This is a genomic window from Mycobacterium paraffinicum, assembly GCF_025822865.1.
Lineage (GTDB): Bacteria > Actinomycetota > Actinomycetes > Mycobacteriales > Mycobacteriaceae > Mycobacterium > Mycobacterium paraffinicum.
In genome coordinates this window covers 56,099-111,176 of the sequence record NZ_JACKUR010000024.1, presented here as the reverse complement: position 1 = coordinate 111,176, position 55,078 = coordinate 56,099, and the positions used below count along the sequence as shown (strand labels likewise).

General features: G+C 67.7%; 60 protein-coding genes and 2 pseudogenes (2 of these 62 cut by a window edge). 23 read left to right on the top strand and 39 right to left on the bottom strand.

The genetic code is table 11. The features are described from left to right. The 6 genes in view from H7J89_RS14470 to H7J89_RS14445 are tightly spaced (at most 30 nt apart) and all read right to left on the bottom strand, a layout consistent with a single transcriptional unit that may run on beyond the window. A protein-coding gene (locus H7J89_RS14470) for a hypothetical protein (protein WP_264044388.1) crosses the window boundary here: on the bottom strand, window positions 1-83 show its 5' end (the start). It extends 670 nt beyond the left edge of the window; only the first 83 of its 753 coding nucleotides appear in the window; its start codon is at window positions 81-83; its stop codon lies beyond the left edge, outside the window. 30 nt (window positions 84-113) lie between these two features. Next, window positions 114-605, bottom strand: a complete 492-nt coding sequence (locus H7J89_RS14465) for a hypothetical protein (RefSeq protein ID WP_264044387.1) — start codon at window positions 603-605, stop codon at window positions 114-116. Between the two features lie 22 nt (window positions 606-627). Further along, window positions 628-765: a hypothetical protein gene (locus H7J89_RS14460; protein WP_264044386.1), complete on the bottom strand. Its 138-nt coding sequence runs from the start codon at window positions 763-765 to the stop codon at window positions 628-630. A gap of 6 nt (window positions 766-771) precedes the next feature. Further along, complete coding sequence (locus H7J89_RS14455; RefSeq protein WP_264044385.1) at window positions 772-1,563, bottom strand: hypothetical protein; 792 nt, start codon at window positions 1,561-1,563, stop codon at window positions 772-774. Beyond that, on the bottom strand, window positions 1,560-2,246 hold the full coding sequence (locus H7J89_RS14450) for a hypothetical protein (protein ID WP_264044384.1): 687 nt from the start codon (window positions 2,244-2,246) through the stop codon (window positions 1,560-1,562). Before H7J89_RS14450 ends, H7J89_RS14455 begins: the two co-directional genes overlap by 4 nt. Then, entirely contained in the window at window positions 2,243-2,488 is a 246-nt protein-coding gene (locus H7J89_RS14445; RefSeq protein ID WP_264044383.1) for a hypothetical protein, read from the bottom strand. Before H7J89_RS14445 ends, H7J89_RS14450 begins: the two co-directional genes overlap by 4 nt. A gap of 181 nt (window positions 2,489-2,669) precedes the next feature. Here H7J89_RS14445 and H7J89_RS14440 point away from each other — a divergent pair, with 181 nt between their 5' ends. Beyond that, complete coding sequence (locus H7J89_RS14440; RefSeq protein WP_264044382.1) at window positions 2,670-3,377, top strand: recombinase family protein; 708 nt, start codon at window positions 2,670-2,672, stop codon at window positions 3,375-3,377. On the opposite strand, the gene H7J89_RS14435 is transcribed toward H7J89_RS14440, so the two are convergent. The 11 genes from H7J89_RS14435 to H7J89_RS14385 form a co-directional block, all read right to left on the bottom strand. Continuing rightward, window positions 3,374-4,996 (bottom strand): terminase large subunit domain-containing protein, encoded by a 1,623-nt coding sequence (locus H7J89_RS14435; protein ID WP_264044381.1) that lies wholly within the window; start codon window positions 4,994-4,996, stop codon window positions 3,374-3,376. The two genes, H7J89_RS14440 and H7J89_RS14435, sit on opposite strands and share 4 nt — an antisense overlap. Before the next feature lie 277 nt (window positions 4,997-5,273). Further along, window positions 5,274-5,648: a flagellar hook-length control protein gene (locus tag H7J89_RS14430; protein ID WP_264044380.1), complete on the bottom strand. Its 375-nt coding sequence runs from the start codon at window positions 5,646-5,648 to the stop codon at window positions 5,274-5,276. Continuing rightward, entirely contained in the window at window positions 5,645-6,103 is a 459-nt protein-coding gene (locus H7J89_RS14425; protein WP_264044379.1) for a hypothetical protein, read from the bottom strand. The genes H7J89_RS14430 and H7J89_RS14425 overlap by 4 nt, the downstream gene beginning before the upstream one ends. A 446-nt stretch (window positions 6,104-6,549) precedes the next feature. Next, complete coding sequence (locus tag H7J89_RS14420; protein ID WP_264044378.1) at window positions 6,550-8,016, bottom strand: AAA family ATPase; 1,467 nt, start codon at window positions 8,014-8,016, stop codon at window positions 6,550-6,552. Window positions 8,017-8,120: 104 nt separating this feature from the next. Then, entirely contained in the window at window positions 8,121-8,348 is a 228-nt protein-coding gene (locus tag H7J89_RS14415) for a helix-turn-helix transcriptional regulator (RefSeq protein WP_264044377.1), read from the bottom strand. Continuing rightward, window positions 8,345-9,463, bottom strand: coding sequence for a tyrosine-type recombinase/integrase (locus H7J89_RS14410; protein ID WP_264044376.1), 1,119 nt, complete (start codon window positions 9,461-9,463; stop codon window positions 8,345-8,347). Before H7J89_RS14410 ends, H7J89_RS14415 begins: the two co-directional genes overlap by 4 nt. Beyond that, window positions 9,460-10,164 (bottom strand): hypothetical protein, encoded by a 705-nt coding sequence (locus H7J89_RS14405; RefSeq protein ID WP_264044375.1) that lies wholly within the window; start codon window positions 10,162-10,164, stop codon window positions 9,460-9,462. The genes H7J89_RS14410 and H7J89_RS14405 overlap by 4 nt, the downstream gene beginning before the upstream one ends. A gap of 114 nt (window positions 10,165-10,278) precedes the next feature. Beyond that, window positions 10,279-10,503, bottom strand: a complete 225-nt coding sequence (locus H7J89_RS14400) for an excisionase family DNA-binding protein (RefSeq protein WP_264044374.1) — start codon at window positions 10,501-10,503, stop codon at window positions 10,279-10,281. 144 nt (window positions 10,504-10,647) lie between these two features. Next, window positions 10,648-11,811, bottom strand: a complete 1,164-nt coding sequence (locus H7J89_RS14395; protein ID WP_264044373.1) for a tyrosine-type recombinase/integrase — start codon at window positions 11,809-11,811, stop codon at window positions 10,648-10,650. A gap of 206 nt (window positions 11,812-12,017) precedes the next feature. After that, window positions 12,018-12,998 (bottom strand): Acg family FMN-binding oxidoreductase, encoded by a 981-nt coding sequence (locus tag H7J89_RS14390; RefSeq protein WP_264044372.1) that lies wholly within the window; start codon window positions 12,996-12,998, stop codon window positions 12,018-12,020. Window positions 12,999-13,188: 190 nt separating this feature from the next. Then, on the bottom strand, window positions 13,189-13,479 hold the full coding sequence (locus H7J89_RS14385; RefSeq protein ID WP_264044371.1) for a hypothetical protein: 291 nt from the start codon (window positions 13,477-13,479) through the stop codon (window positions 13,189-13,191). A gap of 200 nt (window positions 13,480-13,679) precedes the next feature. Between H7J89_RS14385 and H7J89_RS14380 the strand changes: the two genes are divergently transcribed. Together H7J89_RS14380 and H7J89_RS14375 are read left to right on the top strand one after the other, a co-directional pair. Further along, entirely contained in the window at window positions 13,680-13,973 is a 294-nt protein-coding gene (locus tag H7J89_RS14380; RefSeq protein ID WP_264044370.1) for a hypothetical protein, read from the top strand. Window positions 13,974-14,023: 50 nt separating this feature from the next. Continuing rightward, the gene (locus tag H7J89_RS14375) at window positions 14,024-14,863 is read left to right on the top strand and encodes an enoyl-CoA hydratase/isomerase family protein (protein WP_264044369.1); all 840 of its coding nucleotides are present in this window, start codon (window positions 14,024-14,026) and stop codon (window positions 14,861-14,863) included. Here the strand turns inward: H7J89_RS14375 and H7J89_RS14370 are convergent. The 3 genes from H7J89_RS14370 to H7J89_RS14360 form a co-directional block, all read right to left on the bottom strand. After that, window positions 14,858-15,634, bottom strand: a complete 777-nt coding sequence (locus H7J89_RS14370; protein ID WP_264044393.1) for an MBL fold metallo-hydrolase — start codon at window positions 15,632-15,634, stop codon at window positions 14,858-14,860. The genes H7J89_RS14375 and H7J89_RS14370 overlap by 6 nt on opposite strands. A gap of 8 nt (window positions 15,635-15,642) precedes the next feature. Beyond that, window positions 15,643-17,202: a long-chain-fatty-acid--CoA ligase gene (locus H7J89_RS14365; RefSeq protein WP_264044368.1), complete on the bottom strand. Its 1,560-nt coding sequence runs from the start codon at window positions 17,200-17,202 to the stop codon at window positions 15,643-15,645. 69 nt (window positions 17,203-17,271) lie between these two features. Further along, window positions 17,272-17,802, bottom strand: a complete 531-nt coding sequence (locus H7J89_RS14360) for a hypothetical protein (RefSeq protein WP_372513780.1) — start codon at window positions 17,800-17,802, stop codon at window positions 17,272-17,274. A 273-nt stretch (window positions 17,803-18,075) separates the two neighbouring features. Between H7J89_RS14360 and H7J89_RS14355 the strand changes: the two genes are divergently transcribed. The 3 genes from H7J89_RS14355 (at window position 18,076) to H7J89_RS14345 (ending at window position 20,664) form a co-directional block, all read left to right on the top strand. Then, on the top strand, window positions 18,076-18,864 hold the full coding sequence (locus H7J89_RS14355; RefSeq protein ID WP_264044366.1) for an SDR family NAD(P)-dependent oxidoreductase: 789 nt from the start codon (window positions 18,076-18,078) through the stop codon (window positions 18,862-18,864). 17 nt (window positions 18,865-18,881) lie between these two features. Next, the gene (locus H7J89_RS14350; protein ID WP_264044365.1) at window positions 18,882-19,814 is read left to right on the top strand and encodes a catalase family peroxidase; all 933 of its coding nucleotides are present in this window, start codon (window positions 18,882-18,884) and stop codon (window positions 19,812-19,814) included. A gap of 64 nt (window positions 19,815-19,878) precedes the next feature. Then, window positions 19,879-20,664: a sulfite exporter TauE/SafE family protein gene (locus H7J89_RS14345; protein WP_264044364.1), complete on the top strand. Its 786-nt coding sequence runs from the start codon at window positions 19,879-19,881 to the stop codon at window positions 20,662-20,664. 25 nt (window positions 20,665-20,689) lie between these two features. On the opposite strand, the gene H7J89_RS14340 is transcribed toward H7J89_RS14345, so the two are convergent. Both H7J89_RS14340 and H7J89_RS14335 read right to left on the bottom strand, forming a co-directional pair. Further along, entirely contained in the window at window positions 20,690-21,784 is a 1,095-nt protein-coding gene (locus tag H7J89_RS14340) for a glutamate--cysteine ligase (RefSeq protein ID WP_264044363.1), read from the bottom strand. Window positions 21,785-21,822: 38 nt separating this feature from the next. Then, a complete protein-coding gene (locus tag H7J89_RS14335; RefSeq protein ID WP_067205853.1) occupies window positions 21,823-22,218 on the bottom strand; it encodes an anti-sigma factor antagonist in 396 nt (131 codons plus the stop codon). Between the two features lie 200 nt (window positions 22,219-22,418). Here H7J89_RS14335 and H7J89_RS14330 point away from each other — a divergent pair, with 200 nt between their 5' ends. Further along, entirely contained in the window at window positions 22,419-23,039 is a 621-nt protein-coding gene (locus H7J89_RS14330; protein ID WP_264044362.1) for a TetR/AcrR family transcriptional regulator, read from the top strand. 8 nt (window positions 23,040-23,047) lie between these two features. Here the strand turns inward: H7J89_RS14330 and H7J89_RS14325 are convergent, their stop codons facing one another. Continuing rightward, complete coding sequence (locus H7J89_RS14325; protein ID WP_264044361.1) at window positions 23,048-23,713, bottom strand: DedA family protein; 666 nt, start codon at window positions 23,711-23,713, stop codon at window positions 23,048-23,050. A 35-nt stretch (window positions 23,714-23,748) separates the two neighbouring features. Continuing rightward, window positions 23,749-24,566, bottom strand: a pseudogene (locus H7J89_RS14320) (SGNH/GDSL hydrolase family protein). 176 nt (window positions 24,567-24,742) lie between these two features. Here H7J89_RS14320 and H7J89_RS14315 point away from each other — a divergent pair. The 3 genes from H7J89_RS14315 (at window position 24,743) to H7J89_RS14305 (ending at window position 27,396) form a co-directional block, all read left to right on the top strand. Beyond that, a complete protein-coding gene (locus H7J89_RS14315) occupies window positions 24,743-25,555 on the top strand; it encodes an IclR family transcriptional regulator (protein WP_264044360.1) in 813 nt (270 codons plus the stop codon). A gap of 96 nt (window positions 25,556-25,651) precedes the next feature. Further along, window positions 25,652-25,945, top strand: a complete 294-nt coding sequence (locus tag H7J89_RS14310) for a YiaA/YiaB family inner membrane protein (RefSeq protein WP_067205835.1) — start codon at window positions 25,652-25,654, stop codon at window positions 25,943-25,945. A gap of 134 nt (window positions 25,946-26,079) precedes the next feature. After that, on the top strand, window positions 26,080-27,396 hold the full coding sequence (locus H7J89_RS14305; protein ID WP_264044359.1) for an acyltransferase family protein: 1,317 nt from the start codon (window positions 26,080-26,082) through the stop codon (window positions 27,394-27,396). A 48-nt stretch (window positions 27,397-27,444) separates the two neighbouring features. Here the strand turns inward: H7J89_RS14305 and H7J89_RS14300 are convergent, their stop codons facing one another. From H7J89_RS14300 to H7J89_RS14270, 7 genes are read right to left on the bottom strand one after another with little or no spacing between them, the layout of a single operon-like run. After that, on the bottom strand, window positions 27,445-28,107 hold the full coding sequence (locus H7J89_RS14300) for a response regulator (protein WP_264044358.1): 663 nt from the start codon (window positions 28,105-28,107) through the stop codon (window positions 27,445-27,447). Continuing rightward, window positions 28,097-29,257 (bottom strand): MacS family sensor histidine kinase, encoded by a 1,161-nt coding sequence (gene macS / locus H7J89_RS14295; protein ID WP_264044357.1) that lies wholly within the window; start codon window positions 29,255-29,257, stop codon window positions 28,097-28,099. The genes H7J89_RS14300 and macS overlap by 11 nt, the downstream gene beginning before the upstream one ends. A gap of 48 nt (window positions 29,258-29,305) precedes the next feature. After that, a complete protein-coding gene (phtC, locus tag H7J89_RS14290) occupies window positions 29,306-30,028 on the bottom strand; it encodes a 3,4-dihydroxyphthalate decarboxylase (protein WP_264044356.1) in 723 nt (240 codons plus the stop codon). Continuing rightward, window positions 30,025-30,819 carry a 3-(cis-5,6-dihydroxycyclohexa-1,3-dien-1-yl)propanoate dehydrogenase gene (hcaB, locus tag H7J89_RS14285; RefSeq protein ID WP_264044355.1) on the bottom strand — a complete coding sequence of 265 codons (795 nt, stop codon included), beginning with the start codon at window positions 30,817-30,819 and terminating at the stop codon, window positions 30,025-30,027. Before hcaB ends, phtC begins: the two co-directional genes overlap by 4 nt. Then, window positions 30,803-31,081: a dihydrodiol dehydrogenase gene (locus H7J89_RS14280; protein ID WP_066950141.1), complete on the bottom strand. Its 279-nt coding sequence runs from the start codon at window positions 31,079-31,081 to the stop codon at window positions 30,803-30,805. The genes hcaB and H7J89_RS14280 overlap by 17 nt, the downstream gene beginning before the upstream one ends. Then, a complete protein-coding gene (locus H7J89_RS14275) occupies window positions 31,078-31,605 on the bottom strand; it encodes a 3-phenylpropionate/cinnamic acid dioxygenase subunit beta (RefSeq protein ID WP_264044354.1) in 528 nt (175 codons plus the stop codon). Before H7J89_RS14275 ends, H7J89_RS14280 begins: the two co-directional genes overlap by 4 nt. After that, entirely contained in the window at window positions 31,602-32,897 is a 1,296-nt protein-coding gene (locus H7J89_RS14270; RefSeq protein WP_264044392.1) for an aromatic ring-hydroxylating dioxygenase subunit alpha, read from the bottom strand. Before H7J89_RS14270 ends, H7J89_RS14275 begins: the two co-directional genes overlap by 4 nt. A gap of 366 nt (window positions 32,898-33,263) precedes the next feature. Between H7J89_RS14270 and H7J89_RS14265 the strand changes: the two genes are divergently transcribed. The 5 genes from H7J89_RS14265 to H7J89_RS14245 are packed head-to-tail and all read left to right on the top strand — an operon-like array spanning window position 33,264 to window position 37,366. Continuing rightward, on the top strand, window positions 33,264-34,235 hold the full coding sequence (locus tag H7J89_RS14265; RefSeq protein ID WP_264044353.1) for a Rieske (2Fe-2S) protein: 972 nt from the start codon (window positions 33,264-33,266) through the stop codon (window positions 34,233-34,235). Further along, complete coding sequence (locus tag H7J89_RS14260) at window positions 34,232-34,717, top strand: hemerythrin domain-containing protein (RefSeq protein ID WP_264044352.1); 486 nt, start codon at window positions 34,232-34,234, stop codon at window positions 34,715-34,717. The genes H7J89_RS14265 and H7J89_RS14260 overlap by 4 nt, the downstream gene beginning before the upstream one ends. Window positions 34,718-34,777: 60 nt before the next feature. Beyond that, window positions 34,778-35,533, top strand: a complete 756-nt coding sequence (gene pcaH, locus H7J89_RS14255; RefSeq protein WP_264044351.1) for a protocatechuate 3,4-dioxygenase subunit beta — start codon at window positions 34,778-34,780, stop codon at window positions 35,531-35,533. Next, window positions 35,526-36,143, top strand: a complete 618-nt coding sequence (pcaG, locus tag H7J89_RS14250) for a protocatechuate 3,4-dioxygenase subunit alpha (protein ID WP_264044350.1) — start codon at window positions 35,526-35,528, stop codon at window positions 36,141-36,143. The genes pcaH and pcaG overlap by 8 nt, the downstream gene beginning before the upstream one ends. Next, the gene (locus H7J89_RS14245) at window positions 36,140-37,366 is read left to right on the top strand and encodes a lyase family protein (RefSeq protein WP_264044349.1); all 1,227 of its coding nucleotides are present in this window, start codon (window positions 36,140-36,142) and stop codon (window positions 37,364-37,366) included. Before pcaG ends, H7J89_RS14245 begins: the two co-directional genes overlap by 4 nt. Here the strand turns inward: H7J89_RS14245 and H7J89_RS14240 are convergent. Beyond that, window positions 37,357-38,004, bottom strand: a complete 648-nt coding sequence (locus H7J89_RS14240; protein WP_067205793.1) for a TetR/AcrR family transcriptional regulator — start codon at window positions 38,002-38,004, stop codon at window positions 37,357-37,359. The two genes, H7J89_RS14245 and H7J89_RS14240, sit on opposite strands and share 10 nt — an antisense overlap. Window positions 38,005-38,221: 217 nt before the next feature. Here H7J89_RS14240 and H7J89_RS14235 point away from each other — a divergent pair, with 217 nt between their 5' ends. Beyond that, the gene (locus H7J89_RS14235; protein WP_264044348.1) at window positions 38,222-38,503 is read left to right on the top strand and encodes a DUF1876 domain-containing protein; all 282 of its coding nucleotides are present in this window, start codon (window positions 38,222-38,224) and stop codon (window positions 38,501-38,503) included. A gap of 29 nt (window positions 38,504-38,532) precedes the next feature. Next, entirely contained in the window at window positions 38,533-39,348 is an 816-nt protein-coding gene (locus tag H7J89_RS14230; protein ID WP_264044347.1) for a ribosome hibernation promotion factor, read from the top strand. Between the two features lie 75 nt (window positions 39,349-39,423). On the opposite strand, the gene H7J89_RS14225 is transcribed toward H7J89_RS14230, so the two are convergent. The 3 genes from H7J89_RS14225 to H7J89_RS14215 form a co-directional block, all read right to left on the bottom strand. After that, window positions 39,424-40,548: an Rv2629 family ribosome hibernation factor gene (locus H7J89_RS14225; RefSeq protein WP_264044346.1), complete on the bottom strand. Its 1,125-nt coding sequence runs from the start codon at window positions 40,546-40,548 to the stop codon at window positions 39,424-39,426. Between the two features lie 121 nt (window positions 40,549-40,669). Then, window positions 40,670-42,511, bottom strand: a complete 1,842-nt coding sequence (locus tag H7J89_RS14220) for an AMP-dependent synthetase/ligase (protein WP_264044345.1) — start codon at window positions 42,509-42,511, stop codon at window positions 40,670-40,672. A gap of 152 nt (window positions 42,512-42,663) precedes the next feature. After that, on the bottom strand, window positions 42,664-42,927 hold the full coding sequence (locus H7J89_RS14215) for an Rv2628 protein family (protein ID WP_264044344.1): 264 nt from the start codon (window positions 42,925-42,927) through the stop codon (window positions 42,664-42,666). A gap of 328 nt (window positions 42,928-43,255) precedes the next feature. Between H7J89_RS14215 and pat the strand changes: the two genes are divergently transcribed. Both pat and H7J89_RS14205 read left to right on the top strand, forming a co-directional pair. Beyond that, on the top strand, window positions 43,256-44,239 hold the full coding sequence (gene pat, locus H7J89_RS14210; protein ID WP_264044343.1) for an acetyltransferase Pat: 984 nt from the start codon (window positions 43,256-43,258) through the stop codon (window positions 44,237-44,239). 112 nt (window positions 44,240-44,351) lie between these two features. Then, a complete protein-coding gene (locus H7J89_RS14205; RefSeq protein WP_264044342.1) occupies window positions 44,352-47,153 on the top strand; it encodes an AMP-binding protein in 2,802 nt (933 codons plus the stop codon). Between the two features lie 14 nt (window positions 47,154-47,167). Here H7J89_RS14205 and H7J89_RS14200 read toward each other — a convergent pair whose 3' ends face one another. After that, complete coding sequence (locus H7J89_RS14200; protein WP_067205764.1) at window positions 47,168-47,437, bottom strand: hypothetical protein; 270 nt, start codon at window positions 47,435-47,437, stop codon at window positions 47,168-47,170. 220 nt (window positions 47,438-47,657) lie between these two features. Between H7J89_RS14200 and H7J89_RS14195 the strand changes: the two genes are divergently transcribed. Both H7J89_RS14195 and H7J89_RS14190 read left to right on the top strand, forming a co-directional pair. Continuing rightward, a complete protein-coding gene (locus tag H7J89_RS14195) occupies window positions 47,658-48,911 on the top strand; it encodes an alpha/beta hydrolase family protein (protein WP_264044341.1) in 1,254 nt (417 codons plus the stop codon). A 15-nt stretch (window positions 48,912-48,926) separates the two neighbouring features. Next, window positions 48,927-50,324 carry a wax ester/triacylglycerol synthase family O-acyltransferase gene (locus H7J89_RS14190; RefSeq protein ID WP_264044340.1) on the top strand — a complete coding sequence of 466 codons (1,398 nt, stop codon included), beginning with the start codon at window positions 48,927-48,929 and terminating at the stop codon, window positions 50,322-50,324. A gap of 27 nt (window positions 50,325-50,351) precedes the next feature. Here the strand turns inward: H7J89_RS14190 and H7J89_RS14185 are convergent, their stop codons facing one another. Next, window positions 50,352-50,567, bottom strand: coding sequence for a hypothetical protein (locus H7J89_RS14185; protein WP_264044339.1), 216 nt, complete (start codon window positions 50,565-50,567; stop codon window positions 50,352-50,354). Between the two features lie 197 nt (window positions 50,568-50,764). Further along, window positions 50,765-51,196 carry an Hsp20/alpha crystallin family protein gene (locus H7J89_RS14180; RefSeq protein WP_264044338.1) on the bottom strand — a complete coding sequence of 144 codons (432 nt, stop codon included), beginning with the start codon at window positions 51,194-51,196 and terminating at the stop codon, window positions 50,765-50,767. Between the two features lie 135 nt (window positions 51,197-51,331). Here H7J89_RS14180 and H7J89_RS14175 point away from each other — a divergent pair. Both H7J89_RS14175 and H7J89_RS14170 read left to right on the top strand, forming a co-directional pair. Beyond that, window positions 51,332-53,437: pseudogene (locus H7J89_RS14175) on the top strand (adenosylcobalamin-dependent ribonucleoside-diphosphate reductase). Between the two features lie 132 nt (window positions 53,438-53,569). Next, window positions 53,570-54,730, top strand: coding sequence for a site-2 protease family protein (locus H7J89_RS14170; protein ID WP_264044337.1), 1,161 nt, complete (start codon window positions 53,570-53,572; stop codon window positions 54,728-54,730). A 16-nt stretch (window positions 54,731-54,746) separates the two neighbouring features. On the opposite strand, the gene H7J89_RS14165 is transcribed toward H7J89_RS14170, so the two are convergent. After that, window positions 54,747-55,078: the 3' portion of a class I SAM-dependent methyltransferase gene (locus H7J89_RS14165; RefSeq protein ID WP_264044336.1), read on the bottom strand. It continues 490 nt past the right edge of the window; the window shows 332 of its 822 coding nt (coding positions 491-822); its start codon lies beyond the right edge, outside the window; the stop codon is at window positions 54,747-54,749.

Below are 55,078 nucleotides of genomic sequence, written 5' to 3'. Positions count from 1 at the left end.
ACCGGTGAGTAGAGCGTTAGGCGGTCCTCGGCCGGTCTGGTGTACCAGACCCGCCAGCCAATCTCGGTGTCGCGCACGCTCATCAACGTCGTTAGTCCTGAGCAGCGGGTGCGTCACGACACGGCACGTAACCCGGCGCGGATGCTGGCCAGCTCGAAGCTGCCGGGGCCGCCGTCGTCGGTCAGTCCCAGGGCCGCGCACACGTCGGCGTGGCCGATCCGGCCGAGAACGAACAGTTTCGTTGCCACCGCCTCGACGGCGGGCCAGCAGCGTTCGAGCAACGGGGTGATGCCGAGGGCCACGCCCGGACTGCCGGCGGCGCACAGCGCTCTGTCGTCGGACGTCCCGGCGAGCACCCGATGCATGTCACGCGGACCGGGGTGACGCCCAGCGAGCCAACGCGCTTCGGCCCAGGGGCCGGCATAACTGGTGCGTGCCTGAATCCCAGCAGGCAGCGCCTCGTATTCGGTGCGCGGCGTGTCGCCCAGCACCGCCTTGTGCACCCGGCCTCCGAGCGCCACCGCGGCGACGGCATGGCCTGCCTCGTGGAACGCGGCGGCGACCCGCTCGGGGGCGGCGTCGGTTCGCCAGCGGCGCTTTCTCATCCGATGTCCTTTCGCCCACAGGTCAGGTCATCGTGGTGGCGGTGCGGCCCGCAGCCAGTCCACCGCCACCTCGACGACTGTCGCTGTCATCGGCGGGCAGCTGCGCCACGCTGGCTACGGGCGTCCCGTGGCGCAGCTCCCCATCGATGACAGTGCTCATGTTTGGCTAGCTGATTTCCACTGCGGCAATGGCGGATTCGTATGCGACGAGCACGCTGCGTTCGGCCAGCGCAACGAACTGGTTGGTGGTGTGCTTGATGTCTTCGTACTGCGACACCGGCCCCCGCCACCCGAATACCGGCGAGGTCGCTACCAGTGTCGAGCCGAGTGTGTCGACGTACCCACCGCCGAACACGACCTGGTGACCCAGCGCGGTGCGAAACGTCCCGTCGTCGGCAGTGAGCACGTCCTCGCTGATTGCCGGGGTGGCCCACTGTGCGCCGGCGTGAATCACGCCCGTGGTCTGCGTCTTGGCGAAGTGCGCCTCGAGCTTGGCGATGGCGTCACCAATGTCGGTCGCTGACTGCGCAGTGCCGGCCGCGACCAAAAGACCAGCGGCGAAACTCGTTTCGACCGCCTGTTGTTCCAGTCGCGCTAGGTTGCGTGCGGCGCGGTCGCGCACGTCCTGGCGTTCGGCGTGGGTCATGTCGCCGCAGTAGTTGTGATCGAATCCGTAAACGGTCATTGCGGTGAACGGTTCGAGGTCGTCGATATCCGGCCGATCGCCGGTCTTGAGGTCGTCCTCGGCCAGGTCGTCAACCGAGGCGCACCACGGCGCACCCCAGATGCCGAAACCGTCGTTGCCGGGGAAGTTGAACGGCCGAATGACGACGCCGGAGGGCAGCCACCGCAGCGGCTCGGTGCCGTCCTGGGCCCACGTGATGACCTGGTAGAGGCCGTGCGGTGGCGCAGGCAACAGCGGTACGTCGAACTCGACCGGCAGCAGGGCTGTGGTCATCGGGTGATTCCTGTCTTCATCTTGGCTAGCGCCCGCTGCGCGCGATCGCGCTCCTGGCGGGCCCTGGTGGCGGCGTTGATCGCCTCGATGCTCGGCAACGACTGGTGGCGAGCGACTTTCGGAATCAGCCGCGTCAGATCAAGCGCGGCCGTGTCGAGTATCCGCAACGCTGCCTCCAAACGCTCGCTGGCTGAGGCGCACTTGAGGTGCGGATGGTTCGGTGGCAGTGCGCGGCCCAGGAACGCGGATAAGTCGTCGCTGTGCACGGCGACGTGCTTGACCAGCACCGCCGCCCAGCGGCCCGAAATGATGTGCTCGTCGGTGAATTGCGGCTCTCGTGGACGCCGGGCAAGGTCGCGCACCGCCTGCACTGTGCGGGCGTGCGCATCACTGCCCAGAAGCGCTGACTCTGCCAGCATTCCGACGACCGCCGAGAGCAGTTCGTGCACTGCGTCGGCCATGCTGTCGACCTGGGAGCGCACCGCAAGGGGTCGCGCCAGCGCTGCCACCTGATCGGCCAGCGGCTCCACGATGGCTCCGACTTCGGCCGCCAAGTCGAAACCGCCGCGATAGACCACGGGCAGCCACTTGCGGCGCCGCTCGCGCTGCTCGGCTTGCGAGTAGACCGGCTCGGGTGGCTCCGGTCGCTGCGGACGTTGGCGGACAACGGACTTCGACCTCATGCCGGCACCGCCGGGTGCGCGTGACGCAGCATGTCGGTCAGGGCCGGAATGTGTGCAGGAGCGAGCTGTTCGCGCTCGGCATCGATGACCCGGCGGCACCGCCAGTAACTCAAGGCTTCCCGGCACGCGATCACGTCGGGGTCGTCGTTGCCGCGACCGCGGGCCAAAAAGGCGGCCAACCGGGCCGACCACTGGCTCGGCGTCAGCGCCGCTGGGTCGGTGAGAATGCGCGTGTCGGTCATGGCGACACTCTGACAAACGACCGTGCAAGCGGGGCTGGTGCGCTCACGAACGGGTTTGCCAATGCCTACAAAGTCGGCATTATCGATATTTGGAGCCCAAAAATTTTGGTGAGTACGAGAGCAATTGGGCTGCAAGGTGTTTCGCTGGATACGGCCGCGCTCGGACGGTTATTTATAGGGCATGCGTAAACAAAACGGTCGGTTTGTTAACACGTTTGCCAGCCCTGGCACCGTTGTTGCCTACGTGCGGGTGTCCACCGATGAGCAGGCCGCGTCTGGGGCTGGTCTCGAAGCCCAGCGTGCGGCCATCGAGGCCGAGGCTGCGCGCCGCGGATGGACCATCATTGGATGGCACGCCGATGAGGGCGTCAGCGGCTCCAAGAGCATCGAGCAGCGGCCCGGCCTGACCGCGGCAATCGAGGCCATCGAGGATGGTAAGGCTGCGGTACTGATGGTCTCCAAAACCGACCGTGTGGCACGTGGCCTGCGTACTTTGCTCGATGTGATCGACCGTGTGGAACGTGCTGCTGGCGGGGTGGTCTCGGTCGATAGCACCATCGACACCAGCACCGCGGCGGGTCGGTTCCAGACTCAGATCATGGGCTCGGTTGCCGAGCTGGAACGTGCGTTGATCTCTGACCGCACCAAGGCCGCGCTCGCGGTGCGCAAGGCTCAAGGTGTCCGGCTGGGCCGGCCGTCGACACTGCCGCGCGAGGTGGTGGCGCGCATCGTCGAGGCCAGGGTTGGCGGTGCGTCACTGCGCGCTATCGCGGCCGAGCTGACCGCCGAAGGTGTGCCCAGTGCACGCGGCGGCAAGTGGGAAGCTGCCACGATCAAGCGCGTGCTGGAAGGCCAGGACGCCGACCGTGTGCGGGCCGAGGTTTCCTAGCCCCCAGCCGCGCCGCGCAAGTGGGCCGGCAGGGGGTCATAGCCATCACTCCGGCCGCTGCGCAGGTTGCGCGTCAGGAATGCCGGCATTGGCTTGGTGCCTACCGCCGGTTGTGGTTCGGTCGTGTGGGCGCGCTGGCCGAGCTTGGCGAGGACATCGAGGCCGGGCCGGTCGGTGAGGCGGCGTGCGAAGTCGGGGACTGCGAAGGCGGCACGCTGGCCGGCCACGGGCGCCAAGACGTCATGTGCGATGACCAGCGCGGCCAAGCAGTCTGGCTGATGCTGCCCGGCCTGCCAATGCACAGCCGCGGTCTCAAGCTCGGGCAGGTGCCCGGCGATCCGGCAGGTGCCAACTTCCAAGGCCTGCAGCAGTGCGGCGCTACGGGCCATCGCATCACCGCGGCGCGGTCTGCCCTTCGGTGGCCAGCCGGTGACTCTGATCGCTCTGTTGGGCGCGTACCGAGCCAGTGTTTCCCGAACCACGCGCACGTAGGTCGTGCCTGCGCTGAATGCCTCCACGCTGATCTCGCTCGCGCCCAGGTCTATCGCCAGATCGACCGCAGCCCTGGCCCATTGCTCACTGGTCATGTGCGCAGACACGTCGGCGATCACGGCCACGGTGCCGTCAGCCGTCAGCGAGGCAGCGACGACCCCCGCCGCGTCGCGCTCACCGGAATCGGCCGGGTCGACTGCGACCACGATTCGGGCCGGATGCTGCGGTGCGGCCGGCAAGCGCCAGTCGTCGAGCCATTCGCGTTTGATCAGCCCACCCTCGGGACTGCTTGGTACGCCCTCGAATAACGCGTACCAAGCGCGTTCGCCCACCGACCTGCGCAGGTCGTCGAACTGCTCACGGGTGCGGCCCAGTGCGGAGGTCATCGCTACGCCAGGCGCACGGTCCAGCGCGTCGGGGATGCCGGCCTCGGCCACGGCCGGGATGTTGATATGGGTCCACCGCTCCGGTTCCTCGCGTAGCAGCGAGCCGATCAGGTCGGCTTCGTGCCAGCGGGTACCGATGATGACCACGCTGCCGCCGGGGTGAACACGAGTCATCAGCGTGGCGCGGAACTCGGCGAGCACGCGGGCACGGCTGGCGGCGCTGTCAGCTTCCGCGGCGTTCTTGGTGGCGTCATCGACCAAGAGCAGTCCGGCGCCGAATCCGGTGACACCGGACGTGATCCCGACTGCCAGCAGGCCCCCAGTGCGGCCTTTGACCGCCCACCTGCCCGCACTCGTTTTGTCGGCGGAGAGCTCGAAGCCCAACAGGCCCTGGTGCTCTTCGACCAAGGCGCGCGCCGTGCGGCTGTGTTCCCAGGCCAGCGAATCGGCATAGCTCGCCAGGATTACGCGCTCATCGGGGTTGTTCATCAGCGCGAACAGGGTTCCAACGACGGCCACGGTGGTCGACTTCGACTCGCGCGGTGGGCACGTGATGATCACGCGGCGATCCGGTTGGGTTACCGCGCCGAGCAAGGCATCAGAGATCAGCGCTACCGCGGGAGTGATCCGGTAGTTGAGGACTATTCGCCGCCCCAGCTCGGCCGGCGTAGTCGCTCGCCGCCGAGCGCGCTGCGCTCCGAGCGCATGGGCCGCGACGAGCACGCGGAGGGGATCGGTCATGCGGCGCTGGCGACGATGGTCTGACCACCGACCTTGACCGCATGCACTCGGCCGCTCTGGTGGAGCCTCACAAGAGCTTCGATCGGACGCCAATACCGGGTTCGGGGGAGCTGTTCGCGAACTTCCGACCACGCAATCGGGCCACCGCCAACGTCGGCTAGTACGGCGAGGATGGCGGAGTCAAGTTGCTCATCGGTCGCCGTGCGCGTGACAGCCGGGCAAGCACGATCTTGATAACGACTGCCAAAGTCTGCATTGTGTTGGACGCCAACGGTGTTCACGTGTCTCCCTCGGGTTCGCGGACAAGCTTGGAGCCCTCGATTTCGGGGCTGTGCGGGCCGCTGGCAAACGAAATGCCCTCAGCCGGTACATCGGATTGGTTGGGAGCTTCTGTCGGCTCTGCGGCCCGCTGGCGGATCACCGCCGCCCACTCGGATAACTCGTCAGCCGTCAACGCGCCCAGCGCGATCGCGTGGCGGGTGACGTCGACTTGCAGCGACCAGAGCGGGTCACGTTCGCCGACCACCTGGCCGAAGAGTTCTCGGCACGTGTCGGCCAGCTCGCCGTCCAGGCCGGCGGGTTCGACCTTGCCGGCGTGGAGATTTTCAGCCAAGGCCAACGCGGCGTCGATCGTGTCCCGCTTGCTCGTCACTCGATCACCTCGGCGTCCACAGTGTTGTCGAGCGCGAGCAGGCGTTGCCGGGTCTGAGCGATCATCTCGCCCACGGACAAGGTGACGTCGACAGACACAGCTTGCGGCGCGTAAATGCCGACCAACTTGGCGCGATCAGTGACCAGCGACCGCAGTTCTCGGGATAAGGCAGCTGCCGCCTCATCATCACCGCGCTTGACGGCGGCCTCGTAGAGACCGAACAGGCCCGATTCCTGCTCGCGCAGTGATTCTGCGGAGGTGGCGCGCTCGACGGCGGCATATCGCGGATCGGCTCCCCGCACTCCGATCAGCCGATTCACCGCCATTTGCGCACCGCCACGACTGCGGAATCCCAGCTCATCGGCGATTTCCTGCCAGGTCTTACGCCGACCGCGCAGTCGGAGGGCTTCGATGGCACGAGCTCGGGAATCCCGACGCGGCATTACCGGGGCCATCTGGTCACCGCCCCTTTCGGCAATACGAAATCCATTGAACTACAGCAACATTTCACCTTCGCCATTGCGGCGGAATCCGTTGTCCAGCAACGCGATTCGGCGATGTGCGATCCGCGAAATCGCTTGGGCCGCAACACGATACGCGGCACACCGATGCGTGTAACCCGTTGTGCAGCAACATTATTCAACCTGACTGTATTCATTGTGTTCTCATTGTCGCAACGGGCGGTGCACGTGGCGGCGCGCCCTTCGCGCACAGCCCCAACCTGGCCGGGTCACTGCATGTGAGCGCGTCAAGCCACCGTCACCCGATCCAGTGCGCCGACGTTGCACTGAATCCAACTGCCCAGTTCAGTGCAGTAGTGCAGTGCGCCATATATACGCACTGGCGCACTACTGCAACAGTTCGCCGTGGCGCACTGCGGCACGCTGGCGCACTGGTCGGATTACGGGGTTCTAGCACGGTCGGGGAGCGTGAACGGATCGGGGCCCGGCGAGAGCTTGTGCGCGCCACGCTCGCCGGACGTCACGATCAGCGAGCCTTCCCTGATCGCTTTTTCGACTGCGGACCGGACCGTCCGTCGAGGTAGCCCGTGCTCGGCACACAGCCGTGCCTCGACGGCGCGCTTGGAGAGCATTCCCGGCTCGGCGCGCACCATGGCATGCAGCTGTGGTAGGGCGGCGGTGGCGGCCGAATCCCGGCGGTTGCCGCCGGCATAGGTCAGATGCCGGGTGGCCGTGTCATAGGTCAGCTGGCCCTCGGTCACTGCCACGTCGCGCCCGATCGCGGACAAGTATCGCGGTGATTCGGTGTCGTCGTTCTCGTCATCACCGCCGCGGACGATTTTCCACAGCGCATCGGGCCAGTCGAGCAACCGCGAATCACCGCGTGCGCGTTCGGCCTGATGGCCCATGTGGGTCACCACCATGCCCTCGGTTGCTCCGACTTCGGCCAGCAGGGCATCGAAGGCCACCAGCACGCGGCCGGCGTCCTTGTCCTCCGAGAGGCCGAGTGCATCGAGCACGGGCCGCAGACAGTCGAGGATCACCACGTCGGCCCCGTGCAGACGTCGCGCCCATTCGGCGCGTGTGGCCGGGTCAAGAATGTCGAGCGTCGAGACCGCGCCGCGCAGCGAGAGCACCGACACCGCTTCGGTGTTGGCAATGCCTTGGTCGCGCAGCCACCGGCGCAGTGTGCGCGTATCCAGCTCGGTGTCAATCAACGCGACCTTGCTTGCGGGGATCACGTCGAAGCGGCCGAGGAACTGGCCACCGTCGACCAGGGCGCGAAGGACATTGCCTACCAGGGTCGACTTGCCAGATTTGTATTGTGCTGCCAGCAGCACCCGTCCGCCGGTCGGCCACAAATCACCGATGCGGTAGGCCGCGTCCTCGTCGGGTTGTTCCAGCAGCGCGTCCAGGCCCATCGGTTCCGGTGGGGCGACGGCGCAGTCTCGATCCACGGCGAAGGTGCGCGCCAGCGAATCGACTTGCTTACGGCAGTCCTGCCGGATAGCCGCAGCGCGCAGCTTGAGCATGGCAACATCGGCCGGTTGAAGCCTGGGTATCGCGGCCAGCTGTTCGTCACTGGCGCCGGCCTCCACGGCTTCCACGCCACAGAACATCAGCGTGGGGAGATCGGTGATTGGGTCGCGGAAGGCGTTCTTGCTCTCGTACTTCCAAGCTAGGTTGCGCGCCCACTCGTGCGGGATTCCGGCCAGGCTGGCGACGGCGAACCAACGCGGCTTCCAGCGGTTCTTCCGATCCTCGACGGCGGCCTGGACCGCAAGCTGCTGACGATGCTTGTCGTTGGCGTTGTGCACCCAGGTGTCGTCAGGGAGCTGGACGTGGGCCCCGTTGCGACCGTTGGCCTCTGAAGCTGCGCGGGTGCCCTGTGGGGCGGTATCCTTCACTGGTACTCCACTTCCTGTCCGGAGTCGTTGGTGTGGTGCCGTCCCGCTACGCGCGCAGAGGCCAAACTCGCGCAGGGACGGCATCACCTGTTTCTGCTGGTTGGTCAGTCCTGTTGGGGCGGTGATGCTCCCGGCCGCACCGAGTGCTCTTGCAACCAGGCGTCAAGGTCGGCAACGCGGTAGCGCACCCGGCCGCCGGTGATGCGGCAATACACCGGCCCGACGCCCTGGGACCGCCACCGTTTCAAGGTTTGCTCGGTCACTCGCAGCAGAGGGGCCGCTTCCCTTGCCGCAACGGCGATACCGGCTGTGCCGGCGGGTAATTCGCTCATGTGGTCACGGTCCTTTCGGGGTCGGTACCAGTGCTCGAAGGGTACGAAGTCGCCGTGCAAGCGGCTGTGTCGAAAGCCGCGGCAAGCGCGGCGGCGCGCACCTCGTCGTCGTCCACGGCGGTGTACCGCTCAGTGGTAGCGATCGAGGTGTGTCCAAGCAGCGTTTGCACCGCCCGCAGATTGCGGCCACCGTGGCGGTAGGCCCGCGTGGCAAAACGATGCCGCAGCTTGTGCATCGACCAGCCCGGCGGCAGTGCGGCGGCGACGATCTTGCCGACGTGATGCGCTGACAGGTGCCCGTTCTCCCCACCCGGGAACAGGTACCCGCTGCCGTAAGCAGCCAGCTCGGGAGTGTGGCCGGACGCGCCGCGGCGCAGCATGTCAGCCAGGTCGCGGCTGATCGGCACCAGTCGCGTGCGTCCGCCCTTGCCGCACACCACGAGGACGGGACCGCCGCAGCCCTCGACGACATCGCGAACGTGCCCCTGTGCCACCTCGGCGCGGCGTAAGCCGGCCTCACCCGCTAGCCGCAGCATCAAGGCCGTGCGGGCGTCGGCGCCCGTGATTGCCTGGCGCCAGGCGTCATCGGGCACAGGCAGCGCAACAGCCGGCGGTATCCGCACGGCGGGCAGCTCGTCGGCGATGTGGTCGGGTATGCGCCCGGTACGGTAGGCCCAGCGGAAGAACTCACGCGCCGCGGCCCGGTAATGCCGCCGCGTTTCTGGTTTCCACTGCTGGCGGCCGAACCACCCGACGAGCTGACCGGCTGTGACTTCCCCAGGCGCACAGCCGAGCTCGCGACCGATACGTGCCAGCGACTTGCGCCTGGTCGCAATCGTCGCGGCTGACTGTCCCGCTGCCGCAAGATGCTCGCAGTAGTCCGCGATCGGTTGCACCCAGGCCGCGGGAGTGGGCGCTTGTGCGGGCCCTGGGCGGCGATGCACCACCCGCTCCGCTACGTAGGCCGAAACCGCGCTCAAGTCACCTTTTTCGATGACCTCGCCCGCGGCGCCGTACAGCGTGAAGACGTCACGGCACTGCACCATGCGCAGTCCAAGGCGTTTGGCACGCTGCCGCGCCTGCCGAGCCCGGTTGGCCGCAGTCTGCCGGCTCATCGATTCACCGCCGCGATGCCGAGGTCGATCGGCGCCACGTCGGCGAGGCCGGCGGGGTCGACGATGTAATCGACGCTGATGACGGCGAGCAGGTGCTCAGGTGAAACCGTGGCCGCGAACACCTGGCCGCACTGCTGGCCCCACGGGCCGCGCCGAGCGAACCGGCCCGCAGCACGCATGTTGGTTGTCCACGCCATGCCGCGCCGGGTGTCTTGCGTCTCAACGACTTCGCCATACGGATCGGCGGGGTAACCGTGGTCGTCGACCTCGACGATGCGCCCGTCCGAGTCGACGTGACGAAACGCCGGGACGCAGCCCCGGAAAAGCCGGATAGGCTCGGCGAGCCGTTCGGCGCGCTGACCGTCGACACTGAAACCATTGGCGCCGAACAGCTCCACCCAGCGACTCCGGCTCAGGGCGGTCTCAGAATGCTCGGAAGTCGACCAGACACCCGCAACAGCCCCGGCCATATCGGGCCGGCTCAGCTCGAGCACACCATCAGTCGCCAGGTCGGATAGCAGCGCCGGGCGATTGAACTCGCCCACCGCCGCAGCGCATTCGTCGAATGTTGCGCGGTCCAAGTTGCCTCCGCCGTCCTCGTAGTGGTGATAGCCGGCGCAGTCCTCGTAGAGTCCGGCTGGCCAACCGGGCCAGCTCCATTGGCGCCGTTTGACGGGCAATGTTCGGACGGTTGCGGACATGGTTGTACCCCGATTCTCTTGGTGTTTGCGATGGGTGTTGAGGGATGGGTAAGGGGACCGACCGGGGCGGTGTCGGGGGAACCACCGCCCCGGTCCAAGCGAGACCAGGTTTGGCTAGCGCCGCGCCCGATCGGCGTAAACAGCGTCGGGGATGACCGGCTTAAAGAGCGCGTCAACGTCATTGCGCCTAACGCGGATGGCAGCGCCAGGCTTGTCAGAGAAGCGGTAGGCGCGCAACTCGCCGCTGGCGATTTTCTCTCTCAGAGTCCACACCGAGATTCCGGTGCGAGCCGAGGCGCCCTTCAGCGACTCGTAATCGGGATAGGTCGCGGCGGTCATGACTCCTGCTCTCGTCGCTGTCACTTCGGGCCAGGGGGTTCAGTCCCTTCGACAGCGGGTGCAGTCCCGCGCTGACCGACAAACTAGCGTATAACCCAACAAAACGCAACTAAATCCGTTGTGCCCCAAGGCAATAATGCAGACTTAGCTAGGCATTGTGCTCGACGCTGTTGCCAACGCCGACAACCTCTCGGCCAGGGCGTCGGCGCGGCCGGCGGCCACGTGCTGATAGCGCATCGCAGCCGTGCTGGTGGTGTGGCCGAGGCGGTCCATGACCTCTTTGGTGGTCGCGCCAGCTACCGCGGCCATGACGCCGCCGAAGTGACGCAGATCGTGAAAGTGCAAGTCATCGTGGCCGATTGCCTCGCGGGCAGCGAAGAATGGGCCGCGAAACCGTCCTTCGGTGTAGAACGATCCCGTTTCGGGGTCGGGGAACAACAGCGCCGTCTTGGCGGTGTCGACGTACTTGTGCAGGTGATCTGCCAGCAAGGGCCGAAGGTGGGTGGGCACAGTGATCGTGCGCCGCGATTCGCGGGTCTTGGGAGGGCCCGACAGGTACTTGCGTTCGCGGTAGGTCACCGCCTTGTCGATTCGCAACGTCGAGCAGTCCGGTGCGACGTCGGCACGAGTGAGCGCGAATAGCTCACCGCGGCGCAGCCCGCACCATCCGGCGAGCAACACAGTGAGCCGCAGTTCGTCCGGCATTTTGTCGGCCAGTGCGGCCAGCTCGTCGGCCTCCAACAGGACAACCGACCGCTTGGTGTGCTTGACGGCGCTGGCGCCCTTGACCCGGGCGGGGGAGCGGTCGATCAGGCCATCGTCTACGGCGGTGTTGAGCACGGCTGTCAGGACGCCGTAGGCACGCGCATTGCGGGTCAGGTATTCACTGCCCAGGCCGGCGAACCACGCGCGCACGTCCTCGGGGGTGATCTTGGTCAGCACCATATCGCCGAGCACCGGCAAGATGTTCTGGTCGAGGTGGTAAGCGTAATTCTCCCGGGTTCGGCGCGAGATGTGGCGGTCCTTCAGCCAGGAATTGGCGTAAGCCGCCAGCGTCAGTTGCTTGGCTGTGGCTTTCCGCGCGCGCTCGGCGGGCGGTGTCCAGACGCCGAGGTTGCGGCGGTCGAGGTCGATCAGGTCGCGTTCATCCTCTAGCCACCGCTGTCCTGACGCTTTAGTGGGGAAGGTGGCCGGCGCCCGATGCAGCACGCCGTGATGGAGATAGGCGGCTGACCACCGCCCCGAGCGCTCCTGTCGGATGCGTCCGAACGCCTGTCGTTTGGGTTCCCCGCGCTTGCCGCGTGCCACCTGATCCTCCGAAGAATTTTGCACAACATCCGCACAACAGTGATTCGAACAGAACCATACACAACCCAACAGACAGATCGGGATTAACTACCTGGCAGACAGGGGTTTTCGTCTGATCAGGCGACATGAGCAGGGATTCGCAAACCGCAGCTACGGCTGGTTCGATCCCAGCCGGGACCACAAGTAAAGATGCAGGTTGGCCCAGCTCAATCCCGCAGCCGCAAGACTTCGCTGAGCGGTCGACGCGGCGTGGGCTTGGGTGGTTCGGCCGCCGCGGGCGCCACTCCCACACGGACCAGAACCTGCGGCCGCCTGCCCTCTTCCAGCAGGTCCGCCATCATGTCGCGCGTGACTTTGAGCTCGGTGACGTGAGTGACCGGGCACGTGGCCAGGTTAGCCATCGTGCATTCCAAGAGCACCGCGGAGAGCGCCTCGCCGGACAACAACGCGCCAAGGCGAGTGTCGTCGTCGGTGGACAGCATCAGAATCGTCGACTCGTCTGCGGGGATATCGGTGCGCCGTTCGAGGTTATGCGCCGTCGGGAATGTCCGCGCCACGTTGACGCGCTCCCTTTCGGCCGGCGATACCAGCGCGCTGTACGGAATGCCCTCAGCGGACTCGAAAGGCGCTGTCCACCAACGAAGTTCCTCCTGATAGGCGGTGTCATAGAGGCGCACGGATTCGGCCACCCACGACGCCTGCGCCAGCCTGTCGCGCGCGTCGTCGGCCATCACGTCCAGATGCACGGCATCGTTGTCGATGGCAGCCCGCAGCGACGGCTCGAACGCCTCCCAGTTCATCGGTGCGATGAACGGCAATCGGTCGGTCCGGCGGGCCCAGATCGCGGAGGCGCGACGCCGTTCTTCGTCGGTGACGTTTTCCGCGGGGGTGAAATCGATGGACGCCAGATGGTTCGGATCCTTGGGGTCGGGGAACCGCGAGATCTGGGCTCGCCACCCGGCGGCGGCGAGCGCAACCCGAAGGTGGTCGAGCGCGGCGCCACAGCTGATCAGCGCCTCCCGGCCGGACCGGTCGGACACCATCGCCCGGCTCGGATCGAGAAAAAGATCCAGCTGCCCGCCGCCGGCTACCCACTGCCAGGGTTGGCTGTTGTGCAGTGACGGGGCGCGGCATGCTGACCGCACCGCGTCCTCGATGAGTTCGGTGTCCGCCATGGCGGCTGGCATGTCGACCTCAATTCTTTGGCTGGCACCGAGCATTCCACTTCTCGAGCCTATTGTCGGCCGAGTTTCCATATGGCGATTGCGAACTACCCAGATGACGGCGGGGACGCCACCGTGGAGACGCGGTGGCACCTCGTCTGGACGGTTGGCCACACGCTCGTGAGAGGAGCCCAGCGACTATTTCGCTAGGGCTTTACGGGTGCTCCTGGATAACGCACTCCACAATCCGATTGGCCAAGCGCGGGTCGAATCCCATATGCGATACCTTCTGCGCTTCAGCAGCGGGGGATACACCAGAATTGAGGTCCTGCTCAATCACCCCAATGAGCTGCTGGTTTTGGGAGTCGCGTTCCCACAACGGGACTTCTTTAATGCTTCCCACGCAATTTCCGTAACCGCTCAAGTCGGCGCGAGCCGGTGCGGCCACCAGCGTGGCGATGGCTATGCCGACCGCCGCAGCAACGGGGAAGAAACGCACGTTCACCTGGGTACCCAGGTGCAACGCAATATAATCAGCAAACGTTTGCACTCGGCTGGCTGGGTGGCCGGAAACTCGCACTGTTGGCGCCCGCATCGTCTCACCATCGACGCCCCTTGCTACGGCCGGCCTCTCGCTCGAAGACCTGTTGCCCACAGCTACGAACGATGCTGGGATTCAAGAGAACCCGCAAAGGATGGTGGACGATGACAGGCAATCAAGAGGGCATCGGCACGCTGAAACTTGAGTGTCCGCAAGGCCATCCCGTGGGCAGGATCCTCAAGGACGCCCCGCACCAGGCCGTTCAATACGATCCCGGCGCGATGGTGGGCCCCCGTCGGTTCTGGCCGGATGAAGACGACCAGCCGCAGTTCAACGCTCAGTGCAGGCACTGCGACAAGCCGGTGGGCGACGCCACGGCCACGCTGCAGGTGAAACTGGCCGAAGTGATCGCCGACGCGGCGGCGACGACCGGGACGGCCACGCTGGCGTATCGGTAGGTCGCCGCTACTGTAAGAGCGACAGTAGCGACCGACGTAAGAGGAGTCCCGTGGCCCAGATTCCCCCGACCTCGCATGACGCCCCCCGACCGCCCGAGGGGGACTGGCTCGGCACGCCATACCTCACGTTCGAGCGTCAGGGGTCGATCGCGGTGTGCACCATCGACCGCCCCGAAGCGCGTAACGCCCTGACTCCCGCGATGTACTTCGGGATCCGTTACGCCGTCGGACGTGTCGCCGAGGATCCGGAGCTAGCCGGGCTGCTGATCACCGGGACCGGAGACGTGTTCGCGCCCGGCGGTGACATGGGCGGCGGGGGAGCCACCGACAACTGGATCACGTTCGGCGGCGCGCTGGGCATGGACGTCACCCCATTCGACACCGTGCGCACGTCGGTCAAACCGATCGTCTCGGCGGTCAACGGTCTGTGCCAGGGCGGCGGGTTCCAGATCGCGCTGTGCAGCGACCTGTCGGTGGTCAGCGACCGGGCCACCTTCCGCGTGCCTGAGCTGTTCCGCGGGTACGCCGACACCTACTACAGCCAGATGCTCACCCGGGTCATCGGGCCGGTGCGCACCCGCGACCTGATGTTCACCGGGCGGGTGCTGACCGCCGTCGAGGCCCTGGACTGGGGCCTGGTCACCCGCGTCGTGCCGCACGAGAGCCTGCTCGATGCGGCCAAAGACCTGCTCGCACAGTGCTGCCGCACCGCGCCGCGCGCCCGCGGTGTCATCAAGTCGAGCATCGACAGCTATCTGGGCCTCTACGACCGCATCGGCATGACCAGCAGCCTCAGCGACGCGGAGGCGCGGGAAGGCTTCCGCGCCTTCAAGGAGCGCCGCTCGCCCGACTGGGTGCACCCCGACCTGCGCGCCGAGGGGCGGCTATAGGTCGATCCACTCCCCGTGGGGAGCGACCCGCAACCGGTCGCTGATCCCGGCCTGGTCGAATGCCGCGGCGAACTCGTCGACACCCTCGCTGAAGTGCGCCCAGCCGTCGACGTGGGCCGGTATCACCACCCGGGCGCCGAGGATCTCGGCGGCGGCGGCCGCACGCGCCGCGGTCAGCGTCAGCGGCCGCCCGCGCTCCTTGGTCGCCACGCTGGCCGCCCCGGCGAACAGCACCGCGACGTCGATGGCGCCCACCCGGTCGGCCACGTCCTTCACCGCCGTCATCGAGGCGTTGTCGCCGCTGAGGTACACGGTCGGCAGGCCGGACCCGGACAGCACGAACCCGGTCACCTCGCAGTTGACGTGGCCGCCTTCGTCGCGCTGCCCGTCGGCCGGGCCGTGCACCGCCGGAACGGCTTGCACCGCAAGCGAATCGGAGAGCTCATGCGTCTGCCAGGGCGCCGCCCCCACCGCCGGCGGTCCCAACCGGGCGGCGCCGCCGGGATGGGTGAGGACCAGCGGCGCGGCCAGGGCCATCCGTCGGCCGCCGTCGTCCAGGTTGTCGGGATGCTGGTCGTGGCTGATCAAGACCGCGTCCACCGGGCCGAGCGCCTCGGCGCTCACGGCGGGCCCGGTGAGCTTGGTCAGGTACGCGTGCACCCCGGGCGGGTCGAACGTCGGGTCCATCACGACCCGGTGGCCCGCGATGTCGACGACCGTGGTCGGTCCGCCCAGCACACTGATCGCGCAGCCGCGCCGCTGCGCGTCCACCAGCCCGCTCATATGCCCCGGGCCCGGTCACGCCAATACGGTTCGCGCAGTTCGGTTTTGAGGATCTTGCCGCTGGCATTGCGGGGCAGCGATTCCACGAAGTCCACGGTTCGCGGGCATTTGTAGCCGGCGAGGTGCTCGCGGCAGAATGCGATGACGTCGTCGGGACCGATGTCGCCGGTGGCCACCACGAGCGCCTTGACCGATTCCCCCCAGAAGTCGTCGGGCACACCGATCACCGCGGCGTCGGCGATGGCGGGGTGCTCGATGAGCACGCTTTCCACCTCGGGCCCGTACACGTTCTCGCCGCCCGTGATGATCATGTCCTTCAGCCGGTCTTCGATGTACACATAGCCGTCGGCGTCCAGGCGGCCGACGTCACCGGTGCGCACCCAGTCGTCGTCGGTGATCGTCTCGGCGGTCGCCTCCGGCCGGTTCAGGTAACCGCTCATGTTCTGGTTGCTCCGCACCCAGATCTCGCCGGGCTCCCCGGCGGGCACCTCGGCGCCCGTCTCCGGATCGACCACGCGAATCTCGGTGCCCAGCACCGCCTTTCCAGCCGCCAACTGCAGGTGCGGGCGGGCGGAATCGCGATGGTCGGCGTCGCTGAGCGCGGTGACCGCGCCGCACAGTTCCGTCTGCCCGTACACCTGCACGAAACGCGTTTCGGGCCAGGTGGACAGCGCCCGATGCAGCAAGGGCAACGGCATGGGCGCGGCCCCGTACACGATGTAGCGCAGGCCCGCGAACATCGCGTGGGCCGCTTCGCCGGCGTCGAGGAACCGGGCGATCACCGGCGGGACGAAGAACGCGTGGGTCGCGCCGGATTGCACCGCGCCCATCAGGGCGGCGGCGTCGGGTTCGCGGGTCATGATCGTCGGCACACCGGCCCGAATGCCGAAGAGCGCGTAGCCGATTCCGCCCACGTGGAAGAGGGGCATGGCGACGAGGTTCGCGTCCCCGTCATCAAACGGGAACGCCGGTGCCAGGTTGGCCGCGTGATTGACCAGCGCGCGCTGGCTCAGCAGCACGCCCTTGGGCCGCCCCGTGGTGCCGGAGCTGTAGATCACCAGCGCGGTCTCGCTCTCGTCGACCTCGGTGTCGCTGCCCGTGGGCGCGGCCGCGTCCAGCAGGGATTCGTACTCGTCGCCCACCACGACGATGCGCTGCACGCCCGGCGCACGTTGGGCGGCCGCCTCGGCCGCGGCCTGCAGCTCGGCGCCGACGACCAGCAGCCGCGCGCCGCTGTCCTCGAGCACGTGGACGAGTTCGTCGCCGACGATGCGCCAGTTGACGACGGTCGTCACCGCGCCGATCGACGCCGCGGCGAAAAGCACCTCGAGGCAGGCGGGGTGGTTCTTGTCCAGAAAGGCCACACACTGCCCGCGCTGCACACCGGCATCGCGCAGCGCGCCGGCCGCGCGCCGGATCCGCGCGGCCCAGTCCGCCCAGGACCACTCCCGTTCGCCGTAGCGGATCGCGATGGCGTCGGGCCGCTGCTGCGCGTGCCGGTCGACGAATCCGGCGAGCGTCTCCGTCGTGTTCGCCGTGGTGTCGGCTGGTGGCATGAACCCCTCCGAGGTCGATTTGCTCCAGTCTGTGATACGCGGTCGCGGCGGCGCGCGCCACGGCGGCCCTCATTCCATCGACCGGATCATCATCCCGCCGTCATCGACGGCCTGAGGAGTCGCGTTGTTGTTCTGTCTGAAGTCGATGAAGACCGACCGTCGGTTGGACGTGTTCAGCAGCTCGGTGAAGGTGCCGAGGACGGGTATCGGTCTCTCTGCCGCCGGAACATCCGCGGTGTAATCCACCGACGCCTGTTCCTGGAAGTTGGCGCTTTGGAGCGGCTGCGTATCGGCTGCCGTCAAGTTCCTCAGATTGTCCAGCCCGGACGCGGATGCGTACTGATCCATGTCGTCCTGCAGGACCGCGCCGATATCCCTACTGCCGGCCGGCTTGACCGCCACTCGCAGCTGCGCGCTGCCGTCGGCGTTGCTGAGCGCCACCCAATTCGGACCGCGGTGTCCGAGCGCCCACCCGGGTGCCGGAGCGATCGAGACGCCTTCGGCAACGGCGATCGCTTCGGCCGATGCGAGCCGCACCGCCGGCGGTTCGGCGGTGGCGACCAGGACGATCGTCGCCGTCAATCCCGTGGCCACGGCCATCGCGGTGGCGGCGACCCGCTCAAAACGTGGTGGCCCGAGTCTCGACGAAATCATGCGCTGGCTCCTGATCCGGGGGCAAACGGGGGCTTCACCCGCTGGTTCTACGATCTCCCCGCAAGCGGGCGGTGTCCAAAGATTGGGCCGCTATTTGCTGATAGCTTTCCGTTATCGACCTGCCGGCGGGCGATGCGTGCAAGAATTCGCCCGCGCGCGTGGGACACGGTGTGTCAACATGTCTGCGGCATAACACGATCCGATAAGAGGGGACCAAACGTGGTGAACCCTGACCGAGCCGGCTCACGCACCTTCGTCGTGACGGGCGCCGCGTCCGGCATCGGCCTCGCGACCGCTAGGCGCCTACTGGCCGAGGGCGGCACGGTGATCGGCGCCGACCTCGCCCCGGCGCCCGACCTCGGTCCCCGGTTCCAATTCGTGACCGCCGACGTGACCGACGAGGCCGCGATCTCCGAGGTGCTGGCCGCCGTGCCCGACCGCCTCGACGGCGTCCTGCACGCCGCCGGGGTCGCCGGGGGAGGCCCGGTCCACCTGCTCGACCGCGCCGAATGGGACCGGGTAATCGGCATCAACCTCACCGGCACCTTCCTGGTGGCCAAGGCGGCGCTGGCCCGGATGATCGAGCAACCCCGCGTCGACGGCGAACGCGGTTCGCTGGTGACCGTCGCCAGCGTCGAGGGCCTGGAGGGCACGGCTGGCGGAAGTTCGTACAACGCGGCCAAGGGTGGCGTCGTGCTGCTCACCAAGAACATCGCGCTCGACTACGGGCCGAGCGGCATCCGGGCCAACGCCATCTGTCCGGGCTTCATCGAAACACCAATGGCGCAAAGCGTCTTCGGTCTCCCCGGTATGGAGGGCCCGCTGCAATCCATCACCTCCGAACACGCCCTGCAACGGCTGGGCCAGCCGGAGGAGGTGGCGGCCATGGCGGCATTCCTGCTGTCACCCGACGCGTCGTTCGTCAGCGGTCAGGCCATCGCCGTCGACGGCGGCTACACCGCCGGTCGCGATCACGGTGTGGTCAAACTCTTCGGCTTTCCCTCCTAGCGCCTTAAGATTCGCGCATGGTCACTCCCGATGACGCGATCGAGGCGATTCGAGGCACCGGCGGTGCGCAGCCGGGCTGCCGCGCGCTGCACGCCAAAGGCACGCTCTACCGCGGCACGTTCACCGCGACACCCGACGCGGTCATGCTCACGCGCGCAAAGCATCTCGACGGCTCGACGGTCCCGGCGCTGATCCGCTTCTCCAACGGCGCAGGCAATCCCAAACAACGCGACGACGTGGCGGGCATCCGCGGGATGGCGGTGAAGTTCACCGTGCCCGACGGCTCCACCACCGACGTGTCGACGCAGACCGCACGCTTGTTCGTTTCCAGCACGCCCGACGGGTTCATCGACCTGCTCAAGGCGATGCGGCCCGGCCTGACCACGCCCCTGCGCATGGCCAAATACTTCCTCACGCATCCGAAGCTGCTCGGCTCGCTGCCGGTGGTGCGGGACGCCAACAGGATTCCGGCGAGCTACGCCACCGTCGAGTACCACGGCCTGCACGCCTTCCGCTGGGTCGCCGCCGACGGTAGCGCCAGATTCGTTCGCTATCACCTGGTTCCGGCCGCCGCGGAGGACTTTCTATCGGCGTCGGCCGCCCACGGCAACGGCGCGGACTTCCTCACCGACGAGCTGAACGCCCGCCTGGAGAGCGGGCCGGTGCGGTTCGGATATCGCGTGCAGATCGCCGGACCCACCGACTCGACCGTCGACCCGTCGGCGCCCTGGCAGAGCACCCAGATCGCGACCGTCGGCACCCTCGAGATCACCGGCCTGGAGACCGAGCGCGAGCACGGCGGTGACATCGTCGTTTTCGACCCGATGCGGGTCACCGACGGCATCGAGCCCTCCGACGACCCGGTGCTGCACTTCCGGACGCTGGCCTATTCGGCGTCGGTCAAGCTGCGCACCGGCGTCGACCGCGGGGCCGAAGCGCCGCCCGCCTGACGGGGGAGCGGAACCGGCGGTCGCCCGCATGCCGAAACCTGCGGCAGGCTAAGGTTTTTCTTCAGTGTCGCCTTCCCACATGATTCTCATTTGCTTGGCCGGGTTCGGCGCCGGCGCCATCAACGCGCTGGTCGGGTCCGGCACGCTGATCACGTTCCCCACGCTGGTCGCTCTCGGCTTCCCGCCGGTGACGGCCACCATGTCGAACGCGATCGGTCTGGTCGCCGGCAGCGTGTCGGGCACCTGGGGCTACCGCGCCGAGCTGCGCGGCCAGTGGGATCGGCTGCGCTGGCAGCTTCCGGCGTCGCTGGGCGGCGCGATGCTGGGCGCCTTCCTGCTGCTGCATCTGCCGGAGAAGGTTTTTGCCGAAGTCGTCCCGGTGCTGTTGGTCCTGGCGCTCGTTCTGGTGGTCGCCGGGCCGCGGATCCAGGCGTGGACGGGGCGGCGTGCCGAGGCCGCGGGCCGCTCGCCCGAGCACATCACACCCCGCCGCATGGCCGTCCTGGTGTTCGGGACATTCGCCGTCGGCGTCTATGGCGGTTATTTCACCGCCGCTCAAGGCATCCTGCTGGTCGGCCTGATGGGCGCGCTGCTGCCGGAGTCGGTACAGCGGATGAACGCCGCCAAGAACCTGCTGGCCCTCGTGGTGAATGTCGTTGCCGCGATTGCCTATACGTTGGTCGCCTTCGGCCGGATCAGCTGGCCGGCCGCCGGGCTGATCGCCGTGGGGTCGCTGATCGGCGGGCTGATCGGGGCGCGCTACGGCCGCCGGCTTTCGGGAAACGCGCTGCGCGCCACGATCGTGGTGGTAGGCCTGATCGGGCTGTATCGACTGCTCGCCGTGGCCTGACGGGTGCGGCTGAGCCCCGAGGGGTTCAGCTCAGCGTGGCGGCGGCCGCTTCGTCGATGACGTCCATCACCTCGCCCCGCTTGCGCCACGCCCGCAGCTGACGCATCGCCCCGTTGCCCTGCGTGGCGACGCGATCGAGTTCGCCTACGACGCGGTCGTATTCACCGAGCGTCTCCAACGCCGGCCGCACGCGCTGCACGAGGGCGCCCAACTGATCGCGGGCCGACACCGCTCCGCCCCCGTGGATCAGGTCGAGCGTGCGACCGGCGAGCCCATCGTGGGCGGCCTTCCAGTACGCCGCGCGCAGGGCCGCCGGCGGAAGCCGCCCGGGCTCGTCTTCGCGCCCGCGTGCCTCGAGTGCCGTCATCACCGCGGCCCTGACCAGCGTGGCGAACAACACCGTTTCCGCGACGGTCGCCGGCACGTCGGCCACCCGCACCTCGATCGTCGGGAAGTTCTGCGACGGGCGCACGTCCCAATAGACCATCTTCTCGTCCAGGATCACTTCGCTGTCGATCAGCATCCGCACTGTGCGGTCGTATTCGTCGGGCGACGGGAAGAAGGGCGGCGGCCCGGCCACCGGCCAGCGTCGCCACAGGACGCTGCGCCAGCTCGCGTAGCCGCTGTCGGCGCTGCGGTATACCGCCGAATTAGCCGCCAGCGCAAGCAAATTCGGCAGCCAGGGCCGCACCCAGTTGCTGACATGGATGGCGGCCGCGCGGTCGGGAACCTCGACGTGCACATGGCATCCGCAGATCCCTTGCTCGTGCGCGACCATCCCGTACTCCGCGCCGATCCGGCGATAGCGGGGAGTGTCGGTGACGGGAAACTCGTGCGGTGTGGCCGGCGGGAGACCGGCGGCGAGCAGCCGAAGCCCCATTGCCTCGGCCGCCTGTGCCGCGGTGCGCCGCAGCCGGGCCAGCTCCTGGCCGAGTTCCGTGCTGGTCGATACCACGCTGGAGGTGGTTTCCACTTGGCAGCTGCTCAATTCCAGCTGCAACTCAACGCCACGGCGTTTGGCCTCGGCCGCCACATCGGCGTTTTGCGGAGCCGGTTCGCCGGTTCGCGGATCGACAAGGAGGAATTCTTCCTCCGCGCCGAAGGTGGGAGGGTCGTTCATCCAGCCGCAGGGGCCCGATCAGTGTCCGTCTTGCGCCGTCACCAACGGGCCGCGGACGCCAGCGCGGAATCGGCGGTCGGGTAGATGGGCAGCAGGGCCGACAGGCCGCACGCGTCGACGATGCGGGCGACGATCGGCTCGCGGCTCACCAGGCGCAACTCGATGCCGCGCTCCTTGCAGCGCTTCGCCTCGTCGGCCAGCACCGCGAACGCGCAGCAGGCCATGAAATCGAGGCCCGTGACGTCGACGACCAGGGCACCCGGGGCGATGACGATGCCGGCGACTTCGCTGACCAGCTGGCGCCAGGTGTGCTCGTTGCACGCGTCGACTTCCCCGCCCGCATAGATCAGTACCGCCGGGCCGCTGCGATCGGCTGACGCGCGCAGCGTGCTGTTGGGGTCGCCCAGCTCGTAGACCAGCTTCGTGCTGAGCATCAGGTGGGTAGTTGTCATGGGTTCTGCAATGGCCGAGCTCAACATCGTGGACTCCTAATCGACCGGCGTCTACGACGCTGCGATGGGTGCCCGTCCTGCCCTCTGAAGACAGACTTTCTCGCGGAATGCGAATCTCTTTTGTATAACAAGACAGGTCTGTCTGTCTACCTGTGCCAGCTAAGAGTATGTTGTGGGTTGTTATGACAACTTCCGATGTCGGAACGCCCGCCGCGTCGGCTCGTGAACGTATCCTGGCCGCGGCATATGAGCTGTTCAGCCGGCGTGGAATCCGTGCGGTCGGTACCGAAGAGGTGATCGACCGGGCCGGTGTCGCCAGGGCCACGTTGTACCGGCACTTCGCCACCAAGAACGACCTCGTCCTGGCCGTGCTGCAGCGGCGCGAGGAACTGTGGACCCACGGCCTGATCGAGGAGCAGTCACGGCAGCGGGGCGAGACGCCCGAGCAACAGTTGCTCGCGATCTTCGACGTCATGCATGACTGGATTCAGCTCCGCGACGGCTACGAGGGCTGTTCGTTCATCAACGTGCTGCTCGAGCTCGGGCCCGATTCCCCCGCGGGACGGGCCTGCATCACCCACATCGAACATGTTCGCGACATCGTCCGTCAGCGCGCCGTCGCCGCGGGTCTGACCGACGTCGAGGACTTCGCCTCGTCCTGGCACATCTTGATGAAGGGCGCCATCATTCTGGCGGCCGTGGGCGACGTGGATGCGGCGTTGCGGGCCCGCAGGATGGCCGGCGCCCTCATCGAAGAGCACCGTCCGGTCGCGCCCGAGGATCTCGGCGAGGCGGCCAGCTAGCCGCAGTCTCAAGCGGCGTCGGCCGCGGTGCTGTCGGCCTTGCGGTAGTGCTCGGCCTCGAGCTCGGCGATGGCCCGGGAGGTGCGCTCGCGCAGCGCGAAGGCGGCGATCAGCCCGAACACGATCGCGATGACCAGCCCTATCCAGGAGAACCGCTCCAGCCAGCGCTCCGCGGCCATTCCGGCGTAGTACACCAGCGCGGTGGTGCCACCGGCCCAGCAGATGGCGCCCGAGACGTTGGCCGCCAAGAACCGGGGGTAGTGCATCTTCAGCGCCCCGGCCAGCGGCCCGGCGAAGATCCTCAGCAGCGCGATGAACCGGCCGAGGAAGACCGCCCGAACTCCCCAGCGGTTGAACAATTTTTCGGCCAACGCGACGTGTCCCGGACCGAAATGTTTGGGGAACCGCCGGCCCAGGCGGTCGAAGAGCGGCATGCCGAACCGGCGCCCGATCGCGTACCCGATCGAGTCGCCGACCACGGCGCCGATCACCGCCGCGACGCCGACGCCGACGGGGTTGACGGGCAGATCGTCGTGCGACGACATCAGCGCGGCGCTGACCAGGATGATCTCCCCGGGAAGGGGAATGCCCAGGCTCTCGAGCCCGACCACACCGCCGACCACAAGGTAGACCGCGAGCGGCGGGATCGCGTGCAGCAAAGCCTCCACATCCATGCGTCCAGGATGCCTGACCGTCCGGCGATACGCGCCTAAACCCTCCGGTTCGCGTCGGCCGGTCGGCTCGGCGCGCTGAGGCCCTCCAACTGTGGCCGTTTGGGCTCCCGGCCGTCGGCCGACGACAGGCCGCGCAGGCGCCGCCAGATCCACGGGAAGAAACTGTCCTGCGTCCAGCGCAACTGCTCATAGGTGCCTGCGGTTAGCGACCGGCGCCTCGCGTCGGGGCTGCCGTGGGCCCAATCATGGTTGCTGCCAGGCAGATCCAGTGCCTCGGCGGCCGCGGCGGCGAACAGCATGTGCCCCTTGGTGGAGGCGTGCACCCGGTCGATGGCCCAGGTGTCCAGCTCGCGCATCGACGGCGCGTTGTACAGGTCGACCAGCCGGAAACCGTAGCGATCGGCGGCCGCCGTGATCGCCGCATTGATGCGGCGAGACGCCCGGACACCAGCCGACCGAGCGGGAGGAACTGCGCGACATTCGGAAAAGTCGTCGTCACCACCGTCGCGCCGGATCCGGCCAACGCGGCGTAGACGTGTTCGAGGTCGGCCAGGGCCGGACCGAACGACCGGCCCGGCTGGATGACGTCGTTCATCCCCGCGCACACGGTGATCAGATCGGGCTGCATCGCCAGGGCCTGCGGGACTTGCTCGGACAAGACGTCGGCAACCCGTTTGCCGCGGATCGCCAGGTTGGCGTAGTGCAGTCCCGGGTAGAACGAGTCGATCATGACGGCGAGCCGGTCGGCGAATCCGAGAAGACCGACGACGTCGTCACCGTCCCACAAGCCTTCGGTCTGACTGTCCCCGACGGCGACGTAACGGCGATATCCAGACGGAATAGCCCCGAACACGAAGCCGAGAATAGTAGCGATCGCGGTCCCGGGGTGGTAAGCGTGGCCACCTCGGGTGGAAGGCCATCGCGGTCACCACGGGCCGCGGTGAGCGGGGCGGGGTTACTGGGCGCGGCCGTCCTCAGCTTGCTGTGAGTCGCAACCTCTTCGCGTTGTCCCCGGGTAACTTCACTGTCATGCCGAAGAAGCGCGAGCGGGATGCGGAGGACGCCGAGGCGCCGGCCGCCGATTCGCTTGCGCCGCAGTATCCGATCGAGTCGGTCGACAATGCGCTCAAGCTGCTGCTGTTGTTGGGCGAACAACCCCAGATCCGGTTGAGCGAGGCCACCCGCTACCTGGGCGTGGCGTCGTCCACCGCGCACCGGTTGCTGGCGATGCTGGCCTACCGCGGGTTCGTCCGGCAGGACCCGGTGTCGAAGGCGTACCTGCCCGGACCGGCGTTGACCGGTGTGGCGTTCGCGATCTTCGGCCGCATCGACATCCAGCGATCGGCCGCCCCGATCATGCGAAGCCTCGGTGAGCAGCTGCGCGAAACCATCCACGTCGGGATGCTGGACGGCGCCAGCGTCCGCTTCATCGCCGCCGTCGAAGGCCCGGCCGCGGTCCGGGTGGCGTCGCGGCTGGGCCGCACCATGCCGGCGCATTGCACGTCCACGGGCAAAGTCATGCTGGCGCAGCTGCCCGAACCGGAGCTGCGTCAGCTGCTGCCGCACGAGCGGTTGGAACGCATCACGGCCTCGTCGATCGGCAGCCGGACCCAGTTGGAGGCCGAGCTCGCCGCGATCCGTGAGCGCGGCTACGCCATCAATCGCGAGGAAAGTGAGGAAGGCGTCGCTTCGGTCGCGGTGCCCATACCGACGCGGGCGCCGGGCCTGCGCCTCGCGCTCAACGCCGCCGCCCCGCAGAATCGGCTGGACGCCTCCCGCTACGGCGCGGTGGCCGCGGCTCTTAGCAAGGCGGCCAAGGAGATTGGCGACCAACTCGGCTAAGACGCCGCCTCGACCGCTATGCGGTGCGGGAGATCTCCTCGATTTGAGTAGTCTTACGGATTCCGGCGAGCGTCGCACTGCCGCAGGCTGTTTGGCATGACCGTTCCCAATAGCATGTCCAAAACCACCGCCGCTTTCTTCGTTCAAGCCGCTGTCGCGTTCGCGATCAGCCTCGTGACCGCGCTGGGCGGGATCTACTTTCTTCCGCTCGACGGGTGGCAGCGATCGTTTCTCGGCATCACCTTTCTGTTCTTGGTGTCGAGCGCGTTCACCTTGGCCAAGGTGATTCGCGACCAACAGGAAGCCGCGACGGTGCGCGTCCGGTTGGACGAAGCGCGCATCGAGAAACTGCTGGCCGACTACGACCCGCTCAATACCGCCGCGAACTGAGTAGTACTACTCAGGCCAGACGCGTAGAACTGCGCGGGCGCGGGCCCTGCGCGATCGGCGATGCTCTTTCATGACACTCCGCCGCTTAATCCCTTGTTCACCAATAGATTCCCTGAAAGGGCCGGTAACATCCCATGGCAGCTCTCACAAGATTCCCCGACGTCGCCGAGGTGGCGGCGGCCACTCCAGTCGACCGCGATCGCGTACTGGACGTCATCCGCATCACGTCGCTGATCGGTGTGGTGCTCGGCCACACCGTGATGGCCATCAGCATCATCGAAAACCACATCTTGATCTGGGATAACCTGCTGACCACCTCGGTGGTGTTTCAGGCGGCGACCTGGCTTCTGCAGATCATGCCGCTGTTCTTCTTCGCCGGCGCCGCGGCCTGCCTATCGTCGTGGTCTGCAGGCACAAACTGGGGTGACTGGCTGATGAAACGCTGCACCAGACTGTTCCGGCCGGTGTTCTACTACCTGGCGTTTTGGGCGGTCGCGCTGACGGTGCTGAATCAGATTCTGCCGCAACACATCTATGAGCCGGTCGCCGGGGTCAGTACGCAGCTGCTGTGGTTCTTGGGCGCCTACGTGCTGGTGCTGGCCGCCATGCCGATGCTGTACCGCATCACCACCGCGGGTCGTCTCGCCGCCGCTGTGGCCGGCGTCTACGCGACCATCGCGGCGATCGACGCCATCCGGCTGCACTGGCCGGCCATGATGCCGCTGGGCTACCTCAACCTGGCCGTCTGGCTCATCCCCGCCATGTTCGGCATCGCCTACCGCCGCCGGCTCCTCACCGGGCGCGCCGCACTCGTCATCGCGGCCATCGGGTTCGCCGTCGACGTCGCGCTGGTGCACTGGGGTCCGTACCAGATCAGCATGGTCGGCACCGGTGACCACCAGCTGTCCAACACCAGCCCGCCCTCGCTGCTGTTGGCCGGGCACGCAATCGTCCTGAGCGCCTTGGCGATCGCGGCCGCGCCGGCGATCGCACGCTGGGCCCAGCGGCCACGCGTGTGGTGGTGGACGGCTATCGGTAACTCGGGAGCCATGACGCTGTACTTGTGGCACATGCCCGTGCTGCTCGGCGTGCATCTGGCCTTTGACTGCCTCGGCTGCCCTCGCTACCCGGGCTCGCGGGATTTCCTGGCCGTCAGCCTCGCGCAACTGCTCGTCGTGGCCGTCGCCGTGGCCGTGCTTTTCGTCGCGCTGCGGCCGCTGGAGAACAACCCACTGTCGGGCTGGGACGGCGCCCCGACGGTGACAGGGCGCGGGCGGGGAACGGCGATCGGCGCCCTGTTGTGCGTCGCGGGCGTGGCCATCCTTGCCGCCATCAGGTGGGGGCTCAAAGACGACGGCCTGGTGTGCATGGCCGTGATGGTGACCGCGCTGGTGGGCGCCCGCGTGGTGGCCGCCGCCGCGGCCAGGCGTCCCACCACAGTTCGGGGATAGCCGTGGGATTCGTCGACCCGCAGGGCAGTCAGCCGGCTGCCCTGCGGGTCAGGGCTCCTCGTCGAGGCCGTGCTCGATGGCGTAGCGCGCCAATTCCACCCGGTTGGCGACCTGAAGTTTGCGGAAGGTCGCCTGCACGTGATTTTCCACCGTGCGGTGGCTGAGCGACAGCTTCTGGGCGATCTGCTTGGCGGACAGGCCCTTTGCCACGTAGCGCAACACCTCGGTTTCGCGTTCGGTGAGGCTGGGCCGAGCGGGGCCGTCGTCCTTGCTCTGCGCCATCCGCCGGTATTCACCCAACACCAGCCCGGCCAGACTCGGGGTGAACACGGCGCGGCCTTCGGCGGTCGCTGACACGGCTTGCGCCAGTTCCGATTTGGATGCGCTCTTGACCAGGTACCCGGTCGCGCCGGCCTTGACGGCTTCCAACACGTCGTCTCGCTCGTCCGAGGCCGAGAGCACCAGCACCCGAGACGAGGGAGAGACCGCGAGCACTCCGACGGTCGCCTGCGCGCCGTCGCCGTCGGGCAGCTGCATGTCCATCACCACGACGTCGGGCTTGACCACGGCCGCCCGCCGCCGCGCCGCGGCGACGCCATCGGCGGTGGCGACCACGGTGAACCCCTCGTCGGCCAGGTCGCGGGCGACCGCGTCACGCCAGATCGGATGGTCGTCGACGACCATCACCGTCGTCGGGGTCTCATCGGCCATGGGACGCCTTTGCGCGTGGCACGCACAACTCCCATTCGGCGCCTTCTCCCGGTTCGCTGCGCAGATGGGCGCTGCCGCCCAGCGAAGCCAACCGCCCGACGATCGATTGCGAGATGCCCAGGCGCCCCTGGCCGGCCGCTTCCTCGAGCCGGCCGGCGGCGATTCCCACCCCGTCGTCGCGGATGCTCACCACAACGGAATCGCCGAGGTCTTCGACGAGCACGAACGCGCGCGCGCCGGGCCCGGCATGTGCTTCAACGTTGTCCAGAGCGTTGCCGACCGCCGCGTCGAGCTCGGTGCCCACCCGGCGACCCAAGGGGACCGGTGTCGCGGGCAGGCTCAGCGACACCCGGTCGGATTCCCGGCAGCGCAGCAGGGTGCGCAGATCGATGGTGGCGCCGTCGGTGTCGTGGTCGATGTCCGTGCTGGCCAGCCATCGCCGCAGCGCGCGTTCCTGCTCGCTGGCCAGGTCGGCGAGTTCTGCTGTGGCGCCGCCGATTTCGTGGCCCCTCTTGGCCACCAGCGCCAGCACCTGGATGGCCCCGTCATGGACTTGGCGGGACAGGCGTTCCCGTTCTTGCACCGCGGCCGTTAGCCGGGCCGCCTGTTGAAGCTCATCGTGGGCGCGCCGCGCGGTTTGGGCGGCCATGCCGATCGCCATGCCGATCGCCAGCTCGATGATGACGGTGGCGTTATGCCCCAGGTTGAGGGCCAGATAGTTCTTGACCGCGAAATTGGTGGCCATCACCACCAGGCCCGCGAGCATGCCGCCGGCCGGGCCGAACTGGATAGCCGCCGAGATCGTGGGATTGCTGGCCCACAGCGTTGTCGGCCAGGTCTGATTTTCGGCCGCCCAGTGCGGAGTGGTGACGATGGTGTTCGACGACATGAGCAGCACCACGATCACGACCTCGGCGAGCACCCACGCTGGTTTGCGACCGAACCCGCGTAGGTAAGCCACCGCGCACGCCGCGCTCCAGCCGATCAGCACCGCGAACAGCACCCAGCCCAGCGCGGGCCGACGCAGGTCCGGGTTGATGGCGATCTGGAACCCGGTGGCGTAGATGCAGCTCAGCAGCCGGAACACTTGCGCCGCACGCCATAACGGCGTAGTGGGATCAAGGCTGTTTTTCGCCATCGTGGTCAGCATAAGTCTGGGGCCTGATGGCGGTGGGGAAGATCGGCGTGGGACGCAATCTCAGTCGGCCGGCAACCGCGCAATTTCGTGCCGCCAGGCGGCCTCGGCGGTGAACGAGGGCCCCAGGTCGGGCAGGTCGTCCCAGTCGGCGTCGTCGATGTCCCGCAGGTTCCCGCCGGCGCCTTGCACCCGCAACGACATTCGGGCCAGCGCGTCGATGCTGATGGCCTGCAGCACCGCCTCCGGCACGGTGGCGGCCGCGCTGGTTATCCCGTGCCCGCGGCAGATCACCACCGGGTGCCCGCGCATGGCGGCCACCATCTCCTTGCCCAGCGCCGGGGTGCGGATCAGCACGGCACGTTCGTAGACGGGCACGCCGCCGCGGGCGAGCCACGCGCCGGGAATGTCGTACGCGCCGTAGATCGGGCGGATCGCGATGCCGGCCAGGTCGGCCGCGACCACGGCGGGCGGGTGCAGGTGCGCGACGGCCCGGTGCCGGGGATCGGCCAGCATGGTCTCGACGTGGATGGGCAATTCGTTGGGCACGCGGTACCCGTCGAGTTCGCCATTGGCGCCGGCGCCGCCGTCGAAGGCGACGAGCCGGATGTCACTGGGCCGGGTGAAAGCCACCCCGGTATCGGTGTCGCTGCGGCAGCGGACGAGCAGGCGCTCGTCGTCGATCCGCATGCTCAGGTGGCCGAGGATGCCGTCGACGAGGCCGCGGGCCGCGGCCACCCGGCAGCCCTGCGCCACCAGCGCGCGTTGCTCGTCGAGGGGGGTCATCGCGGTGCACCCAGCCCGAATCCCCCGTCGGGACGGACGGTTTCGCCGGTGATCCCGCGGGCCCGGTCGGAGGCCAGGAACGCGAAACTCCATGCGTGGTCTTGCCCGGAGAGCGCGACGTTGAGCGGCGTGCGTGCGGCCAGCTGTTGTGCCCGGTCGGCGGTGTCGTCCAGGCGGGCGCCCTCGAGCCCCAGGCTGGCAAGCCCGCGCAGGTCGGTGCCCAGCGTGCCGCCCGGCGCCACGCCGTTGACCCGGATCTGTGGCGCCAGCTCGTGGGCCAGGGCGGCCACCAGGCCGCGGACGGCGAATTTGGACGACACGTACAGCGCGCCACCACGTCCGGGATAGAACGACGACGCGGACTCGGTCAGGATGATCGAGGATCCCGTTCCGTCCCGTAGCCGGGGGAGCGCCGCCTTGACGGACTGCAGGTGGCTGAGCACGTTGGTGCGAAACATCTCGTCGAAAGCACCGGGCAGGTCATCGGCGTCGATGTCGCCGATGCCCCGATAGAAGTCGAAGACTCCGACGCAGTTGACCAGCGTGTCCAACCCGCCGTAACCGTCCACCGCGGCGGCGACCGCTCGTTCGTTGGCTTCGCGGGTGGTCGCATCGCCGTCGACGACCGGAACATCGGGCAACTGCCGGCGCAAGGTCTCGCATTTTTCGTGATCACGTTCCAGCGCAGCAACTTTCGCGCCCTCGATGCGAAAAGTATCCAGCACGGCCCGGCCGATCCCGGACCCGGCGCCGACGACCAGCGCGCGCTTGCCCTCAAGCCAGCCGGTCATCACCCTCCTCGGCTTCATCGGGCAGCAGCGGCGCGTGGGAATTGCCGACCATTGCCGCCAGGGTGCGGCCGTTCTGCCACGTCAGAGCCTCGACCTCGAGCGCGTCCAAGGTGATCCATTGCCCGGATCGCGGTGCGCCGATCAGCAGCCTCGACCCGTTTCGGGTGTCGACCCGGCGCACCACCACCTCGGTGAACTCGTTTGCGACGACGAGGGGTTCGCCGACCGCGCCGTCCAGTAGCCGCTGCAGTTCGTCATTCACAGGAACACCGCCAGGTTTTGCATCCGTAGCACCGACTCGTCGGCGATGATATTGCGGCGGGCCAGCTTCCAGCGATCATCGCACCAGCGCAACACGTCCTCGCGCCCGCACGACAGCAAGGCGCTTTCGTTGACGTCGCCCCGGCTGCGGAACAGCAGTTCGGCCGACTCCACCCACAGCTGCGCGGGGTCGTCGTGCTCGAAGGTGCGTACGTTGGTGACGAAGTGGCGCAGCCGCGACGGCGGATCCTCGGCCCAGGCGTGTTCGGTGCCCATCCGCGCGACCCGCTGGCTCAGCGAATATTTGTCCTCGTCGAAGTGTGCCATCCCCGGCGAGGCGTCGAACCCGGCGCCGCGCGCGGTGGTGACCCGCACTGGCATCACGTAGCGGACATCGTCGGTCATCGTGTCCAACCACGCTTCGTACTGCTGGGCATCCAGCAGATAGGCCTCGTCCACCAGGAACTGGTGCGCCTCCAGGTGCCGGACGTCATGAAACGGCAAGGACGGCAACGCCTTTCTCATGTGCCGGCCCCCTGCAGGTAATCGGCCCACATGTTCAGCAGCGCGCGCTGGTTGTATTCGTTGTAGCCGACCTGCGCGCGGCCCGGCCCGTGGAACGCCTCGGCGGTAAGCGGCTCGACCACCGGGCTGCCGTCGGACAGCAGCCCCATCCGGCTGTTCAGCAGTAGCCGCCGGGCCATCGAACCGCCCGCGGTGGTGGTCAGCGACACCCAGTTCTCCACGTCGTCCTGCTCGAACATGCCGGTCGAACCGAAGCACATCAAATACGCCTTGTACGAGTCCTGTTTGTACTGCGGGGGAGCGGCGGAGTCCACCGCGAACCACGAGCAGACCTCGGTCTCGTTCTCGCTGATGGGCTGCCACAGCCGAATCGAGATGAAGGGCAGCACTTGGTCTTCGCGGTCATGCACCTTCGGCCAGTTGTGCACGAAGCTCAGATTCGGAAAGCAGGTGGCGGCCGAGATCATGAAACCGTCGTCGCCGACCATCCGCTGCTGCCGCGACGTCCACACGCCCTTGATCCGGCCGATCATCTCGTCGGGATAGCCGACGTAGCGCATCCGTTCGTCGAAGCCACCCGGCGGAAGTTTGTAGGTGGTGCCGCCGCCCCGGTGCGCCCAGTAGGTGGCGCCGTCCTTGCGTTTCTGCGCTTTCGGCTCGCGGAACAGGCCGATGTCCACGATCGACACGTGGGTGTGCGGTGTGTGGTACATGTCGCCGGCGAAGTTCTCGGCGCCGATCTTCCAGTTGGCCTTGATGCGCCAGCGCTGCGGCCCCCGCACTTCCAGGCCGCCGGCACTCTGTTTGGTGTAGAAGTCCAGATAGAACTTGAAGTCGCCGAGGAAGTCCTCGAGCGGTTCGGCGCTCGGGTCCATGCTGATGAACAGCAGACCGTTGTAGCTCGCGAATTTCGGTGCGGGCAACAGGGTTTGGGCATTCCTGGCGAACCCGTCCTCGCCGCCGTAGGCCTCCCGATGAAACGGCAGGCCGGTGAGCTGGCCGTCGTTGCGGTAGGTCCAGCCGTGGTAGGGGCAGCGGAAGTTGGAGGCATTTCCCATTTCCGCGCGGCAGACCTGCATGCCCCGGTGCAGGCACATATTGAACAAGGCGCGCACATCGCCGGTTGAGTCGCGAGTGATGATGAAGGAGTCGTCGAGCACCCGGCGCACCACGTAGTCGCCGTCCTGCGGGATCTCGGACTCGTGCGCCACGAACATCCACGCTCGACCGAACAGCCGCTCCTTCTCCAGCGCGAACAGTTCACTGTCGTTGTAGATGTAGGCGGGGATCATCCCGTCGCGGACGCTGGCGAACACGCCGTCGAGGCGGCCGCCGCAGGCGTCGCGATGGACCGTCACAGTGACCCCCTCATGCCCTCCATTGTCTGCTGTGCAGAAAAGTATTCCGCTAAGTAGAATCCTCCATTCACCCGCCGGCGGTCAATCGTCCCGCTTGCCGGGGGCACCCCGCGGTCAGGGGTTTACAAGAATGCTTTGTGGTAACTCACAGGTTTCTGACAACTCAGCGGCCAGAAGCCCGGGCTACGGTGGTCACGTCAGCTCCGCTGCGCATGTGAGCGTGCGGCAATCAAGGGGTAAATGGTTCGATTTTGCGTGCGCTGCCGACTTTTGGCGACGCATATGAGGAAGGTTGGTGTAATGGCTGCTCGGTCCCTGGATGGTCGATTGCGCAAACTCGGATCGCGAGTGGTGTCCGCCATCGGGCGTCAAGAGTGGCTGGATCGGCCGAGCTACCGGTTCGAGCACTTGTTGAGCTTCGCCTTCAACAGCCTGGGCAGCGCCCGCAACACGGTCACCAATGCGCTGCACGGGGTGTGGCTCGGCCACCCCGTTCACCCGCCGCTGGCGTCGTTGACGAGCGGCGCGCTGGGAACCACCGTCGCGTTGGACGCCCTGAGCCTGCTGCCGGGCCAGCCCGCCACCGAAGTCCGCGACGCGTCGAAGTTCGCGTCGCGCGCCCTGGGGGTGGGCATTCTGGCCAGCATCGGGTCGGCCGTCACCGGTGTCACCGATTGGCAGCACACCCACGAGACCGATCGCCGGGTCGGTGCCGTCCACGGCCTGGTGAACCTGGTGGCCACCGGGCTGTACGCGCAGTCCTGGTGGGATCGCCGGCGAGGCCGCCACGGACGCGGCATCGCGCTCACCGCACTGGGTTACGGCATCACCGTCGCGGGCAGCTACCTCGGCGGGGCGTTGGTGTTCGAGTCCGGCATCGGCATCGACCAGTCGGGCGCGCGGCTGCGCACCGCGGAATGGACGCCGGTGCTGCCGGCGGCCACGCTGAACGGAAAGCCGGTGCGCGTCGAGGTCGACGGCGTGGGGCTGGTGGTGTGCCAGACCAGCCCCGGGGAGGTCGCGGCGTTCGGGGAGTTGTGTCCACATTTGGCCGCCCCGATGGCCGATGGCTGGGTCGACCGCGGCCGGCTCGTATGCCCTTGGCACGGTTCGTGGTTCGCGGCCAAGTCGGGAGACGTTCTGCGCGGCCCGGCGGCGGCGCCGCTGCCGTGTTACCAGGCCAGGTTGGTCAACGGAATGGTCGAAGTTCGGGGCGAACCCGAGCCGGGGCTCGGTGCAGCGGTGGGAATCGGAGAAGGGAAAGCGCAGTGAACGCCTACGACGTGCTCAAAGAACACCACATCGTGATCAAGGGCCTCGGCCGCAAGATCGGCGAGGCGCCGGTGAATAGCGAAGAGCGGCATGCCCTTTTCGACGACATGCTGATCGAGCTCGACATCCACTTCCGCATCGAGGACGACCTGTACTACCCGGCCCTCAAAGACGCCACCAAGCTGATCGCCGTCGCTCATGCCGAGCACCGCCAGGTGGTCGACCAGCTCTCGGTGCTGCTCAGGACCCCGCAGAGTGCGCCGGGTTACGAGGACGAGTGGAACTCCTTCAAGACGGTGCTGGAGGCGCACGCCGACGAAGAGGAGCGCGACATGATCCCGGCTCCCCCCGAGGTCAAGATCACCGACGCGGAGCTCGAGGAACTCGGCAACAAGATGGCCGCGAAAATGGAGCAATACCGCGGCTCCGCCCTCTACAAGATGCGCACCAAGGGGCGGGCCGCGCTGGTGCGTTCGCTCTAAGTCCGGCCGCGCCGCCGATTTGCCCGGCGTGCGGGGCCATCGAGAGTAGCGTCACGGCACATGAACCCGGAGTGTGTCGCGTCTCAGGGTGACATCACGGCCGAGATCGCCAGCATTGCAGCCGAATACCGGGGGAGCGAAGCGCAGCCCCGGCTCGACTACCCGCCCTATCGCAGCACCATCCTGCGCCACCCCAAACAACCCCTGGTGCCGGTCGATCCCGAGGATGTCGAACGCTGGGCGCCGTGCTTCGGCCACCAGGACGTCGACCCGGTCGAGGCCGACCTGACGGCCGGCCACCCGGGCCAACCCCTCGGAGAACGCGTCATCGTCGCCGGGCGGGTGCTCGACGGCTCGGGCAAACCGGTGGCGGGTCAGTTGATCGAGATCTGGCAGGCCAACGCCGGAGGCCGGTACCGCCACCAGCGTGACCAGCACCCGGCTCCGCTCGACCCGAACTTCATCGGCGCCGGCCGGTGTCTGACCGGGCCGGACGGGTCGTACCGCTTCCTGACCATCAAGCCCGGCCCGTATCCGTGGCGCAATCACCGCAACGCGTGGCGCCCGGCGCACATCCACTTCTCCCTCTTCGGCACCGCCTTCCCGCAGCGCCTGGTGACCCAGATGTACTTCCCCGGCGACCCGCTCTTCGACCTGGATCCGATCTTCCAGTCGGTCCTCGACCCCGCCGCGCGTCGCCGGCTGATCGCCCGCTACGACCACGACCTCACCGAGCCGGAGTATGCGACCGGGTATCGGTGGGACGTCGTGCTGTCCGGTGGCACCCGAACGCCGGTCGAGGGTGACGATGGCTGAATTCGCTTGCACCCCAGGACAAACGGTCGGTCCATTCCTGGACCTCGGGTTGCCGTATCCCGGGGACAGCGCCTTGGTCGACGATGGCCATCCGCACGCCGTTCGGCTACACGGCACGGTCTACGACGGCGCGGGCGACGGCGTCCCGGACGCCCTGGTCGAGCTGTGGCAACCGGACGGCACCGGACGCGTCCCGCGGCACGCCGGTTCGCTGCGCCGCGACTGGGTGTCGATCGCAAGCGCGGCGCCGGGCGCGGCGGGTCGACACCATCGAGATGATGCGACGTTCACGGGCTGGGGCCGGTCGGCGACCGACGCCGCCGGTCATTACGGCTTCATCACCGTGGCGCCCGGACCTGCGAGCGTCGGGCGGCCGCCGTTCTTCGCCCTGACCGTCTTCGCGCGGGGCCTGCTGGACCGGTTGTTCACCCGGGCCTACCTACCCGGCGGCGACGCGAGCACCGACCCGCTGCTGGCGAGCCTCGATGCCGAGCGGCGCGCCACCTTGCTCTGTGACGCCGAAAGTGGTTGCGGGCATTACCGTTTCGACATCCACCTGCAGGGCCCGCACGAAACGGTGTTCCTGGCGTACCGGGACGGTGGGCGATGACCAACCTGCTGTGGCCCGGCGACCACCGGGCCCGAGACCACATGACGGATCGGGCCCTGCTGGAATCGATGGTCGCGGTGGAAGCCGCCTGGCTGGACGCCCTCGTCGCCGAAGGCCTGGCCCCGGCCGAGTGCGCCGGGATGGACCTGCCAACGCTGCTGACCTCCAACGATTGTGAATCCCTGGCGGCCGCCGCCGAGGACGGCGGCAACCCGGTCATCGGTCTGGTCGCCCTGCTGCGGCAGCGTGCCGCGCCGGCCGTCGCGCCGTGGATCCACCGGGGACTCACCAGCCAGGACGTCCTGGACACCGGCCTGATGCTCGGAGTGCGTGACGTGGTCGGGGAGCTGAGAGCGCAGCTTGCGGAGCAGATCTCGACGCTGACCGAGCTCGCCACCCGGCACCGGGCGACGCCCATGGTGGCCCGCACCCTCACCCAACACGCGGCACCGACCACGTTCGGCGCGAAGGCGGCCGGCTGGCTGAACGGCGCCGTCGACACCATCGAAGGCCTGTTCGCGGTGGTCGTTCCCATCCAGATCGGCGGGGCCGCCGGGACACTGGCGGCGAGCACGGAGCTCGCGGCGCTGCTCACCGGCGCCGACGACCCCGCCGAGGTCTCGATCGGCCTGGTGCAAAGCGCGGCGACGGCTTTGGGTCTGGCTGTCCGATCGCCCTGGCACACGACGCGAACGCCGGTCACCGCGGCAGCCGACGCGTTCGTCGGCTGCACCGACTCCTGGGGCCGCATCGCCTCGGACATCGTCACCCTGGCCCGCCCGGAGATCGGCGAACTCAGCGAGCCGGGCGGCGGGAACCGCGGGGGTTCGTCGTCGATGCCACATAAACGAAACCCGGTGCTATCCATCCTCATTCGCCGGGCCGCGGTTTGTGCGCCGCAGCTCGCAGCGACCCTGCACACCGCCGCGGCGCTGGCCAACGACGAACGGCCCGACGGCGCCTGGCACGCCGAGTGGGATGCGCTGCGCACCTTGGCCCGGCGCACCGTGGTCGCCGGATCCCAATGCGCCGAGCTGCTGGTGGGGCTGGTGGTGCACGCCGATCGGATGTCCGAAAACCTGGCTGCGGCAGACGTTCTGGGGGAGCAGAAGGCGATCGCCGACCTGGCGGGAAAGCCGGCGTCGCCAAACTACTTGGGAGCGGTGGACCGGCTGATCGACGAGAGCCTGGACCGCGCCAGCCGGGCGCTGGGTCAGCGCTGATAGATGCTGGCCAGCCAGATGTGCAGCAGCGTGTCGATCGCCCGGTCCTCGGGCATCGCCTCGTCCTCGGCGGTGAACGTCGCGGCCATCACCCGCTCGCTCAGCATGTTGAGGGCCACCGACAGCTGCTCCGCCGGGACGGTGTCGGGGGCGGCGCCCCGGCCGCGCTCCGCCTTGATGGCCGCGGTGGTCAGCAAGATCCACCTCTGCATGAGCGTGGACCACAACTGCCGCACCTCGGGGTTGGTCGCCTTCGCCGACGCGCCCGCCACGGCGACCGCCGGGTGAGCGCCCGACACCTCGAAGAACGCCTCGATGCGGGCCCGCCAGAGTTCCGCGGGGTCGTCGGTCGATATGCCGCCGAGCGACATGAGGGCCGCGTGCGCCTTGGCGTTCATCTGGTCGAGCAGCGACAGCAGCACCGCGTTCTTCGATGGGAAATAGAAGTAGAAGGTGGGACGCGAAATCCCGGCGCCTTTTGCTAGGTCGTCGACGGAAAAGTCGGCGAGCGGCCGTTCCTGCAGCAGGCGCTCGGCCGTGGCCAGTATCGCCTGTTCGCGGTCGTCGCCTGAGTGCGGGGCCGACCGGCGGCCCCGCGAGGCATGCAGGTACTTGGTCTGTGTCGGGAGGTCGGACACGCCCGTTACTGTTGGGCACGACGATATACGCGAACGAAACTGTCGATTAATCCCAGCAATAATGTCGATTAAGTTCGACATTTTCTTCGTACGCGTCAACATATTTGCTGGCTGTTTCAAGCCACCGACCCGGCGCCGCGGCGGGCCGACGAACGACCTCACGATTCGGGACTTCCGCCCCTACTGGGGCCCCGGCGCGAAATGGTCGCATCTGGTGATGACGAAAATCGACGACGGCACCAAGACATGCCGCATCGACGTCCTGGTCGAAGAGCGCGACGAACGGACCCGGGCCAAGGCGCGGCTGTCCTGGGCGGGCAAGACGCTCGTCGGCATCGGCCTGGCGCGACTCGACCCGGCCGATCCGCCCATGGCCGCGATCGGCGACGAGCTCGCGATCGCCCGCGCACTGTCCGATCTGGCGAATCAGCTGTTCGCTGCGACATCCGTCGACATCCAAACCAGTACCCACGAACCCGTTACGGGTCTGCATCACTGAGCGATCAGCGACGAAGCAAGAAAGCGACCATGAGACACCGACCCGATTTACCGACTGCCTTCGACGTCCAGATAACGACGCACGGCCAGCTGCCCGATGCCGAGGAATACGCGCGCACCAAGATCGGCCAGCTCGGGCAGCTCGCCCACGAACCGGTGCTGCACGCCCACGTCAGGTTGGCCGAGCACGGCGACCCCGCGGTGGCGCGCCGGGTGATCGCGCAGGCAACCCTGGACGTCAACGGCCGGCCGGTGCGTGCACAGGTCGAAGGCGTCACCGCGCAGGAAGCCATCGATCGACTCGAGGCGCGACTGCGTCGCCAACTGGAGCGTGCGGCCGAGCACTGGGAAGCCAAGCGGGGCGGCATGCCCCGTCCGCATGAATGGCGGCACGAAACCGAACACAACCACCGGCCGAAGTACTTCCCGCGACCGGAAAGCGAACGCCGGATCATGCGGCACAAGTCCTACAGCCTGCCCGCGTGCACGGTCGAAGAGGCCGCGCTGGAGATGGAGCAGCTCGACTACGACTTCCACCTCTTCACCGAGGAGGGTACGCAGCAGGACAGCGTGCTATACCGCGAAGGCCCGACCGAATACCGCCTGGCACAGGTCAATCCGGGCTCTGCGGATAAGCTGGCGCCGTTCCAGTTGCCGCTGACCGTCAGTCCGCAGCCGGCCCCGCGGCTCGACGTCCAGCAGGCCATCGAGCGGATCGGCTTGCTCGGCCTACCGTTCCTGTTCTTCGTCGACGCCGCCCGGGACCGTGGCAGCGTGTTGTATCACCGCTACGACGGCCACTACGGACTCATCACGCCGGCGAGCGAACACCAACAGACCAACTGAAGCCGCGGCGGTCCCGGCAATCCCCCCGTCCGGGACCGCCGCTCCAAACCTGTTGCCGTGCGGGCGGTTCCCCGTCTACGCGCCGCGACGACGAGCTCGGTCGCCCGCGGCGTAGCGCAACAGGGCGCCCACTCCCTGGACGGGCGCCATCAGCTGACCGGCCCGGACCAACGAGGCGCCCACCGCGATGGCGTTGAAAGGCAACGCCTCATCGGCCCTTGCCACCCGTGCCACCGGTTCGCCGAGTTCGGACAGCGCGTCGGCGTCGGCCGCGATGGTGGTCAGTGCCGTACCGGTGACCACGGTGGCATCGCCCAGCTCGCCGACGATCAGCGTGTCGACGTTGCCGTCCCGAAGGGCCCGGCAGACGTCGGCCAGGCCTTCGGTCGCCCGCCCGGATCCGCGGCCGATCTCCGCTTCGAATCGTTGGGCCAGGACGGACATCTCGATGCCACGACGCCGGGCGAACTCCTCACCCGTCAGCTCGCTCATCTCTTCGTCGTCGCAATGGCTCTTGCGCGTCCCGGCATGCAACTCCGACACCCGTTCGGCGACCCGCTCGGGCAGTTCGGCAACCAGATCCGCGAGCGAACGCACTTCTCCGCACAAGAACACCACTTCGGGATCCGCGTCGTCCACCAGGCGCGTGAGTTCGTCGGCGACCGCACGGCAATTCATACGGATGGCTTCTTCGGTCGTGTGCTGAAAGTCGCCGTAACCGTTCCAACCGGCAGTCGTCGGCTTGTGCACCGGATAGCCGCCGCCCTCAACGCTTTCGGAGCTGACGGCACCGCCTCGATACAGGCTGATGTCCGCACCGGTACGGTCGATCGCGGCGAACACGTAGGTGGGCCGCCGAATTTCCGAATCGATCAACGGCACGAGGTAGGGATACTCCGACACCCGAATCACCGTGGCCGGCGGCGGGTTGATCAGGTGCTCGTTGATCAGTACATGTTCTGCGGTGGCGATCACCGCGCGGCCGCGCCGCCCGACAGCGGGTCGATGATGCAGCACCGCATCCTCGAGCATGCCGACGATTGCCCCGTCAGCGCCCATCTCGTGCAGATGCTGACGGATGCCGTGCCATTTCGCTTCGAGCTGCTCGGCGGCGTCCAGGGTGTCGTGCGAGTCGTCGAAATATACCGAGGCGAATGGGCCTTTCACTTTTACCAGCCACCTGAGGCGATCTGATTGCATGCCATCCCTCTTCACTGTTGCCGTTACCGATATTCGCCCACCGTATGGACGGTGGACGTGGCTCCACGAGAGTCGTTAGCCCCCAGCCCCGGGTCTTAGGTCCCGGGCGAAGGCCGCGCCGTCAATGCTCGTAGAGTGCCTCGAGGCGGTCGGAGAATTTGTCGATGACCGCCTTCCGGCGCAGTTTCATGCTCGGCGTCAGATCGCCCGACTCGACGGTCAGTTCGCGGTCGGCGATCGTGAACTTCTTGATCTGTTCCCAGCGATTCAGTTCGGCGTTCAGGGCGTCGATGTATCCGGCGATCAGCTGCTGTGTCTTGTCGTCACGCGCAATCTCGGCGAATGACTTGCCCGCCAGGCCATTCTTGTTGGCCCAGTCGGTGATCGCCTCGCTGTCGAGGCTGACCAGGGCGACACAGTACGGCTTGCCCTCGCCGTAGACCAGCATCTCGCTCACGTACGGGCATGAGCCTTTGAACCGCGCATCGATCGCCGACGGCGCCACGTACTTGCCCTGGGAGGTCTTGAACATGTCCTTCTTGCGGTCGGTGATCCGCAAAAATCCGTCGGGGTCGACTTCCCCGATGTCACCGGTGTGGAACCACCCGTCCTCGTCCAGCGCCTCGGAGGTGGCGTCCGGCAGGTCGTGGTAGGCGGTCATCAGTCCCGGCCCTTTGAGCAATACCTCGCCGTCGGCGGCGATCTTCACATCGGTGGCGGGGAATGGCCAGCCCACGGTCCCGAGCCGATAAGCGTTGGGGCGGTTGATGAATGATGCCGCCGCGGTCTCCGTCAGCCCGTAGCCCTCGAGCACGATGATGCCCACGGCGTCGAACCACTGGGCGACGTCACGGTCCAGCGCGGCGGCCGCGGAGACGAAGAACCGCAGACGTCCGCCGAACCGCTCGCGGATGTTGGTGAACACCAGGCGGTCGGCCACCTTGTAGGCCAGCGATGTCGCAAGCGAGGGCTTTGTACCGGTCTGCCGGGCTTCCGACACCTTGATACCGACCTTGATCGCCCAGTCGAACATCAATTTCGTGAGCCCGCCCTGTTCGGCGACCATGTCCTGGACGCGGGCGTGCGCCTTTTCGAAGATGCGCGGTGCCGCGCCCATCAGGGTGGGCCGCAGCGCGGCCAGGTTGTCGACGATCCGCTCGACGCGGCCGTCGATGGCGGTGGGAAAACCGATCTGCAGGGGCAACGCCAGCATCACCTTGCCGAACGCGTGCGCCAATGGCAGCCAAAGGAAATTCAGGTCGGTGGGGCCGAGGATGTCCAGCGAATCGATGGCCGCGGCGGTGTACGTCCACGCGCCGTGCGTCAGCCGCACGCCCTTGGGCCGCCCGGTGGTGCCGGAGGTGTAGATGAGGCTCGCCAGGTGATCGGGGCCGACGGCTGCGACCCGCTCCTTGACGGCGTCGGGTGAGTCCGCGAGCAGTTGCTTGCCCAACAGATCCAGGTCGGCGAGGGTGATCACCCAGTCGCCGTCGCCGTTGCCGTCGATGACGACGACCTTGCTGACGTCAGGCAGTTCGGCCCGGTGTTCGATCAGCTTGTCGAGCTGGGCCTGGTTTTCGGCGACCACCACCCGGCTCCCGGAATTGGCGACGATATACGCGACATCGGCGGCGTTGGTCGTCGGATACACGGTGGTGGTGGCGGCGCCCGCGCACATGATCGCGAAATCGACGAGCACCCACTCGTAGCGCGTCGCCGAGGCGAGCGCCACCCGGTCCTCATGTTCGATGCCCAGCGCGATCAGACCCGCGGCGAGATTGCTGACGCGTTCACCGACTTGCTGCCAGGTCACGCTCGCCCAGGTGTGGTCCTGCGGGTAGCGGAAGGCCTCCGCGTGCGGGGTGGCTGCGACACGGTTGACGAACATCTGTGCCACCGAGGGCGCGCGGTTTTCGATCTTGCGGAAATCGGGCCTCTCCATTGAGGCCAGTGGTGCTTTCATAATGCGATCCATTGCTCCCGAAACGTTTACCGATGACATAGGCGAACCGGTATACCGTTCGATCCTGCGGAGCGCGGTGGCTACTCGGTAGTGACGAAAGTCATGTGGGGATCGGCAAACGTCCCCGGGGCACGAGCCCCCTGTGGTGGCTCTCAGTCGGCCAGGGCTATCTCGATGGAGAGGCACTCGCCGAGGGCGTGCGCCGCGGACCAATCGCCGCCTTCGACCGCGCGCTCCAGGTCGTCGACCAAGGGGCTGTGGGCGCCGAGCTCCGCCAACCAAGCGGACACGGTAGCGGGTATCTGATGGGCGGGCACTCGGGCAACATGTCCCTCGTGGAGGCGATCGGTCAGCTGATAGATCGTGGCCGTCGACCTGCGCTGCGACCAATGCGGCCGCCACTTCGCTGCATTCATGTTCCCTCCCCGCTAGCCTTAGCGATCCATCCGACCAGCCCCGGAGGTCCGGCCGTAGAGGCCAACAGCACGACTACCGAAAGGCTTTGGTCTTCCTTCCGGCCTGCCGAAGTCCCAGTCCGACAGGGTCTTTTGTCACCATCGCCACCTACTTACTTCTCCGGCGATGGCGGTGCAGGTCGCGTACCGTACATCGGGGAGGGTGCATCGCCACGTTACTCGTTTCGGGCGCACCGGATTACGAAATTGGCGAGATGACCGATTTAGCAATGGATTCGCAATCGGGGCGTGATTCGGGCAGCAGTCTCGGGCTGACGGGCAGGCCGGCGTGAGCGCTGTCCGCGCCGAGGAGCTGGCGGCGCTTCCGGTGTTCGCCGACATTCCGGCGGAGAACCTTACGGCGCTGGCCGCCCTGCTCGAGCCCCTGCACGCCGCGCCCGGGGAGGTCCTGATGCGGCAGGGGGAGCGCGCGGAGTCCTTCGCGATCATCGCGTCCGGTCGAGTCGTGGTGAGGCACGTCGGCCCGAAGGGCCGGGTCACGACCACCGAGCTGTCATCCGCGACGATCGTCGGCGAGATCGCGTTGCTGCGGCATGCGACCCGAACGGCGACCGTGACCGCGCGGGAGGACGTGCACGGCTATACCGGATACAGCGCGGCCTTCGACTGCATGCTGGCCATGCCGGCGATCACCGACCAGATGCTGCGCACCGCGCGGCAGCGGTTGGCCGCGTACATCGTCCCCATCCCGGTGTCGTGCCGGGACGGCGCCGCGCTCTTGCTGCGGCCCGTCCTGCCCGGCGATGCCGAGCGGTTCAAGAGCAGCGGTTCCTTCTCCAAGGAGACGCTGTATCGGCGGTACCAGGGTGGCACCCCAACCGATGCGCGCCTGACGTATCTCTTCGAGGTCGACTATGTCGACCACTTCGTCTGGGTCGTCACCGACGGCCCGGCCGGGCCGGTCGTCGCCGATGCCCGCTTCGTCCGGGATCAAGACGACCCCGTCTCGGCAGAGGTTGCGCTGACCGTGGCGGACGGCTACCAGGGGCGCGGGATCGGTACGCTGCTGCTCGGCGCGCTGGCGGTCGCGGCCCGCGTCGACGGCATCAAGCGCTTCCATGGCCGCGTGCTCTCCGAGAATCCGTCCGCACGCGCGTTGGGCGAGAAGGTTAACGCGCGATGGGAGCGCGAGGAACCGGGCGTGGTCACCGCGACGGGGGAGATACCGCGCTTTCGCGACCTACCCCTCGATCGCGGTGTGTACGAGCAGATTCGGCAGGTGGCCCGCCAGGTGATCCAGGCATTCGACTAGCGGCGCAAGTGACAAATGCCCCCGCCATCTGATGGCTTTGCGCCCTTATCGGAAGGCCGGATTCGGCCGCAGCATAGGACCTGCTTGCTAGTCGAAGGAGTCGCGCCGACCGATGGCACACCAAGACTGCGCTCCTCCCGTCCTCGCGCTGGTCCGCGGCCTCGTCGAAGAGGTTCACTCGCAGGCCGCGCCACCCTCGGTGACGCTTGACAGCTCCTTCGACCACCTGGGCATCGGCAGCCTGGAACTGGCCGAACTGTTGCTGCGCGTGCAGGACGAATTCGGGGTGGCGCTGCCGCCCCACACCCTGGCCAGCGCGGAGACACCGCGCGACCTGGTGGCGGCGCTCAACCCGGTCCTGGGTCGGGGTCACGCCGCGGTGCGCGCGGGCCGCGGCGTCGTCTCGCTTCCGGCCACCGCATCGTCCGCGCCGGCGCCCGAGTCGGCGCTGACCCTCAACGACGCCCTCAACTGGCACGTCGGTGCGACCCCGGGCCGCATCCACCTCCGGATCCTCGACGATGCGGGTGACCCCCGCAACAGCACCGACATGACCTATGCGGATCTGCACCGCGAGGCGGCCGCGGTGGCCGCCGGCCTGATCGCGCACGACGTCTTGCCGGGTGACGCCGTCGCCATCATGCTGCCGACCTGCCGGGCGTATTTCGTGACATTCGCCGGCGTGGTCCTCGCCGGCGCGGTGCCCGTCCCGGTCTACCCACCCGCGCGGCCGTCCCAGCTGGCGGACCACCTGCGTCGCACCGCCGGCATCCTCGCCAATGCGTGCGCCACGATGCTCGTCACGGTGCCGGAGGCCGTCGCCCTGGGCCACCTGTTGCGCTCGAACGTCGAAAGCCTGCGTCATGTGCTCGTTCCCGAATCTCTCACGCGAGCAGGCGAACACGCACCATCATCGCTTCCCAGGCCGCGGACCGACGACCTGGCGCTGGTGCAGTACACCTCCGGCAGCACCGGGCAGCCCAAAGGGGTTGCGCTGAAGCACCGCAACCTGCTCGCCAACATCCGGGCGATGGGTCGGGCCGCGGCGGCGACCGGGTCGGACACGTTCGTCAGTTGGCTGCCGCTGTATCACGACATGGGTTTGATCGGTGCATGGTTGGGCAGCTTGTATTTCGGCGTCCCGCTGGTCGTGATGAGCCCGCAGGCGTTCCTGATCCGCCCATCGCGATGGCTGTGGGCGATCCATGCCAACCGTGCCACCATGTCGGCCGGTCCGAACTTCGCCTACGAACTCTGCCTGTCGAAGATCCGCGACGAAGAGATCGAGGGTCTCGATCTCAGTTGCTGGCGGCTTGCCTACAACGGCGCCGAACCGGTTAGCGCCGCCACCATCGAACGTTTCGGTGATCGCTTCGCCCCGTANGGGTTTCGCCGAGAAGCGATGACACCGGTCTATGGGCTGGCCGAGTCGTCGGTGGGGCTGGCGTTCCCCCCGCTGAACCGCGGGCCGATCATCGACCGGATTCGCCGAGACGCCTTCGTCAGGTCCGGGCAGGCCGAGCCCGCCAAGCCCGGGGAGCGGGACCTTCGATTCGTCGCCAGCGGCCGACCCCTGCCCGGTCACGAGATCCGGATCGTCGACGCCGCCGGCAACGAATTGGGTGACCGCCGGGAGGGGCGCGTGGAGTTCCGCGGTCCGTCCGCAACCGCAGGCTATTTCAACAACCCGGCGGCGACGCGCGCACTGTTCCACGACGCCTGGCTCGACACCGGCGACCTGGGGTACACGGTCGAGGCCGACCTGTACGTCACCGGCCGGATCAAGGACATGATCATCCGGGCAGGACGCAACCTGCACCCCGCGGAACTGGAAGAGGCGGTGGGCAAAATCCAAGGTGTCCGCACGGGCTGTGTGGCGGTGTTCGCCTCGCCCGATCCCTCCGGTGGCCCCGAGCGGCTCGTGGTCATGGCGGAGACCCGAGCGATTCGAGACGACGCGCGCGCCGCGTTACGCTCCGAAATCGCCGCCACTACAGTCGATCTGCTCGGGGTGGCGCCCGACGATGTGGTGCTGGCGCCACCCCGCACCGTACTGAAGACGTCCAGCGGCAAGATCAGGCGGGCGGCCAGCCGGACCCTCTACCAGTCCGGCAAAATCGGCGCGCGACCACGGGCGGTGTGGTGGGAACTGGCACGGCTTCGCCTCCGCGGCGCGATGCCTTCGCTGCGTCGCGTTGGTCGCGCGGCGGGCGACGTGGCCTTCGCCGGCTACGCATGGGCGGTGTACACGATCCTCGGGCTGGCGGTTGCCGCCCTGCTGCTGCTATTACCGCGGGTGGATTGGCGTTGGCGGGTGGCCCGCGCCGCGGTCCGGTTGCTGGCTCGTCTCACGGGGACGGTGATCGCCGTGGATGGGCTCGACCGCTTCCCGCCAGGCGCGTCGATTGCGGTGGCCAACCACCCCAGCTGGATCGATCCGCTGGCACTGGCGTCGGAAATGCCGCAACGGTTTCACTTCGTCGCCGCCGAAGTCCTTGAGCATCAAGGCATCAACGGATTCGTGCTCAGGCGGCTGGGCCACCAGTTCGTGGAACGTCACGAGCGTGAACACGGCGTGGCGGACACCGACCGGCTGGCCGACCTGGTGCGGGCCGGCCAGTCGCTCGTGATCTTCCCGGAAGGCCGCCTGGCCCGCGCCCCGGGGTTGCGACCGTTTCACATGGGCGCCTTCGTGGTGGCCGCCCGGACCGGTGTGCCCGTCACGCCGGTGGGGATTCGCGGGACCCGGACGATTCTGCGCCCAGAACACCATTTCCCGCGGCGCGGAGCGATCGACATTGCGGTGGGGGAGCCGATCGTGCCCTCGGGCGACAGCTGGACCGCCGCGGTCGAATTGCAGCACGCGGTGCGGAGCGCCGTCCTGGTGCTATCGGGCGAGTCGGACGTCGAATAGCCTGCGGCAGCGGTCTATTCGTCGTGCTTGCTTACGGCCTGACCGGCGCTGCGCACCACGTTGCGGAAGAATTCGATGCGGGCGGTGACCAGGTCGTCGGCCAGGTCCAGCGCGGCGTCGACGACGGTCTTGCGTCGCGACTGCTCGGGGAGCACCGGACTGATCTGGTCGACGAACTTGCGGACGGCCTCGATGGCGTGCTTGCGGCCGGATTCGACGGATTCCAGCACATCGTCGGAGAGCTCGGCCCAACGTGGCTCGGTCTTGTGCGGTGCTTCGGTCATGATCTCACTCCTGATCGACAAGGGGTTTTCGGAGATACTTGTGACGGCTCCGAGGTTACGACTGGCCAGACATCTGCGCGAGTGACAAAAGACCCTAGACGCCCGGTCATATGGCCCAGACCGGCCGCCCGCCCTCGGCTTGCCGGCCAAGGACTTTCGCGGCACCGACCGGGCCGTAAGTCCCTAACACGACGATTTCGGCGCCTGCTAATTTGCCACCATGGCGGTACCGACCAACAACGACGCTTCCCGGCGTCCGGGCGCTTTGCCGTTGACCCCACCCGGGGGCGTCGGCCTGGGCAGTGCCGTCAAACCGTTCACGAGCACCGGTCGATATTTCGCCGAGTCATGGCGCGAATATCTCGGCCAAGCCCCTGACGAGCTTCCGATCGCGCGACCCACCCTCGCCCTGGCGGCCCAGGCGTTCCGCGACGAGGTCGTCCTGATGGGCCTGAAGGCGCGGCGCCCGGTCAGCCGCCCCGAGGATTTCGAGCGCATCACGCGCGAGGTGGCCGCGGGGCTGAAGTTCTATGGCGACCGGGGATGGCTCACTAACCCGAGGCGATTTTTCGGTGCGCCGCCGCCACTTTCGGAGGTGACGGTGCGAAAGGTCAAAGGGGGGAGGCGTTCCTTCCACCGCATCTTCTTCGACAGCGGATACCGGCCCCGGCCGGGTGAACCCGGTGCACAGCGGTGGATGGGCTACACCGCGAACGACCGCGAGTACGCCCTGTTGCTGCGCCATCCGCAACCACGCCCATGGCTGGTGTGCATCCACGGAACCGAAATGGGCCGGGCCGCGTTGGATCTCGCCGTGTTCCGGGCCTGGCGGTTACACGAAGACCTCGGGTTGAACGTCGTCATGCCGGTCCTGCCGATGCACGGCCCCCGCGCCCGGGGCCTGCCGAAGGGTGCGGTGTTTCCGGGCGAGGACATCCTCGACGACGTGCACGCGACCGCGCAGGCGGTGTGGGACATCCGGCGGTTGCTGTCCTGGATACGCCGAGAGGAGCCGGAATCGCAGATCGGATTGAACGGTCTGTCGCTGGGCGGCTACATCACGGCGTTGGTCGCCAGCCTCGAAACCGGGCTCACCTGTGCGATTCTCGGTGTCCCGGTCGCAGACCTGGTCGGGCTGCTGAGTCGGCACTCCGGGCTTGGCCCCGACGATCCGCGCCGTCGGACGATCGAAGCCGCCGAGCCCATCGGGCGGATGACGTCGCCGCTTTCGCTCGCCCCGCTCGTGCCCATGCCGGGCCGCTTCATCTACGCCGGCGTCGCCGATCAGGTGGTGCATCCACGCGAGCAGGTGGTCCGCCTCTGGGAACACTGGGGGAAACCCGAGATCGTTTGGTACCGCGGTGGTCATACCGGCTTCTTCCGTGCGCGACCGGTACAGCGGTTCCTCGAGGCGGCGTTGCAGCAGTCGGGCCTATTGGATGGGGCGGTGCCCCGGCGCGACCGCCCCGCTTAGTCGCGGAGGTGGAGGATGAACCCGCTGGATCCGCTGGACGCGGCGATGATGACCGCGGAGTGGGTGTCCAACCCGATGCACGTCGGTGCCGTGCTGGTCCTGTCGCCGCCTGACGACGCCGGGCCCGACTACGTCGATGAACTGCACCGCACGACGCTGGGCGGGAACCACCCGGTCGATCCGAGGCTCCGCAGGTATCCGCATCGCGGTGTGGAGACCGGTGGCATGTGGGTCTGGCGGCACATGGATTCCGTTGATGTGAGCCGACATTGCCAGCGCCGCACGGTGTCCGGGGATGGGTTCTGGCGGCTGATCGGGGAGCTTGACGCGATGCGCCTCGACTGGAGCCGGCCGATGTGGATGTCGTATCTGATCGACGGCCTCGACGGGGGCCGCTTCGCGTTCTACATCAAGGTGCATCACAGCGTGACCGACGGGGTGGCCGGCTTTCAGATGATCACCGACGCGCTCAGCGGTGATCCCGACCGCCGGTCGATGCCGCCGTTTTACGCCGATTGCCGGCCCGAGCCCCCGCCGCGGGCTTCGGCCGGATTGGTGTCGCGTCTGGTCGCGCCGCTGCGGTCGCTGACCGATGCGGCGGCGTCGAGTGTGGGGCTGATCGGGCGGGTGGCCACCGGCGAGGTTGCGACGGTGCTGGATGCCCTGGTCGGGCACACCACGGCGCTGCCCCTGGGGGCGCCCTACACCCGGTTCAATGGCCGCGTGGGCCCCGAGCGCGCGGTCGCCGCGGGCAGCTGGGCGAAGGATCGCATCCAAGCCGTGCGGCAGGCGGCCGGCGTGACCGGCAACGACGTGCTCACCGCGATGGCGGCCGGCGTGGTGCGGCGCTGGCTGAGTGATCGCGCGGAACTGCCCAACCGGTCACTGGTGGCCGCCTGCCCCATCACGGTGCGCGGCCCCGAGGACGAGGCGCGAAACGATCAGCACGGCAACAGGTTCGGGCTGTGGATGTGTCCGCTGGGCACCAACCTGGATGACCCACTGGCCCGGCTGAACGCGATCCATCGATCCATGTCCGAGGGCAAGCACTGGGTGGCCAAACGGGGAGCGGCGGCGTCACTGCTGACGAACGCCGGCAGCATCGCGGCGACGGCGATCGGCCCGCTGCTCCCGTTCACGCCGAAAATCCGGACCGGATACAACCTGCCGGTTTCCCACGTTCGCGGCCCGGTAGCCGAAATGTATTGGAACGGCGCTCGAATCGAGGAGATGTATCCTGTGTCGACGGTCTACGACGGTCACGCACTCAACATCACGACATGCGCGTACGCCGACCGGATCGGGTTCGGCTATGCCGCGGGCCGCGACGTGGTGCCCGATATCGAGACGTTGATACCGTCGACCGAGGAGTGTCTGGCCGAGCTGGAAGCGGCAGTAGGCGTTGTTAATTGAGCATCGGCGCCAGGGCCGCTGTTGTGATCAGCCTCGCGCCCGCTGCGAGGCGCGGCCGACGTGGGCCATGATGCGTTCCAGGACGGTATTGGACAGGTCGCCGTCGTCGGCAACGCGCGACAGGCCACGGCGCCGCAGAAACGTGTCGAGGCGTCGATCCGGGGACCAGTCGGCATAAATCGGGCCGAGATACCGCGATTGCAGGAATTCCGAAGCCAGGGTGTCCACGTCAGAGTCGGTCAACGACAACGTTGGAATACCGCCCATAGCCGCTATGCCCCTTCGTTCAGCCGCAACCGCACCAGCCAAGTTACGTCAGCCGTCGCCATTATTCCGTCACGCGCAGATTGCGGATAGGGCCCAAAGTCATCACCGGAGCCGGCGCCCGCAACGGCCGTGGTGGGCCCGGGCGACGCTGCCCGGGCCCCGCTTTCAGCCGACTATTTCGCGGCGACCTTTACGTGCTTCTCCTCGGGCGCGGGCTGTGAGACCGGCACGGAGACGGTGAGGATGCCCTTGTCGTAGGTGGCCTTGATGTCGTCTTCGTTGGCGTTGGACGGCAGCGACACGGTGCGGACGAACGAGCCGTAGGAGAACTCCGATCGGCCGTCGAACTCCTTTTTCTCGGTGCGCTCGGCCTTGATGGTGAGCTGACCGTCGCGGACGGTGATATCGACGTCCTTGGCCGGGTCGATGCCGGGAATCTCGGCACGCAGCTCGTAGCGGCCGTCAACCATCTCGTCTTCCAACCGCATGAGCCGGGTGTCGAACATCGGACGGATTCCGGCGAACGACGGGAACGCCGAGAAGAAGTCCGCGAACTCGGGGAACAGCATGTGCGGCTTCTGCGTCGCAGGCAGTGTGCTGGTCATTGTTTTCTCCTGGGATGTCTGTTGTCTGAAACGGACGTCTTCGATCCGACCACTCGAGCCGACACCACGGTAGGGACGGAAGTCCTTATCTCGTTTCGGGCGACGACTTTTGGGTGTTACGGGGATACTCGAACGATGGTCGGTACAGCGCGGTCCGCGCGGTGGCCGTCGAGCATCAGGCGCCGGGACGGACGTCTGGTGCCATTCGACGTGGGCCGCATCGAGACGGCGATCGCTCGGGCCGCCCGTGAGGTCGGACACCGCGACCCGGACTTGCCCGGCGGGTTGGCCAGGTCGGTGGCCGATGCCCTTGCGGGTGAGGCCCGCAGCGGAATTCCGGGGGTCGAGGAGATCCAAGATGTGGTCGAGGCGCAGCTGGCGGCGGCCGGCCTGGACGACGTTGCCGGCGCTTATGCCGTCTACCGCCGGCACCATGCCGAATTACGCGCGACCAAAGAGCTGACAGGTGTGCGCGACGAACTCAAATTGAGCGTGGCCGCCGTGACGGTGCTGGGCGAGCGCTATCTGTTGCGCGACGACCGCGGCAGGCCGGTTGAATCAACCGGCGAAATGATGGACCGCGTCGCGAACCACGTCGCGGGGGCCGAAGAGCGGTTCCAGTCCGGGTCCTCGGCGGTGTGGGCCCAACGGTTTTCGGCGCTGCTGCGTGGCCTCGAGTTTCTACCCAACTCGCCGACGCTGATGAACGCCGGCACCGAACTGGGGCTGCTTTCCGCGTGTTTCGTTCTGCCAGTGGCTGATTCGCTCCATTCGATCTTCACCGCGCTCGCGCAGAGCGCGGACATACACCAGGCGGGTGGCGGAACCGGCTACGCGTTCACCCACCTGCGACCCGCCGGCGATTCGGTGGCCCGCACCGGCGGGACGGCCAGCGGACCCCTCTCGTTCCTTCGGCTTTTCGATCACGCCGCCGCGGTGATCTCGATGGGCGGTCGCCGACGCGGTGCGTCGATGGCAGTGCTCGACGTATCGCACCCCGACATCTACGACTTCGTCACCGCCAAGTCGCGCTCGGCGAGCGAGCTCAACCAGTTCAATCTGTCGGTGGGCGTGACGGACCGATTTCTGCGCGCCGTCGGGCGCGGCGGCGGCCATCGGCTGGTCAACCCGAGGACGGGCACGACGGTCGCGACGGTGCCCGCGGCCGATCTGTTCACCGCGATCTGCGAGGCCGCACATCGGTGCGGCGACCCGGGACTGGTGTTCCTCGACACGATCAACCGCGCCAATCCGACGCCTGCGTTGGGCCGGATCGAGGCCACCAACCCGTGCGGGGAAGTCCCGCTGTTGCCCTACGAGTCGTGCAACCTCGGTTCGATAAACCTTGCCCGGATGGTCAGCCGCGGCGGCGTCGATTGGGATCGGCTCTCAGCGGTGACGGAACTGGCCGTGCGTTTCCTGGACGACGTCATCGACGTCAGCCGCTTTCCCTTCCCCGAAGTCGAAGCGGCCACCAAGGCGACCCGCAAGGTCGGGCTGGGCGTCATGGGTCTGGCGTAGATGCTGGCCGGCTTGGGCATTCCGTACGACAGCGAGCGCGGCGTTCGCCTGGCCGGCCGGATCGCCCGCACCGTCAACCGGGTCGCACATGCCGCCTCCGAGCGGCTGGCCGAGGAGCGCGGACCGTTTCCGGCCTTCCGGGACAGCCGCTTCGCGGGTTCTGCGCCGCGGCGCAACGCCCAGCTGACCTCCATCGCGCCCACCGGCACCATCTCGTTGATCGCCGGGACCAGCGCGGGCATCGAGCCGATGTTCGCGATCGCCTACGTCCGGGCCGTCATCGGGCGACGCCTGCTCGAGGTCAACCCGTGTTTCGACCGGCTCGCGCGTGACCGCGGTTTCTACCATCCCGACCTGATCGCCGAAATCGCCCGGCACGGCGGCGTTCGCGCGGACCGGCACGTCCCCGCCGAGGTTCGGGCGGCGTTTCCCACCGCGGGGGAGATCACCCCGGATTGGCACCTGCGGATGCAGGCCGCGGTGCAGCGGCACGTCGACGCCGCGGTGTCCAAAACCGTCAACCTGCCGGCGGAATCGACCGTCGACGACGTCCACGCGATCTACCTGGCTGCGTGGAAGGCGAGGGTGAAAGGCATCACCGTCTACCGCTACGGCACTCGGGCCGGACAGGTGCTCACCTACGTCGGCGCCGAGGAGGCCCTGCTTGCCGCCGACGCCACGTTCAGCGGCGGCTGCCTGGGGCGCCGGTGCGAATTCTGACCGAGTCTCGCGCAGGCCGATTGGCCGCCGTCGCGGGGTCCTAGTGCCCTAGCGGCGGCCGCGGCGGCGCCCTACTTTCGAGCCAGAGACGGCAGTCGAACCGGCTCTACTCAACGACTTTGGAGGTTTGACGTGCGCGACGCGATCCCAATAGGGCGGATCGCCGGATTTCCGGTGAACGTCCACTGGAGCGTGCTGGTCATCCTGTGGTTGTTCACCTGGAGCCTGGCCAGCACGCTGCCCGGAACCGTCAAAGGATATTCGCACGGCGCCTACTGGTTGGCCGGAGCGTGCGGCGCGCTGGTGCTGCTGGCGTCGCTGGTGGCGCACGAGCTCGCGCATGCCGTCGTCGCCCGCCGCGCCGGGGTGTCCGTGGGGAGCGTGACGCTCTGGCTTTTCGGCGGCGTGACCACCCTCGGCGGCGAGGCCAAGACGCCCAAGGCGGCCTTCCGGATCGCGATCGCCGGGCCGGCCATCAGTCTCGCGCTGGCCGCCGCCTTCGGCGGGCTGGTCGCGGCGCTGCATACCGTGCGCGCCGCTCCCATCGTGATCGGGGTCGCTTCCTGGTTGGCCGTCATCAATCTGCTGCTGGGCCTGTTCAACCTGTTGCCCGGCGCGCCCCTGGACGGTGGCCGGGTGCTGCGGGCCATCCTGTGGCGCCGCCACGGGGACAGCGTGCGAGCGAGCATCGGCGCGGCGCACGCCGGACGGGTGGTCGCCTTCATCCTCATCGGGCTGGGGCTGGCCGAATTCTTGTTGGGTGGTGTGGTCGGCGGTGTCTGGCTGGCGTTTATCGGCTGGTTCATCTTCGCCGCCAGTCGCGAGGAGGAGACGCGGATATCGACCCAGCAGATGTTCTCCGGCGTACGCGTGGCCGACGCGATGACCGCCGGGCCGCATACCGCGCCCGGTTGGATCACCGTCGACGATTTCGTCCAGCGCTATGTGCTCGGTGATCGGCATTCGGCCTACCCGGTCGTCGACCGGAGCGGGGCGATTACCGGTCTGATCACGTTGCGTCGGTTGCGGGAGGTCGCGCCCGGCCAGCGCGCCACCGTCACCGTGGGGGAGGTCGCGCAACCGCTGGAAGAGGTGCCGTCCGGCGCGCCACAGGAGCCGCTGACCGCCCTCCTGGAGCGGATGGCACCGGCCGGTCCCCGCAGCCGTGCCCTGGTGTTCGACGGCGCGCAGGTGGTCGGCATCGTTACGCCCACCGATGTGGCGCGGCTCATCGAGGTCTATCGGCTCGCCCACCCAGAAGACGCGAAACCGGCGTCGGCGCAAAGCATTTAGTCGATGTCGCGCGGGGTCAGGGTTTGTGGGCGACGATTGCGACGGCGGCCAGTTGCTTGCGGTGCCGGCGGAACGTGCGGCGCATCGTGAGGACCCGCCTGCGGGCGTCCCGGTGGACCAGCACGTTGCGGGCGAACCGCAGCGCCCCGAGCAGCCCTTCGTCGGCGACCAGTCGGCGCGGCTGCAACAGGGCCATGGGCGCGGTCTCGATGTGGTCAACCACCAGCCCGTGGTCGGCGAGCAGCCCCGACCATTCCGCGACCGTCAGCGGCCGCGCGTTCACCTTGATCGCGCGCGCCAGCGATTGCCGGATGTCGGTGCTGACCTCCTCCGAGACGGTGTCCGGTG

Coding starts and splice junctions, on each gene's coding strand:
- H7J89_RS14330 (WP_264044362.1), top strand. CDS start 22,419: ATGACAACTTCCGATGTCGGAACGCCCGCCGCGTCGGCTCGTGAACGT.
- H7J89_RS14460 (WP_264044386.1), bottom strand. CDS start 765: ATGAGCACTGTCATCGATGGGGAGCTGCGCCACGGGACGCCCGTAGCC.
- H7J89_RS14360 (WP_372513780.1), bottom strand. CDS start 17,802: ATGGCCGTGGCCACGGGATTGACGGCGACGATCGTCCTGGTCGCCACC.
- H7J89_RS14325 (WP_264044361.1), bottom strand. CDS start 23,713: ATGGATGTGGAGGCTTTGCTGCACGCGATCCCGCCGCTCGCGGTCTAC.
- H7J89_RS14245 (WP_264044349.1), top strand. CDS start 36,140: ATGACCAACCTGCTGTGGCCCGGCGACCACCGGGCCCGAGACCACATG.
- H7J89_RS14350 (WP_264044365.1), top strand. CDS start 18,882: ATGGTCACTCCCGATGACGCGATCGAGGCGATTCGAGGCACCGGCGGT.
- H7J89_RS14390 (WP_264044372.1), bottom strand. CDS start 12,998: ATGCCAGCCGCCATGGCGGACACCGAACTCATCGAGGACGCGGTGCGG.
- H7J89_RS14195 (WP_264044341.1), top strand. CDS start 47,658: ATGGCGGTACCGACCAACAACGACGCTTCCCGGCGTCCGGGCGCTTTG.
- H7J89_RS14455 (WP_264044385.1), bottom strand. CDS start 1,563: ATGACCACAGCCCTGCTGCCGGTCGAGTTCGACGTACCGCTGTTGCCT.
- macS (WP_264044357.1), bottom strand. CDS start 29,257: ATGCTGACCACGATGGCGAAAAACAGCCTTGATCCCACTACGCCGTTA.
- pcaH (WP_264044351.1), top strand. CDS start 34,778: ATGAACCCGGAGTGTGTCGCGTCTCAGGGTGACATCACGGCCGAGATC.
- H7J89_RS14180 (WP_264044338.1), bottom strand. CDS start 51,196: ATGACCAGCACACTGCCTGCGACGCAGAAGCCGCACATGCTGTTCCCC.
- H7J89_RS14275 (WP_264044354.1), bottom strand. CDS start 31,605: ATGAGAAAGGCGTTGCCGTCCTTGCCGTTTCATGACGTCCGGCACCTG.
- H7J89_RS14300 (WP_264044358.1), bottom strand. CDS start 28,107: ATGGCCGATGAGACCCCGACGACGGTGATGGTCGTCGACGACCATCCG.
- H7J89_RS14310 (WP_067205835.1), top strand. CDS start 25,652: ATGACCGTTCCCAATAGCATGTCCAAAACCACCGCCGCTTTCTTCGTT.
- H7J89_RS14440 (WP_264044382.1), top strand. CDS start 2,670: ATGCGTAAACAAAACGGTCGGTTTGTTAACACGTTTGCCAGCCCTGGC.
- H7J89_RS14315 (WP_264044360.1), top strand. CDS start 24,743: ATGCCGAAGAAGCGCGAGCGGGATGCGGAGGACGCCGAGGCGCCGGCC.
- H7J89_RS14235 (WP_264044348.1), top strand. CDS start 38,222: ATGACGAAAATCGACGACGGCACCAAGACATGCCGCATCGACGTCCTG.
- H7J89_RS14465 (WP_264044387.1), bottom strand. CDS start 605: ATGAGAAAGCGCCGCTGGCGAACCGACGCCGCCCCCGAGCGGGTCGCC.
- H7J89_RS14405 (WP_264044375.1), bottom strand. CDS start 10,164: ATGTCCGCAACCGTCCGAACATTGCCCGTCAAACGGCGCCAATGGAGC.
- H7J89_RS14425 (WP_264044379.1), bottom strand. CDS start 6,103: ATGGCCCCGGTAATGCCGCGTCGGGATTCCCGAGCTCGTGCCATCGAA.
- H7J89_RS14415 (WP_264044377.1), bottom strand. CDS start 8,348: ATGAGCGAATTACCCGCCGGCACAGCCGGTATCGCCGTTGCGGCAAGG.
- H7J89_RS14410 (WP_264044376.1), bottom strand. CDS start 9,463: ATGAGCCGGCAGACTGCGGCCAACCGGGCTCGGCAGGCGCGGCAGCGT.
- H7J89_RS14435 (WP_264044381.1), bottom strand. CDS start 4,996: ATGACCGATCCCCTCCGCGTGCTCGTCGCGGCCCATGCGCTCGGAGCG.
- H7J89_RS14400 (WP_264044374.1), bottom strand. CDS start 10,503: ATGACCGCCGCGACCTATCCCGATTACGAGTCGCTGAAGGGCGCCTCG.
- H7J89_RS14380 (WP_264044370.1), top strand. CDS start 13,680: ATGACAGGCAATCAAGAGGGCATCGGCACGCTGAAACTTGAGTGTCCG.
- H7J89_RS14200 (WP_067205764.1), bottom strand. CDS start 47,437: ATGACCGAAGCACCGCACAAGACCGAGCCACGTTGGGCCGAGCTCTCC.
- H7J89_RS14340 (WP_264044363.1), bottom strand. CDS start 21,784: ATGAACGACCCTCCCACCTTCGGCGCGGAGGAAGAATTCCTCCTTGTC.
- phtC (WP_264044356.1), bottom strand. CDS start 30,028: ATGACCCCCCTCGACGAGCAACGCGCGCTGGTGGCGCAGGGCTGCCGG.
- H7J89_RS14445 (WP_264044383.1), bottom strand. CDS start 2,488: ATGACCGACACGCGCATTCTCACCGACCCAGCGGCGCTGACGCCGAGC.
- H7J89_RS14365 (WP_264044368.1), bottom strand. CDS start 17,202: ATGCCACCAGCCGACACCACGGCGAACACGACGGAGACGCTCGCCGGA.
- H7J89_RS14450 (WP_264044384.1), bottom strand. CDS start 2,246: ATGAGGTCGAAGTCCGTTGTCCGCCAACGTCCGCAGCGACCGGAGCCA.
- H7J89_RS14335 (WP_067205853.1), bottom strand. CDS start 22,218: ATGCTCAGCACGAAGCTGGTCTACGAGCTGGGCGACCCCAACAGCACG.
- H7J89_RS14230 (WP_264044347.1), top strand. CDS start 38,533: ATGAGACACCGACCCGATTTACCGACTGCCTTCGACGTCCAGATAACG.
- H7J89_RS14305 (WP_264044359.1), top strand. CDS start 26,080: ATGGCAGCTCTCACAAGATTCCCCGACGTCGCCGAGGTGGCGGCGGCC.
- H7J89_RS14220 (WP_264044345.1), bottom strand. CDS start 42,511: ATGAAAGCACCACTGGCCTCAATGGAGAGGCCCGATTTCCGCAAGATC.
- H7J89_RS14225 (WP_264044346.1), bottom strand. CDS start 40,548: ATGCAATCAGATCGCCTCAGGTGGCTGGTAAAAGTGAAAGGCCCATTC.
- H7J89_RS14215 (WP_264044344.1), bottom strand. CDS start 42,927: ATGAATGCAGCGAAGTGGCGGCCGCATTGGTCGCAGCGCAGGTCGACG.
- pcaG (WP_264044350.1), top strand. CDS start 35,526: ATGGCTGAATTCGCTTGCACCCCAGGACAAACGGTCGGTCCATTCCTG.
- H7J89_RS14265 (WP_264044353.1), top strand. CDS start 33,264: ATGGCTGCTCGGTCCCTGGATGGTCGATTGCGCAAACTCGGATCGCGA.
- hcaB (WP_264044355.1), bottom strand. CDS start 30,819: ATGACCGGCTGGCTTGAGGGCAAGCGCGCGCTGGTCGTCGGCGCCGGG.
- H7J89_RS14270 (WP_264044392.1), bottom strand. CDS start 32,897: ATGATCCCCGCCTACATCTACAACGACAGTGAACTGTTCGCGCTGGAG.
- H7J89_RS14190 (WP_264044340.1), top strand. CDS start 48,927: ATGAACCCGCTGGATCCGCTGGACGCGGCGATGATGACCGCGGAGTGG.